The following is a 57671-nucleotide window of genomic DNA, read 5'->3' as shown; positions in this document are numbered from 1 at the left end:
AGCCAGATTGAAGACTTGAACGGCGTTGATGTACTTTACACTGACACATGGATTTCCATGGGTGATAACACTAAGCTGGAAGAAATTGAACAGGCCTTTATGCCTTATCAGTTAAATATGTCGCAGTTCAATCAATCCGGTGCTAAATATGTGCTGCATTGCCAGCCCGCGCATCGCGGACAAGAGATTACCAGTGAGTTGATGGATAGCGGCTATTCATTATTATTGCAGCAAGCTGAAAACAGAATGCATGCACAAAACGCCATATTAATTAGTTTGTTTAAATAAGAGAGAAATTTCGTGACTGCACAATCAATCAAAAAAGTTGTTTTAGCCTATTCAGGCGGTTTGGATACCTCGGCCATTATCCCGTGGTTGAAAGAGAATTATGACTGTGAAGTAGTGGCGTTTGCTGCCGATGTGGGCCAAGGCGACGAAGAGCTGGAAGGCCTGCGCGAAAAAGCCCTGGCGACCGGTGCCAGCGAATGTTACATCGTTGATCTTAAAGAAGAATTCGTCCGCGATTATATTTACCCCACTATTACTACCGGTGCGGTGTATGAAGGCCAATATTTGCTGGGCACGTCAATGGCACGTCCGGTTATCGCCAAAGCACAAGTGGAAATCGCCCGTAAAGTGGGTGCCGACGCACTGTGTCATGGTTGTACTGGTAAAGGTAACGATCAGGTGCGTTTTGAAGGGGCATTTGCGTCACTGGCGCCTGATTTAACCGTGATTGCTCCATGGCGTGAGTGGGATATGCATTCCCGTGAAGATTTATTGGATTATCTGGCCGAACGCAAGATTAAAACGTCTGCGTCAGCCACCAAAATATACAGCCGTGATGCTAACGCCTGGCATATTTCTCACGAAGGTGGCGAGCTGGAAGATCCGTGGTGTGAGCCATCTAAAGGCGTGTGGACCTTAACCACCGATCCGGAAGATGCACCCAATACCCCAGAGCGCATTATGCTCAGCTTTGAAGCCGGTAAATTAGTCGCTATCAATGATGAAAAACTTAGCCCTTATCAGGCACTGGTGAAACTAAACAGCTTAGCCGCACCGCATGGTGTCGGTCGTATCGACATTGTTGAAAACCGTTTAGTGGGAATGAAATCCCGTGGTTGTTATGAAACTCCAGGCGGCACCGTATTAATGGCCGCTTATAAAGCACTGGAATTATTAGTGCTGGATAAGCGTTCCATGCAATACCGTGAACAGCAAGCCATTGAGTTTTCTCACTTGGTATATGACGGCCGCTGGTTTACGCCATTATGTAATGCCATGTTAGCCAGCGCGGCAGAATTTGCTGCCAAGCTAACTGGTGACATCGTGGTTAAATTGTATAAAGGTCAAGCCACGGTAGTGCAACGTCGCTCACCGAACAGCTTGTATTCTGAAGATTTTGCTACCTTTAGCAAAGATGAAGTCTATGACCAGAAACATGCCGAAGGTTTCATTCGTTTATTCAGCTTGTCGAGCCGTATTCAAGCGCTGAAAAACCAGAACGGTAAAGTCTAATGGCGTTGTGGGGAGGACGTTTTCAGTCCGGCAGCAGCGACATGTTCAAACAGGTTAATGATTCACTGCCGTTTGATCAGGTGATGGCCAGCCAGGATATTCGCGGCTCGATTGTCTGGTCACGGGCTATTGCTAAAGCCGGAGTGCTCACCAGTGATGAACAGCAACAGCTTGAACAAGCTCTAAATGAATTGTTGGCCAAAGCCGAAGCCGGTGAACTGGATTTTGCCAACTCACCGGAAGAAGATATTCACAGTTTTGTCGAAGCGGCACTGACAGACAAGCTCGGTGATATTGCGCGTAAGTTGCATACCGGCCGTAGTCGTAACGATCAGGTTGCCACCGATTTTCGCCTGTGGGTGCGTGAGCATTGCGAGCAACTGCTGAATGATTTACAGCAATTGCGCGCCTCGTTGGTCAATACCGCCAAGCGCAACGAAACAGTGATATTGCCCGGTTATACCCATTTGCAGCGGGCGCAGCCGGTCCGTTTTCCCCATTGGTGTTTAGCCTACGTGGAAATGTTCAAACGCGATATTAGCCGCCTTGAAGATCTTACCCAGCGTTTAAACCAGTGTCCGCTTGGCAGCGGTGCTTTGGCTGGCACCACTTATCCAATTGATCGTCAGGAAATTGCCGAGCAGTTGGGGTTTGCCAGCCCGTGTGTCAATAGTCTTGATGCAGTATCGGATCGTGATTACGTGCTGGAGCTACTGTTTGTTGCCAGTACCAGCATGATGCATATGTCACGTATGGCGGAAGATTTGATTTTCTTTAATTCCGGTGAATCCGGTTTTATTCGTCTGGGCGATCATGTCACCTCGGGCTCTTCGTTAATGCCGCAAAAGAAAAATCCGGATGCCCTTGAGCTGATGCGTGGTAAATGTGGTCGGGTATTCGGCAGCTTGCAAGGGTTGCTGGTTACTATGAAAGGGCTACCGCTGGCGTATAACAAAGATATGCAGGAAGACAAGGAAGGCGCCTTTGATGCCGTCAACCAATGGCATATCTGTTTAGTGATTGCCAGCGAAGTGGTGGATAGTATTGAACTGGATGCCGAGCGCTGTGCACAGGCCGCCAAAGAAGGTTATGCCAATGCCACTGAATTAGCCGATTATCTGGTGGGCAAAGGTGTACCGTTTAGAACCGCTCATGATATTTCCGGTCAGGTGGTATTAGCCGCGTTAGCGGCTGGTAAACCCATTGAAGACTTGTCGGTCAAGGAACTGCAACAATATTCTGATTTAATTGAAGATGATGTTTATCCCATTCTTCAACTGGAGTATTTAGTCGACAAGCGCAATATTCTCGGTGGAACCGGTGTTGAACCAGTGAGTGCCGCCTTGCAACAAGAATTGGCGGCTATCGCGGCCCGTTAAATTAATTAAGTGGAAAAGGAAAGTAGCTAGTGGGCGGATCTCATCACGAAAGTGTTAAATTATTTCGTCATTCGGCACCATACATTAATTCACATCGGGGCAAGACGTTTGTCCTGATGTTTGGTGGTGAAGCTGTCGAGCATGCCAATTTTGCTAATATCATCAACGATATTGCGTTGTTGAATAGCTTGGGAGTTCGACTGGTATTAGTCCATGGTGCACGTCCACAAATTGATCAGCGGGTGGCATTGCGTAACATGCCGCTGCGTTTTCACGATAATGTTCGCCTCACCGATAAACAGACCATCGAATGCGTTAAAGATGCTGCTGGCTCAGTGCGGTCACAGATTGAAGCGCTGTTGACCATGGGACTGGCAAATTCGCCCATGCATGGTTCGCAAATTCGGGTTTGTTCCGGCAATTTGGTGGTGGCCATGCCAATTGGTGTGCGTGATGGTATCGACTTTGAGCATACCGGTTTGGTTCGTCGTATTGATGTGCATGGTATTAACGATCATTTAAATGATGGCTCGATTGTGTTGCTTGGCCCTATGGGTTATTCGCCGACAGGAGAAGTATTTAATCTGTCTCATGAAGATGTGGCGACTCAGGCGGCCATTTCATTAAATGCCGATAAACTGATCGTGTTTTCCCAGCAGGAAGGGGTACTGGATCAGGATGGTAAACTCATGCGTAATATCGAGAGCCGTCAATTACAGGATTTGCTGGATAATCCTTATTATTATGAGCAAACCGGTATTCTAAGTGCTTTTTCTGCCAGCCTTGCTGCGGGGATCCGCCGTTGTCATTGTGTCAGTTATGAAGATGACGGAGCGTTACTGCAAGAACTGTTTACCCGCGATGGAGCAGGCTCGCTCATTTCGCAAAATTATTACGAGCAATTACGTGGCGCGACCATCGATGATGTCGGCGGGATCCTTAAATTAATCAATCCGTTGGAAGAAAAAGGCATTCTGGTTAAACGCTCGCGGGAATTGCTAGAAAATGAAATCGGCTGTTTTACCGTGATTGAGCGGGATGGCACTATCATCGCGTGCGCTGCGTTGTATCCTTATTATGACGAAAAATGTGCCGAACTCGCCTGTGTGGCTACCCATCAGGATTATCGTGGTGCTAACCGAGGCGAGCGATTGATGGATGCGATTTGCGAAAAAGCTCAGAATATGGGGCTTGACCGTATTTTTGTACTCACCACCGTCACCGGCCACTGGTTTCGTGAATACGGCTTTTTGCCTTCCACTATCGATGAACTGCCAGATGGTAAAAAACGTTTATACAACTACCAGCGTAACTCCAAGGTATTGATGCTCAACCTGGATTGAGGTGTCCGCAATTCAACCTGTCGGGTTGAAAAACGGCATCTGATATTAAATACTGGTCGTTAATAAATCTCACAATTGGATAAGGTCAACACGCCCTAATGAATATTGAAAAATGGGAAGCCACCAGAACAAAAGGTAAAAAGCGTTTTATTTGGATTAACGGATTCATTGGATGGGGAATTACCACGGCCGTGTTATGGTCGTTGATAATGCAAATTATCCAGCCCCAGGACGAGATATGGGTTCGCCCTTTGATTGCTTTGCTGCTTTTTCCTTTAGGTGGTTTGGTTTGGGCACATTTTGTATGGCAGGCGACAGAAAAGAAGTATCTAAAAGATAAAGATACCCCATCATAACCAGCCGGTTATCGACAGCCGTTATTATTGTTTGTCGCGTACAGCCAAGATTTCTCAGTGGCTAAATAGTTGATAGTCAAATCTATTCCATTAAATGCTTGAGTCATCTAAGATGAACTTTAATGTTCAGTTGTGTGGGAAGTATTGTATTTAATGTTGTTAAATTTTTTGCGTCCCAACCATTTATCTCAAAAAATGTTACGCGTGGTTTTTTCTATTTATTTAGGCGTAACCTGTCTTATCACTGGCACGCAGTTTTTGACCGAATACTTAAAAACCCAACATTCCATTTCAAGTGAGTTAAATCAGTTACAGGCCACAGTGCGGGATCCTATTGCGGCTAGCTTGTGGCAATACAATCAGACTCAGCTGGATGTGCTGGTAGACGGTCTGGTTAAAATGCCTATTATCCAAGGCGTCGATGTTTTTGATCAGGATGGCAATAGTATTGTTACTAACCGATCTTACGCCCCAACTGACCGTCCTCTGTCAGTTTTTAGCGTAAAATCCGAATTAAGCTGGACACTGATGGGTAAAAAAGTCCTGTTAGGTTCATTGGTTCTATATTCATCGTCGCAAGTCATTTTTGATCGTGTTTTGTTTGGTTTTTTGTTGATTGCACTAACGGCCATCATCAAGTTGTCGTTGTTGTTTTGGCTGTTTGTCTGGGCCTTTGATCGCTATTTGGCTCAGCCGCTAAAAACATTGATGTCGCAAGTGGAAGAGGTACAACTGAACCACAATGCCAGTCAACGGATCCATTTACCGGACATTGAAAACAATGAACTCAAACAGCTCCAGGAGCATATGAACAAGATGCTCGGTGCGATCGAGAAGGATAAGCAACGGTTATTGGAAGACGAGCAGGAAAAGCGCAACTGGTTAGAAGATGCCGTTACTGAGCGTACCGCAGAATTACAAGTTTTGAACGACAAGCTCAAAAATCTGGCTACCAGAGATTCATTAACCGGAACATTGAATCGAGGCAGTTTTTTTGAAACCGCAGAACATATGCGGAAACTGGCGCAACGCCAACAATCTTCGGCCTCGTTTGTATTGATGGATTTGGATCACTTTAAGCGGATAAATGACACTTATGGCCACTTTATTGGTGATCAGGTACTGATCCATTTCACTAAAACCACACAGTCATTTTTGCGAAAATCGGATCTGCTTGGTCGATTAGGCGGCGAAGAATTTGCCCTGTTTCTTTCCGACACGGGAGTTGATGATGCTTTCTTGCTGGCCGAGAGAGTGCGAAAAGCCATTACCGATTCAACCTTGCAGATAGATGGAAAAACCGTGACTTACACGGTAAGTTTTGGGGTGGTTTGTGCTGAGCCAACCGATCAGTCAATCAGTGACTTGTTTAAACGGGCCGATTTGAAATTATATGGCGCCAAAGAGCATGGACGTGACCGTGTTGAAAGGTAAGGCAATGGAGCGGTTATTGTTACTGCTGCTGGTTTGGCTAGGCACAGCCAATATCGGTCAGGCTGCAACCTTAAAAGTGTGTTACGACCAATGGCCTCCGATGACCATCTTTCCTTCTGAAACAGCATCCGAGCGTGGTGTGGTTATCGATATGCTAGAGCAAATATACAGCGCAAAAGGTTACACACTGGAATACTATGAAGTGCCCCTGGCAAGAGGATTAGCCATGGTAGCAGACGGTACTTGCGATATGTTGCCGGAATACCTGTTTTCAAAAAGTGCAGAAACGGGGTTTGTGTATGCCAGCCAAAGCACCTTTTCCTACCCTACCGCTTTTGTTATCAGGCGTGATGATCCTTGGCGCTATAAAGGGATCCAGTCCATTCAGGGCAAGCGTATCGCTACCGGGCCGGGGTGGGATTACAGCTCCATGAGTGCCGATTATCAAAATTATATCGATGATCCCGACAACCTGAATTTTATCGAAGTGATTGCCGGTTCTGACGATGTGATCGAACGGGCCTTTCGCATGATTAAACAGCGTCGAGTGGATTTATATGCGGATAACGTGCTTGTGCTTCAATACGTCTTAAATAAGCTTAACCTGCATGATGAGCTGCAAATCGTGCATCCCGGTTTGGAAAAAAACTTGGTTGAAATGCCCATTTTTTCCACACAAATTCCGCCTCAAAAAAGACAGCAATTAATAAAAATCTGGGATGAGGGCCGTCTGGCAATCAAGGGCAACAAACAACAACAGCTACTCAAAAAGTATCGGGTAACATTCGCAGAGTAACGCTATGCTCGGTTTTATCTGTCACGTTGATAGCGGCGGTCTTTCTTGCAACAAGTAAGCTGACAAGATTTATGAAAAAAGGCAATTTGGTGCTTTTTTTGGGGGGTGAAATTTCTGAAAATAATGCGGTATTAGTTGATCTTGCAACTGGCATTATTATTGCTTTACCTATGCTAAAGAGAATGCACATTAATGGATCTAATCGAGGGAATACTATGCTCTCATCCGTTGCTGAATTAACACAAGACTCAGTACAGTTACTGATTAAACGTGGCTTAACCACCGATCAAGTGGGCGATTTTGAGGCGCTCCTGCAGCAAGCTCAACATCAATTACAGACGGAATCACAGTCGGCAAAACAAATATTACGGCAAATGTCTGCCGATGATTTAGCCGTATTGCAAAAAGCGGCCTGTCTGGCTAAGCCAATTAATATTAATAGCCTATCTAATGAAGGAGCGCAAAACCTGCTCGCCCAGCCGGATCATTCCAATATGGTCGATCTGAATAATGATGGTTTGGTTGAAATTGGTGAAGGTAAAACGATGATTTTCCCGCCGGTCAATGCCCCTGCTTCGGTGAAAGCGGCATGGGAAAAGGCTACCAATGGCATGTCTGAGAGCGATAAAATGATGGCCGAATTGAACATGCATCTGGCTGTGTATGGTGCCTATATTGACGGGGTATCGGCTAAACCCGCCGTACCACCAGACCAGCAGTGGTCAACATCAGGTTGGCAGGAATTAATGGAGCAGGTTCGTTCAGGGCTAGACTTTGCTGTCTCAATGGATGGCTGGACTGAGCATAATAAAATGCTGAAAGGATTTTATGCTCGCTTTGAGCAGGAACTGTCTTCATCATCAAACATGGTATAAACAGGTGTTGGTTAATTATTCTTTTAGAGAAAACGGGTTCAAAAACTGCCGTCTCCAAAATAGTTTGCGATCTACTTCAGTTAACTGTGCTTCGTCACATACCGATTGCCAGTTATTTTCGATAACAGACTTTTGATGCTCGAAAATCCCATAGGCTTGTTCTTTGCTGAGTAGGAAATTTGGCGCGGCAGCCAAACATGTTTTGAACTGGCTTAAATTGTTTTGTCCGATAATTCGCATGGCTTGCCCTGCTTCATTGCCTGCGCGCCCTTGGGGACAAATATCATAGGCTGGCGTTAGGCTTAAGTTTTGGCCATCCCAAAATGCAGCATGGTTTCTGGCATGATCGTCGGTGTTGCCGCACAGAATGTTAAATACTAGACGTGAGAAAAGCTCCTTGAGGGTATCTTTAGGCGCAATAAATCGATGGCGAATAATTTCGGCTAATGTCTCATAGCTGGCGTAGCGCGCCATCATATCATCCAGACCAAAAAGAGTGAGGGCAGATACTATCGACTTGCGTGTCCAGCTTTTGTCACTATTTTTTGTTGTTGTCAGCTCACGATCAAAGCGCTCTATGAGCAGTACATCTTTATTGGCCGCTTTTACTATTTTGACAGGAGCAACGTCAATATCGGCCAGTTTTGCCAGTCGCATAGCGATAAATTCTGCCTTTACGACGCTATATAAATCGTTAGTGGCCGAGAACTTGGCAATGTATTTTGTGCCATCTTGTTCGATTAATGCTTTAGGCCGCGCGCCGCCAATCGAGCTGCCATGATAAAGAGCCTGGTCTAATTCGGCTGTGAGTGGCACACCATTTTCAACACGCTCTGCTGATTGCAGCAATTCTTCCATACTGACATTTTTGGCCGAACGTGGAATATATTGAGTAGGGGTTAGTTGAAAATCTAACGCGCCAATTCGATCTGAACCGGATTCTAATAAATAGGTAAGTTCATCAAATATTGCCGTATCGGTGTTTGTACCTTTTAAGCCGAGCTTTTTGTTAATTATCACCCGACGGCCCCACGCATCGGGTGCACTATCACGGATACATCCGGGCATTTTCAATCCATCCAGATTAGCCAGTGCCCCGGCTTTTAATGGCAGTTCAGGCACATAGATAGCAATGGCGGGCGGTGTATCTTTAATACGCTCCAAGTAACTTTTACCGTAGTTAAACAAAAGGTTGTCGCCATCAGTTTCAAGCTTTCCGGCAACAACCGGCTGTGTTTCGCCGGGCAGCCAGATCCAGACATAAGCCTCTTTATAGTTATTGTTAGAAGTCATCATCGACTACCTTGGTTTTTTTACGGGCTTTTTGAGGTAGCAGAGTTAGCTTCTCTTCGGTTTGCTGGATATGTCTTGCTAAGGTAAAAGAAGACGGCTCAGCGTCAAAGAGATTAACCCCCACAATGTTCGCCACTTCAAATACAGCACCTATCTCGCATTTTAGGTCGCCTTTTTCAATACGTTGAAACATGCTTCTGGATATACCTGCACGTTCAGCCACTTCTTGGGCAGTTAATTTGCGTGCTAATCTGGCAGCACGAATGAGTCCGGCGAGCAGTGTTATTGCTTCACCGGTAAAGCGAGAGTATGAGCGTGTGACGGATTTGGGCATATTTGTCTTATATATGAGTCAATAAGTCAGTTATAGGTTTATATGTAAATCATAGGATAGATTGAAAATGAGAATTATCAAGTTGATTTTGACTTGTATATAAACCATTAAGTGCTCTATTGATTTATATATGACTCATTTTTATCTATCGGATACAGTGTTAACACTATTTTATGCGCCAGCATATGTTGTTGCATTAGGGCGATATTATGTTCAAGCAGTTGGCTGATCAGTGGTAGATTTTGCTGGCGTAAGTAGCCGATTGAAGCGTGTTGTTTGATATGTAAGTCGGGTTGATTGAGCTTTAAGTTAAGTAATTGCTCAATACCTTCTTGGCTTGGTGCTAATAATTGGTTCACTTTGGGTGTGGTGAAAGCAATTTCCAGCCCCTTGGGATCAAGATCGGCAAACATAATGACTTGGCATTGTGCTGGCAATAACGTCAATAATGTTTTTAGTCCACCACTGATGGACTTCTCATGGCCGCGATACACCACCAATGCGTTTTGTAATGCTGTCGGTAAACAGGCCAAGTGCCAGTAATCGATGATATCCAGATTTTCTACGATGATCAGTTGGCGGATATTTGCCAGATCAAGTTGCGCCACGTTAACCCGTAAACTACACCCCACTGGCAATAGGCAACTAATACCAAACGGATTTAAATCAGGCTGTTGGCTGGTAATCAGTGCCACATCATCATCGGGCTTTAGGGCGGCGAGTTTTTCATTGGCGGCAATACCGGCCATTTCCAGGCGATTAAGATCTTTTGGTAAGCCTCGCAGAAAGTTGATATTTGGGTAATCTTTTTCCAGTTCAATACGCAGTTGTCGTTTTAATTTCGAGTCAAATCGTAGCTCTTTACCGTTATCGGGGATGTCGATATATCCGCGCAACCAGTCGGCCAACTTGCCTTTGTTGGATAAATGCAGCTTGCTATGATCACAAAAGAAGCCACTTAATTGGGCAATATGGGTTTTGCTTAATGCCATCTAGCGTATTCCATTTAAGGCCCTAATCAGCCGACGCGTTAGCAGTCGACTCGATTGACTTGTTAACTTGCTTAGCCTTCTTCTTGTCTCTAACCCAAAGAACAGATCCATTTGTTTTCTTCATTTCAAATAGATCAATCGCTTGAAATAGATCACTTAGCTTTTTAAAGCCATAATTTCGCTGATCAAAGGATGCGTGATTGGATATATGAGTACCAATTGGCCCTAACATAGCCCAGCCATCATCTTCCTCAACCGCTTCAATTGCCTGCCTAAGCAAGTTAATTAATTTCGTATCACTTTTTATATTCTTTGTTTGCTTTTGGATTGGTATTTCTTTCTCGCTATCTTCGTCAAGGTAAAGAAAACGAGAACAACTATTTACAAAAGCCATTGGTGCTTTTCGTTCACCAAATCCAATTACGAATTTTCCATCCGCTAACGAACGAGTTACCAATGGAGTAAAATCACAATCCGATGACACCAAGCAAATAACATCAATGTCTTTTGTATACAGAACATCCATTACATCAATTACCAACGCCATATCTGTCGCATTCTTTCCTTTAGTAAGGTCAAATTGCTGAATTGGCTGTATAGCATACTCATGAAGCGTATCTTCCCACGGCTTCAAATTTTGATTTTTCCAGTTCCCATACGCTTTGCGAATATTGACAACACCATAGCGAGCCAACTCTGAAAGCACCTTATCTATCTTTTTTGCAGGTGCATTATCAGCATCAATGAATACTGCAATTTTTTCTTTATCTCTCACGGATGCCTCCTTGTAACTTAACGCCTTGCTCACCGGAAAATTAGGAGCGCAGCGGAAAATTTGTCCGACAGCAGCGCCTTGTTAGCTGTGGCATTCATGCTCGATCCAGTCCTGTATCTTCGCAGCTCTCGACTTCAAATCTTCGTTATCTGATTTTAGTATTTTACTAAGCGTGTAATTGCACTTTGTAAGCTTTTGCCGCAAGTGCTTATCTTTATGTCTATCTTCTAAGTTTTGGAACTTTGACTGCATCCTCTCCATGTAGTCTATTGATTGCTCGAGGTCACCTGACTTTGATAAATCGTCAGCTCTCCTATATAAAACCTGAATTTCAGTATCAAAGTACATTTTAATAAGATGATCATCTGCAGTAATAATGACGTCAGAAAGCTCCGTTATAATATTCTGTGTTTTGTCAAACTCATGCTGAAATAAATATCCCCTTGCCAAGGCTAGAGAGACCTCAATAGCCTTTACATCCAGATTGTGGGCTTTTTCGAATTGTTCAACAGCCTCTTCTACGTTCTCCTCTGAGTGAAGCAGAAATTTACCAAACCAATAATGAAGCTGAGCCGTGTTAGGAGCAAGAAGAATTGCAAGCTCATATTGCTCTCTAGCCTCTGAAAAATTTCCACTTTTTTGATAAAAATATGCCATAAATCTGGCCACTTCAAAATAATCAGGAGCCAAGCGCTGAGCCTCCTGTAAAATTTCAAAGGCGAGATCGTGCTCTGAGTTCCTAATATGATTCTGAGCATCATAGAGTTTTCTGGCAATCACCCTATCTGACTTGTCTCTAAATTTAATGTTTTTGGTTAAATATTTGTTGCCTGTTCTTCGACTCATCTGTTCTTCGAACATCGAGTTAAGCCTATTTCTTTTGTCTCTAATTTCCTTCTGAAAAGCTTGTGATGGCTTATGATGCTTTCCGAGATAGGCACGAGCCAGTTCTGACAATTGATAAGATGTTTTTACACTCGCACCTTTTGCTACGGATGATTGCGACAACATGTTTGTAGCCATAAGCTCTTGAATAGCTTTTTGCGCCTGTAAAGCATCAAAGTCATTTAAATATGACAGCTCTGGAATATCCCTCAGCCCTTGTGCGCATTGCATTGACCGGGTTAATTTTTGCGCATCAGATGATAGATACTGGTAAACATTAGACATACAAAAATTTAGGAAGTCATCAGAGTTTTGAAGAACTGCTTCTGGGCTTAAACCAGTCTGAACAGAACTCACAAACCATTTAATATAGCTGGGGTTTCGATGCATCCGATTAACAAAACCGCGAAGTACCTTTTCCTGCAACTTTGACAGAGCATCAACACCTCTAATTTTTGCGACTGTTCGTAGCAGTTGAGATGCATATGATTCTCCAACACCCTGCAGCTTTATTGGGTATTCATATGCACCAAGCCCTATTCTGGATGTGATTATAATTTTACTACCTTGGGGAAGAGCACCAACAAATTGTCGAATATTATCATCCAAAATGGTTTCGAGGTTATCAATAAATAGAGCTATTTTGAATGCTGACAAGTACTCAATTACTTCATCAAGATTATTGCTATCATATTCATTTCCAACAACATTTCTCCCTATTTCTTGAATCACACCAATAGAATTATCTATAGCTCCTTTAATTTCTTTTATTTCATTTAATGTTATTTGCGTGGTTTTTGAAGTCACCCAAACAACAGCATCAAAGGGAGAGTCATTTTCGATTAATTCATAAGCAACCTTTAGTGCTAGGGCCGATTTTCCAACTCCACCTTCACCTACAATAGAGATGACGGGAAACCCGCCTAGACATAGCTGCTTTACTTGATCTACTTCGTTATCACGACCAATTAGCCCAGTTTCATCGAAATCCGGCATGGGCAGATTGTGATTAATTGTTTGATCATCGTCATAATTAACAATGTCCAGAGCAAGAACGAAGCTTGGGTCATCATCAAGCTTTTGGATAGTTTCTCGTACATTATTCCATGTAATAGAATTTTCGGAATTTAATAGATTTTTACAGAATTCACTTACTATAGGTAGGTCATCAAAATTCAGCGGGCGAATGTGCATGACTCTATTTCTAACAGAAACTATCGATTCAAAACTCTTAGTCAGTGTTTTAATAAGTTTTGAAACATGCTCGGGGAAGCAGGCCCGATTGGCATTAATAGTTTGAAAAGTATCTCCAAGATCAAAATAATCAATAATGTCATTTAAATCTAAATCACTAAATAAGCTGCCTATATCCTTTTCAATTCGACTTTTAGATCTTGAAACCAACTCGGAATCTATGAGATTCACATTGTCTATATGCTCCTTTACTAAAAAGCGAAGATCTTCTTCTAATGCTGCGACAAGTGCATAAATTGTCATTCTTGTTAGATTAAATGCCATTCTACTCTCTCTATTCCTTGGTACAGCTAACAATTTAATAGAAGGAATTAATCCAGCATTCGTACCGGGTGAAATTCCTTCTTTCCTGATTTATTTTTCCGACAATACTCTGGATATTTAACTAAATCAATTTGTTAGCTGTGAGTTATTTATGAGTCAGAAAACAAACAAGGCTTTTCACCCGCAAGTTGCTGGATACCCGCCAAGGCGGGAATGACTCGGTGTAATAATGAAGGATCAGATCCAACGGTTCTTAATATTTTGTCCGCCATTGAGAATACTTACAGTGTTGGTTTTACCCTCCCTTTGCAGTCAACAAAAATCTTGTTCAGATTAGCCTACCAATATTCGAGCCATGGATGGCGAGAAAGCGCTAACTGAAGGGATGTGGATTTAGCGCGTTATTGGTATGCCTGAACAAGGTTTTTGTGCTTTTACTGCAAGGGTGCCGTGGGGTTCTTAGGGGACTGCGGCAGCACAGTCCCCTAAGCTGCCGTCGCCAGCGCGACACCACTATTTGATTTAATGACTCAGCCGATTTGCGCAGCAATAAACCGAATGTTTGGGTTTGAGGTATCTGAATGCAGTTGGCGCAGCCAATCAAAAACAGGCTATCGCAACCCCAACTCTACATCTTCAACTATAAAATTACCGGTATACAACGGGTGTGGGTGACCGTTGGTATCCAGGGCAAAATATTGTTGTTCTTCCATCGGTAGTGATTGGTAACCATCAATGACCCGATACAGCCACACTTCCGGATCAAATTCTAATTGCTGCTGTTGCAGATATTGCAGTGCAGTCAGGCGCTCGCCGCTATCAATTACATAGCAAAAATAGGCTTCCACCGCTTTTTTAAGCTGGTTTTCAACCTGCGGTGCTTGGGTTTGCTGGGCAACGTTGATTTGTCCGGCCTGTCGCTCGGGTTGAGGTCTGTTGTTGCGTTGCAGGGCTTTAATCCGCCCGACCAGTTCCTGCAATACCGATTCATGGGCCACGCTGTTGACATCGGCACTGGCGGCGCCGATCAGTTTACTGGCCTGATTAAATAGCATTGGCACACTGGATAATGCGCTGTAATCCGGTGGCTGGAAATCCGGATGTTGCTCCTGATGGAGTAAGAATCCTTTTAATAAACGACTGCGCCCACGGAATTCGCGGAAACGCCCCAGCAATTCCAGTAATCGCGCCTGTACGATGGATAACTCCTGAGTCACCCGCGAAAATGCCTGTTGCAGGGTCACAATCAGCAATAAACGTAATTCCCGGTTACTACCGGCGGTTTCCGATAGCTCATCAAAGCGAAACAGTTCAATTTGATTGAGCAACTCCGATACCTGACTTTGTGCCAGTTCATTTTCACGAATTTTGGCATCAATCGAGGCCACATAACCAAATTCGTTATTGATGCGGCTGAACAGCACCCGCACACTGTTACTCAATGATTCGGTCAAGCTGTATACATGCTCGCGTAAATCACTTAAATAGCCTTGTGATTCGGCAAAACGACTGTGATGGAGTGCTTCTTTATAATGGCCTGCCAGCGTTTTTAAACTGGCTAAGGCCGAGCCGATATTGGCATCAATCTGGCGATTACGTTCATCATGCAGGCTGCTTTCCAGTAAATTACGTACCGCACTTTTCAAACGCAGTTCGGCCTCCGGTTCCGGCCGCCATACAATGCCGAGTTTTTTAAGGTTTTCAATTACCTGAGGTGTGGTGCTGGTTTCATCCAGACTACCGGATAAATATACCTGCATGATCACATCGCTATGCCGGCTCATGGCATTAAGTAAGGTGATTCCGGCTTGATAAAGATTCTGGCTCACAGTAACGATCCCTGCATGGTGGCCTGTTCGGCTTGCTCACTGAGGGATAGCGATTCGGTTTCGTCAATAAAACGCAGTACTTCAAATAAATAATCCACTTTGCCGGTGGCCAGATAGATTTGTTTATCCGGATTAGGGCGCAGCAAATAGCCTAACTCAGTGAGCTTTTTAAACAGTTGTTTTAACTGGCCATCCACTTCCATGCTGGTGGAGTTAAATAACCGGTAGCGGGCGATTTTGCCTAACTGTTCCTTAAAAGCCGGTGTATCTTCAATTTGAGTCTGTAGCTCAGGTAGCCGAATGGCCTGACCCTGACTTAATGGCATATCGTTTCCGGCGGCTTCTTGCACCAGTAATAACCATTCGACCAAGGGCAATAACCCGGCGGCAGTTTCCTGAAACTGATTTCCTAGCACTTTGCGTTCCGCCTCACCTAACGTGAGGTAAGCGGCATAAAACACTTCGCCATCGGCACAATGGGTAAGGGTGCGATTGAGAATATTTAACTGCTGTTCAATACGCTCGGCTTGGGCGCTGTTTTTAAGATAACGCCAACTGTCTTCGTCACTGATTTGGCAAATAAAGCTACCGGACAGCAGTTGTTCCAGTACGCGGCCTTGTTCTGTCATCATGCCGTTTGCTCCTGTTGTTGACGTTGCTTCAATCGCTCGGTGATGGCGCTGACCCGGGGTTGCACAATCTGTAACTGGCGGGAGGTTTTATCAATTAAATAACGGTTGGCGAACAGGGTTAATACATCGGATTCAGGGTTCGGGAACGCTCCCAATACGCAAATGTTATTGTTTTGGCAGGCATCAAAGATTTTTTTCACATTGCTTTGATGCAAGGTGCCGAGTTCGTCTATTGGCCAGTGAATAGTCACATCGGCATTGCCCCGCAATAAGCGGGTAAAGGCTAGCAAGAATTTACATAAAATCAGGTAGGCCATACCGTGGCTGGAGGATTCATTTAGCTGTCTATCGGTACGAATAATCAGATGACTGTTGCCTTCTTTTAAATGCAGCTCGATGTCCAGCAAGTTAATAATGCCCCCGCTGAGCGCAGCGCGGCCAAGAATATCCATCACCCGGCGCATACTTTGTGCGTAATCTTCTTTGGGGAGCTGATTGGCACCGCTTTGCAGCCATTCGTCATACAGGCTCTGAAATTGACTGAGTTCTGGCCAAAATTCCAGTTCACTGATTTTTGAACGGATTTTAACTGCCGATTCGGATACGCCATCAAGAAACAGTTCATCATCCACTTCTTTGCTGATGCGTTGGCTTTGTCCGGCAATGCGCTTATCAATATCCGCTAACACATGGTAATACTGGCTTAGATCGGCACCAAAGATACGCCCCTGCTCACGCAGACCGGCCAGTTTTTGCGGCACAATCTGGTTAAGTAAGCGGTTAAGATGGCTGACCAATTTACGATGATCCAACAGGCGCAGCCCCTGAGGATTAATCGCGGTGCATTCCTCACGGGATTTTTCCCAGGTGTCGGATAACCCGGTGCCTGCCTGTTGGGCGATCAGTTTGTCGAAATGATCCACATAAGCGCGAATATCTGTCAGCAACTGTTCGCGCTGCTGCAACAGTTCCTGCCCTTCGGAAATACGCTGGCTAAATTGGCTGGCTTCAAATTTATCGGCTCCAATGGATACCGGAGTGAGTTTTAAGCGTACCAATGCATTATGTAAGGTTTGGATTGAACCTTGTTGTTCATTAGCGGTTTTAAGTTGTTGTTCCAGCTGGCTTTGTCGCGCTTTGTCTGCCTCTTGTTGGTGATGATAGGCGCTTTGTTGTTTTTTCAGTTCACGTTCGGCGTGGCTGGCCTGTTTTTTGGCTTTTTCCAGTTGATCCTGCCACGTCACTTTATGACCATTAAAGACCGTTTTGTACCAGCGTTGGTATTCTTCCACTTTATGTCGATTGCTTTCGGTATGCTGAATATCCTGCTTAAGCTGGGCAATCTGTTTTTTCAGGCCGCCGATTTCATCAATATCTACGCCCCGTTTGTTTAATTCGTCTTCCAGCCATTGCTGACATTTTTTACGCTCTAATTCAGCCTGCTGACGAGTCTTTTGTTCCAGGGTTTGCAACTGGTTAATCTGCGCGGTGATATCGCCTAGCACTTGTTGCCAGTGAAATTGCCGCTCGGTTTCGGCTTCAGTTTGCTGCTCATGCAAATTCTCCAGCGCCTGTTCTTGTTGCGCCTTGACCTTATCTTGCTCTTGCCGATTTTTTTGTTGGCGTTTTTGGGCCTGTTTTTTACGCTCGCTCAAGGCGCTGAGATATTCCTGTCGGCTATGCTCTTTATCTTGCTGCGCCCGTTTGCGATTGGCTTCGGCGCTACGACAGGCCGATTCGGCTTTGGTTTGGGCCAGTTCGGCATTACGCAGTGCTTCGGTGGCTTTACTGAGTGCCTGTTCAGCTTGATTATGCTGCTCAATGAGTTCGTCCAATAGCGTTTTGGCCTGATGCAATTGTGCCTGTAATTGCTGTTCGGTTTGCGCGTATTGCGGCGCATCGAGGTTGTGCAAATCCAGTTGTAGCCCAAACAGACTGTCGCTGTTTTCAGCGCTTTGGGGTTTAAGATCTTTGCGTTGTAATAAGTCGGGGTGGATCACTTTACCTAGCTGGTTTTCCCAGCCCGGTTGTTCGCGGCGTAAAAATTCCAGTAAGGTGTTGTCACCGGGATAAAGCAAGGTTTCAATGTTATCCACCTGTTGCTGTTGTTGTTGCTGGCGACGGTTAGCCTCATCCAGAGCTTCGCGGCATTGCTGGCGTTGTTGCTGATGTTGCTGCACGGTCTGGCGCTGGGCATTCAGTTTTTCTCTGGCGCTATCTTCGATTTGGCTGGCTTCGCTGATGGTCGCTTCGAGCAAATCCAGCTGGCTTTGCTCAAATTCATTAAAACCGGCATTTTTTAACTGGCTGCTCAGATCGGCCTGTTCAATTCTTAAGGTTTCCAATTGTTGGGAAAAGTCGGCGTTTAGTTGTTCACGTTGTTTCGCGTAGTCATCTCTAATCGCCTGCACGTTAGCCCGTTCGGCGTCTTTTTTATCCGCCTGTTGTTGTTGCAACTGTTGTAATTGCTGATGGTAATTATCCAGTTGCTGCTGCAGATTTTCGTTCAAATCGGCAAGGCGCTTATTGTGCGCCGATTCAATATCCTGATGTTTTTCCGTGAGTAAAACATAGCGGCTATTGAGAGAGGCTAACTCGGTATGCCATTGGGGCAATTGTTGTACATTTTTTTGCAGCTCCTCGATATTCTGGTTTTGCCACTGGTCAAATTCCTGTTCCACATGATCGAGTTCACTGGTGAGCTTTTTAACATCGGCATTGGCAGCCGATAATGACTGATTCAACGTATCGCGGCTTTCATTCCACTGTTTTTCATGACTTTTAAGCGTATGCACCACATCATTGTGCTGCCCTTGGTATTCGACAATATTGGCCGCGAGCAGACTTAAGTCGTGGCTAAATTGCTGTTGTAGTGCGGCCAGTCTTGCTTCGGCCTGAGTTAATTGATCATCAGCCTGTTCCAGCTTGCTAAACTCCGGACGAATGGCATCAAATTCCTGAATCAAATGAGACTCACGGATCCAGTCTTCCACCCGTTGGCGACTTAAACTGGAGCTGGGCGGTTGTACCCCATCTTCTTCCAAAATAGCGGCAATCATCGCTTTGATGGTTTCCATTTTGCCTTCTTTGGAATGGACTGCTTTAGCCAATTTTTCGATATGGCGCAAGTTACCGGTTTGACCCGACAGGCTAAAAATTTTGGCATAGCCTAATAGTTCGCGACTATTGGCGCGGCCCGTTAGCGTGCTTTTATCCTGTTGAATAATGGCGCGAAATTCAGTGGTATTGAGTAAATTGGTGGTCAACACATTACTGCGATTAAGGGTGCGCGCCAGCTCTTTAATCGATACGCTATGATGCTCACCGGCATTGTTTTTATATAAATAATCATTTAACTCAAAGGGCTTGGCGATAAACCGGTACTGCACGCCATTGCCGTTAGAACTCAGTACCACTTGACATAAATCGCCTTCGGCACGGGTATATTCATAAATAATAAAACTGGATTCGCGAGGTAAATACCAGCGCTCAAAACTGTCACGGGTGGCGGGTACGACGCGGCTGGGGTATTCACCGTAAAACACTGGGATTAAGCGTTGCAAAGTGGTTTTACCGGAGGCATTGGTGCCGCAAATATTGGTGTGGCCGTTAAGTTTAAGTTCTACCACGCCGGGTAGATGGGTATCGATAAGTATGATGCGCTGTAAACCGGGCATACGACTCCTTGTTAAAATCAGGTTCCCGTCATAACACCAACGGGATAGAGGCTGATTCTAGCCCGATTCTGCGGCTAAAAACACTGTCTGTTTGGGCTTTACCCAATTCAATTTAACAACAGGTTAAAAAGTATCATAGGGAAGGGATGATAATCTGGCGCAGAGATTGCTTTGAATGTGTTCATACGCTAATTATTTTTTAAGTGATGCAGGCAATATTATGCAAATCCAGACAACCGGACTTTCGCTGTTTGATTATATGTCCGACCCCGACAAAAGTGATCAGACCCTTAAATCATTGGCACAAAAGCAACAACAGGACTTGGCTGGCGAACTTGGTAATCTGACCAGCACTATTAGTTTAGGTCAAACCGATAACCCGTTGCAGGTGCTCGAATCCGGTATGGGCAACGTCAATCTGAAAACAGTGAATAATATGATTGCCTTTAATATGCGTCCGGTTGCCGAAGACCTGCAACAAATGGCCGATCGACTCGGCATAAAAGAGCCGATTGAAATTAAACAGGTGGACGGTAAATGGCAAGTGCAGGGATTAACCGACGATAAACCGGCTACTGAAGCTGACGAGGAGCTTGCCGCCAGTGACACCGACGCGGAAACTACAGAGACGTCAGAATCTGAAGCAGAGCCCGCAACAGAAGTTACCGATCCGGCAGAGGATACGGCTGATCAGGCCGAGCTAGCAGCACACAATCAGGCGTTACAACGTTTGCAAGATTATCTCGATCGCAATGAGGGGTTGCAGAAAAAACTCGATCAACTCAACGCCATGTCGGAGTTTTATGAATTTGGTCAAACTCAGCAATTCGCCAAGCAATTGCAGGAAGCGGATGTACCTGAAGCCGATGTGGTGAACTTTTTAACCAGCAGCCGTGAGTATATTCAAGGGCTAGACAGTTTTAGTTTATCTGCCAATGGATTAGATCTGACCTCTCGTGGTGAGTCTGATGCGTTGATTGACGTTGCGACAAAACAGTTTGATTTAGATGCGGGCGAATAGATTCGGCAAGATGTTAGTGCTGATTGAATGCGCCCTTTAGCCACTGTTTTAGCGGTACTAGCCATTCCTCGCGGGGAAGGTAAAAAGCGCCATGTTCTTTGCCGGTAGAAATGGACAACTCAGTATAAGTGGTCGCGTTATTACTACGCTGGTTAACAGCATCACAGGAACCAATCTGATCAGAGGTTTCATAAATGGATAAAATGCGTCCATAGAATTGAAACTCAGGATGGTTGATTACCGAATCACCGCAACCGGCCAAAATGGCAAAGTTGACCTGGCTATTCTTTAATTGGTTGGAAGCCACAATAGTAATAAAGCCCCCGCGCGAAAAACCGACCAGCGCGATATGTTGCGGGGGCACACCGGCGTCTATGAGCTGATTAACGTTTTTCGCCAGTAATGCTGCGTATTCGCGCGGATCAGTACCTTTTGGGCGGTGATAGGCGATCAACTGGTAGCCATCATCACTTAATTGGTTTTTAACGGCGGGAAAGTCATATTTCCCCCATTTTGGGTGAACAGGCGTGGCATTTTCTCCCTCAACAATAAAACCGTGGGAGTAGAACACATAGTTATGCTCGGGGTTTATCTTATCGGGGAAAACATCCTGCACTTGTGCCGCTAATCCTGCCAATGAAAAAGTGATGGTTACAATGCCGATAAGAAAGCGAGTTAACATATTGATCCTTGTTCAGTAGCTTTTGGGTTGAGCATATTCAAATAATATTGTGCTTAAAAATTTGTCAGAATAATACGTAAAGTAACCTAATTATTTAGGTTTAAATATCGGTGCATTATTCCTTTACTACCTCTTGGCGTTCACGCCTATATTCTTCATAGGATTTTTTGGTCCGTTCAATACATTCCTGATAAACGGACGGCAGTTCATCCAGGCATTGGATACGTTGATGTTGTTGCATATTTTCATATACCGCCCTGTTACTGCAGGCCGTTATTTGAGTGAGTGCCACTAGTATCAGGAATTTATTCATTGTCTTTACATCCCCCATTTTGCTCAAAATAGCGAACCATTAATAACATCGCATTCTGTTGTTGCGATTCATTACTATGGGTCTGGATAAAACCAATGATTGCCGCCACGTCGAATAATTGTTTGGATTGCTTGCAATATAGTTTATCCAGATAGTTTGTCTGCTCATTTAATGTCGCGAGTAAATCCAGAGCGCCACCGACGTAGGCTTGCAGCGTACCATTATTACTGCAATCACCCGGAGTAGATTGACAGATTTGATTAAACTGTTCTGCGGTTAAAGCAGCCGCATTAAATGAAGAAAACATCACTAGTAACCATATTGTGACCTTGAATAAGCGTTTCATATATCGATCTCTGATTAATAAAATGATTGTAAAACGATAATTTATTGCTATATTACAATCATGTCAACTCTGTTAAGGAAGAAATATGGTCCGTCAATTGTCTTTGCTGATTGCCTGGGGATGTCTGGTCATCATGGTTATCACTCCTGTTGCCGCTGCGTACTTGTTCGTCGATCTTGATGCGTTTATCGCACTGGCCAGAAACAGTCTCAACCTGCCAATTCACTGGCATAGTGTGACACCCGGTCAGTGGCAGGGGTTATGGCTGCTTAGCGTACTTTACGTTGCGATTGCTGTGGTGGGCTTGTACTTTCTGCGCCGCGCTTTTGCCAACTTTGCCAAAGGTGAGTTGTTTAATCTGAGCAACAGTCGCGATCTGCGCTGGTTCTCAATCATGTTGTTTATTCAGGCGCTCGCCAAACCTGTGCATTTGGCGCTTTCAAGTCTGCTGTTGTCGTGGAATCATCCGGCCGGGCAAAAAATGTTAACGCTTTCGATGGGGAGTGATGAAATCAAAATGGTGGCTCTGGCAATGATTTTATGGGTAATGAGTGAGTTGTTAATTAAAGGCAACAAGCTTGAGGATGAGAACAAGCAGTTTATTTAAGAGGTGGTGCAATTTTAAGGAGGCGGGACAATGGCGATTGTGGTTAATCTGGATGTGATGCTAGCCAAGCGTAAGATTCGTGGCAAGGAACTGGCCACTGCTGTCGGGATCACAGAGCAAAACTTGTCGCTGCTACGCACAGGTAAGGTTAAGGGAGTACGCTTTGCCACTCTTGAACTGATTTGCAAGGTATTGGACTGTCAGCCGGGTGATATTCTGGAGTATGTGGAGGATGAATAACGTGTAGTGACTCATACCTGATCTGACACATTTTGCTAAGTAGGCTAGATTCACCCTGACAGCGAATAACGAACATTCAATAGACAAATATTTGTAATCGCAATACATCGAGTAAATTGAGAATATTACTATGAAATGTCAGTAACGTTTGTGCTGTGTGGCAGGTTATGATAACAAATATGCAAAGACGATGAAAAACGCCTGAGAGCAGTACTTAATAGGCTTTGAGATTTTTATAGGATGGTGGTGTTTTGAAAATAATTCTTTTTTTAATTCTTTGGTCTTTAGTAAGTGGATGTGAACCTGCGTCTAAACAAAATATTTTCCTGACCGATGTTGGCTGTGAAAGTATTGATACTGTCCATAGCAAGCTTAGTGATTACAAGGTTAGTATTAATTTCATAAATAAGAACTATCCAAAAGCCAATTTGTACTGGGTCGATTTTGAAGGGAAAGAGGTGCTTTATAATATTATTGATAAGGGTAAAGAGGCTATTCAGGAAACCTTTACTACTCACATCTGGGTCATACGCGATGATTCTGGTAAATGCCTTCGAGTTTTTGTCCCTTCTAATGAAGGTGCTTTTCAGGCAGAAATATAGGCTTGATATACAAGCTGGTTAGGAAAAGCCCATGGCTAGGTGTTAACCAGATCACATGGACACGCTTATTAAAAATCTACCTCAGTTAATTTGGCCATTTATTGTAGATACTTCTATCTACAATCTAGGTTGTTTTTTGACATTATTTGTTCAGACAAAAAATCATCGACCTCAACCATACTTGGCCCCCAACTATAATGATCTCCATCGAATTCAAGGTGCTCGAAATGGTGAGAGAAGTTATTCAATGTTAAGCGCGCCATCATCATTTCTGACATAGCCGATGAAGGCCAAAGATTATCGTATTTACCCGAGACCATAAAAATGGCTCCATTAATATTTTCTACCTTAATTGTGGCCAACTTTACTGCCGACTTATTTGCTAGCATATCTTCGTAAAAACCAAGAAAATCACCACTAAAGCCTTTTAGTTTAGCTTTCCAACTCGCAGGAACAAATGGTAATGACTTACCGTCGATTGAAAAAGATGGAGTGTCCATGACCAAAGGGAATGATATCTTTACCATAGGATTTGTTGTTGATGTAAAATTAACGTTGCTTGGTGATAGAGCAACTACGGCCTTATATTCAGGGTAGTAACTTGCTAGTAACAATGCCAATTCAGCACCCTTAGATACTCCAATAATTGCAATGCAGTTTTCATTTATATTTGGGTTTTTAGCGGCATTCAAAACCGCCTCATGCACACCGTTTAATGCGATGCGATCTAACTTTTCTGGTATTCCATCTAATCCAAAATATGCGATAGGCAAAAAAGCATACCCTCGTTCATTCAGAAATTTCCTATAGCCCACACTCGCATTCCAAGAGTTTCCCCCTTCGGAACCTCCTAATGCGACTATTAGTGGCTGTCTTTTACCTTTTCCCAAATGAAGCTCAGTTTGAACCTTACCATAATTTTTTGGTAACTGATGTTCGTCATAAAGCCACTCTGTGAGTAATTCAAACGATAGAACAATCACAGTTGGTATTAATAACAAACCTAAACACCAGATAAATATTCTGGGAATGATTTTTTTCATTTGTGCTTAAATAGACGGATAAACTTTTCATTTAAGTTAATTATGGTAACTACCCAATATCAGTTAATCTGAGAATATGAAATGTAACTCTGATAACATCTCATGATTTCAATCTACTAGCAAATAGGTGAATTAAGTCATTTAAAATAGTGACGTACGTAGGCTACTCAGTAAATAAAAAAAACTGCAGTAATTAGTTTAATTAAAATAAATAAGAATGAGGGAGTGGCACAAAGCAGACTGTCAGATTTAGTTAACCTCTATAATAAAAAGTGTCAGATGAAGTTGTAACTATTCCAAATAACGTCGCTAATATTGTGATCGGCAGGTATATGAGCTGAAATTCGATTATTGGCGCAGAATTTTGTCCATGGCTTTACCTTTGGCCAGTTCGTCTATCAGCTTGTCCAGATAACGTATTTTTTGCATCAGCGGATCATCAATGTCTTCAATTCGCACTCCACACACCACGCCTTTAATCTGTGAACAATTGGGATGAAGCTGCGGTGCCTGGGCAAAAAAAGTAGCAAAATCGTTTTGTTGCTCAATTTGTTGTTCTAGTCCTGCCTGATCATAACCGGTCAACCAACAAATAATCTGGTCCACTTCTTCTCTAGTGCGGTTCTTGCGCTCGGCCTTTTGAACGTACATGGGATACACCTTGGCAAAGGCCATTTTAAAAATACGATGTTCAGGCATAGCATTTCTCCTTTAACAACGCGGACCGCGAAGTCCTTTATGGATTTACAGTGTTGTCACCTAATTCTAACGATCGTACTCCCTGCTGAACAACGGGTAGTAATTGTTCCGGTCCTAAACCCGCGCGGGCAAGCCCGGCGGTTCCATGCAACAGTGTGCTCAGAAATCTGGCGTGTTGTTCAGCGTTACTACTCAGACCTTGTTGCATGGCTTCCGGATCGTTCTGGAAAATTTCCCGCAACGCCTTGTAGATTCCCTGTATACGTTCATCCAGCACCAACTTTATCGCTTCTGGAATATCAGAATTGGCTGACTCGGAAACACCGGCACACAAAAAGCATCCTTTAGGACTTTGATCATCACATTGGCTGTTAACGATGGCTGTCAAAAAGTTTGTGATACGTTGTTTCAGGTCAACGCCTTCGGTGTAAAGCAACGAAAAATATGTTTCTTCAACCTGAGTGCTGTATTTATTCAGCGCCTGAATAAACAAGGCTTCCTTGTTGCCGAAGGCACTGTATAAGCTAGGTTTATTTATCTGCATCGCGTCGGTTAGCTCAGACAATGATGCGCCCACGTAACCTTTGTGCCAGAACACCTTCATCGCTGCATCTAAGGCAATGTCTTTATCAAAGGCTAATTTTCTACCTGCAGTCATAAGATATTTCTCATCGCTCTAAATATATTTTGCATTATTGTACCGATTGGTATAATTTAATCAACACTGTACCGATCGGTACAATTTATAATTCACTAATTGGAGCTAGAACAATGAGTCAGAAAATAGAAAATAAAGTGGTGTTGGTAACCGGTGCTAACCGCGGAATCGGTAAGCAGATTGTGGAAACGTTTTTAGCTCGTGGTGCAAAGAAGGTTTATCTCGCCGTAAGGGATGTGACATCTACCAAAGAGCTTGAAGATCTCTATGCTAGTCGGGTTGAAGCAATAGCGCTGGATATAACCGACAAGGATGCCATTAAACGGGCGGCAGAGCATGCCGATGACGTCGATATTCTAGTCAATAATGCCGGTGTGTTGGTGCCTAAAGGCCCGTTGGAAGATGATACCGAACAGGCGCTGAATTATGAGTTGGAAGTTAACTTATATGGTCTACTACGCTTGGCTAATGCCTTTGCGCCGGTGCTTGAAAAGAACCATGGTGTTCTGGTGCAGCTCAACTCGGTCGTGTCGATCCGGAACTTCTCCAATTCTGCTACTTATTCAATATCAAAAGCCGCTTCTTACTCTCTGACCCAGGCACTGCGAGAAGTGCTAATACCTAAAGGTGTTCAGGTGTTGAGTGTACATCCTGGTCCAATAGCCACGGATATGGGAGCTACTGCGGGTTTTTCTGACGCAGCCAGTCCAAAGGTTGTTGCCGACGGGATTATTACTGCAATAGAGAAAGGTGATTTTCATTTGTTTCCTGATGACGTTGCCCAGCAATTCTGGGGTGCCTATCAGGGCTACTCTGATGCTTTTGTTACCGCAAATTTATCAGGTGAATAGGCGGCGAAGCATAAACCCAACAGGCGCCCGATAAAGGGCGCCTGCTTGAAGGTTTAGTTTGCTGTGACTTCAAAGGGGGAGGCGGGTAAGCCTTCTTTATTATATAAATTGGCGTTTTCAGGATTATCCTGCCAGCCATAACGTACCGAAACCGGTGCCGCTACATCTTCACTGTGCAGTTCAACTTTATCGCCTTTGATGGTGGCTTCAGCCCAATGATAAATGCCATCTTCGCCTGCAATTGCAAAGCCAGTTAACTTGTCGCCTTTGACCTTTAAGCCACTGCCAGTGTGATTAAAGTTAACCACTAACGAATTGCCCATAGCTTGCGCACTTTGAGCGATGGGGCCGGAATAGACCAGATCTTCGCCATAGGCGATATGCTGCGCCGCCAGTGATAAACGCTGGCCAACAGTTTGTTTATCCAGTGGGTGAATATCATTCCATTCACCCACATCGGTAATGACTGCCATGCCGGTGTTGGGTTCCGATAAGGTGTCTAACTGTGCTTGACGTAGTTCTGCCCAGCCACTTTCTACTGGTTGGTCATGATAGGCCTGAAAATTGGCTAACTGCACAAACAGGAAAGGAAAATCACCCTGCCCCCAATGACGACGCCAGTCCTGGATCATGGTGGAAAATAGCGCATGGTAATCGCTTGGATGGCCGGTATTGGATTCACCTTGATACCAGATCACCCCTTCAATGGTATACGGCAATGCCGGAGAGATCATGGCGTTAAACAAGCCGGTGGGTTTGTATTGGATAAAGGTGTCGCTAGGCAAACGTTCTGCCGTGGCGCCAATTTTGTATTTCCAGCTACCGGTTAAATCAATATGCTGGTCTTCACTGCCTAACCAGTAAGGTTTGTCGGTGACAAAACCACCTCGCCCCTGACTATTGACTACCCGCACGACGATAGAGTTTTTTCCCTGTTTGAGCAGGCCTTGTGGCACGGTATAACGTCTTGGTGGATATTGATAAGTAATATTGCCCACTTGCTGACCATTAACAAACACCTGATCGGCATCGACGATGCGCCCCATCATTAATTTTTGGCTTTTTCCGGCCATGTCTGCCGGTATGTTGATGTCTTTGCGGAACCAGATAACCCCTTCTTTAGGCTCTAACATGCCATCAGGCCACATGCCGGGGAGCTGATAAGTTTGCCAGTCGCTATCATCCACATCGGGTTGTTGCCAGTTATGTTGCAGACCTAGATCACGACCATCCAGATCGCCATACCAATCGTCATTTTTTTGTTTATCTGCGGCTTTAACTTGGGCGATATAACCCTGTTGTTGATAGGGCGTGAGTTCTTTTACATAGGTAGGAAATGCCTGCAAGGCATCTTCGCTGATCCATGATTGCACTGGTGTACCGCCAATCGGGGTTTTAATAATCCCCACCGGCACATGATATTTTTGTTGCAGATCACGGGCAAAAAAGAATGCCACGGCGGAAAACTTCAATACACTTTGTGGTGTGGCTGCAACCCATTCGCCATTGGGATAATCGCTATGTTGTTTATTAAAGTCGTATTGCATACTGACATTAAACTGGCGAATCGTGGGGTAGTTGGCATCAGCGATGACTTGTGGAAAACGTTCTTTAACCCGTTCCATCGGCAGTTCCATATTGGATTGTCCACCAGCGACCCAGACTTCACCAAATAACACATCTTTAACCGTGAGTTTATTGTTGCCTTGCAGGCTGATGGTGTGAGTTTTACCCGCTTGTTGTGCAGGTAAGGTTAGTGACCATTCTCCCGTTGGGCTGGTAACACGGCCAACTAATTGCCCATCTAAACGGACGGTAACCGCTTCATTCGGGGCTGACCAGCCCCAAATGCGTACGGGTTTATCACGTTGTAAAATCATACCGTCAGAAATCAGTTTGGGCAGAGTTATATCTGCCAGTGCAGGTTGGCTTAAAATTAGCCCGCTCAGTAAAGATAAAGTCAGTTTACGCATTAGCCTTGTCCTGGTGCATAGGGAAATTTAAGGGATTGATAATATTCCAGACTGTGCTCGGGTCGTTCTAACCCCTCTGGAATAGGACGTTTAGAGAACGTTTGGAAATATAAAACACAGGCATCTCGCCACCATTTGGCTTCTTTTACCTGTATGGCCAGCGCCATTTTGACTTGTTCAAACTGGTTTGGCTCAATTTGATCTTTGATTGCCAGCCATTGCTTTTGCATTTTTTCCACGCCTTTGGCGCCATGGTAATAATGTTTTACCAGTTCATTCCAAAGCGTGTCACCGGAAGGCATTGTGTAATCCCAGCTTAGATGATGGAACCACAACAACAGTTCTTGCGGTGTTTTTTTCGGATCAGCAAAGATTTTTTGCCAGTAAGGGGCGTATTGTGAAATCGCGTTGGTGCCGGATGCGGTACGATCCAGTCCAATTCCCTGTTCATCGGCTCGGTGGTAATAAGTCGGGTTCCAGTCGGCACGGCCAAGATTATCGACCCAGGGGCCGGGACCATAGTGATGGCCGGTATCCATTAAATGGTGCAAACCGAGCGGGGTCATATAATCGACAATCAATTCGCGCGATCCCATCATCATGTCTTTGATGGTATTAACCGACTGTTTATCATCGGTCAGGGTCATTTTAATCCATTCATCGGCGATGTCAGCGGCACTAAGCTGATCATTCCAAGCCAGGCGACCAAACACATACCAGTTTGCCTGACCAAAAATATGTCCGGTCCAGTTTCTGTCCATACCAATATTGGCCACACCTGCCATCGCGGTAAGTGGTAACGAATCCAGACTACCGTCAATCACTTTGGCAACCGTCGAGCCCGGGCCTTCGGTGTGGGTATCTGCATCCAGCGCTTCTTCATACAGGGTACCCAAATATGCCAAGTGGGTGCTAAAACCTAAATATTCCTGTGTAATTTGAAATTCCATCGCAAGCGAGGTGTGCGGCATGGCACCAAATAACGGGCTGAAAGGTTCCCGTGGCTGAAAATCTATCGGCCCATTTTTAACTTGCACACTGACGTTGTCGTCAAATTTGCCGTCCAGTGGCACAAATTCGTTATAGGCTTGCAGACTGCGTTCGGCTTTGGCGTCATGGGCATAGACAAAGGCTCGCCACAGTACATTGCCGCCGTGAGGTTTTAACGCACGCGCCAACATATTGGCTCCTTCGGCATGAGTACGGCCGTAATCACCGGGGCCGGGCTGACCTTCAGAGTTGGCTTTAACCAAATAGCCGCCAAAATCCGGGATTAGTGCATAAATTTCGTCGGTTTTTTTCTGCCACCAGTCATGTACTTTCTGTTCGGCCGGATCGGAGGTGTCTAACCCACCAATCTGTTGTGGTGAGCTGAATTTAATCGACAGATAAACCTTGATGCCGTAGGGACGGAAGATATCGGCCAACGCTTTGACTTTTTGCAAATAAGCCGGGGTCAGGATCAGTGAATTGGCGTTAACGTTATTGGGTACAATGCCATTAATACCAATCGATGCATTGGCACGAGCGTAGTCGTAGTAGCGCTGTTCTTTGTAATCAGGCAGCTTGTGCCAGTCAAAAATAGATTCGCCCGCGTAACCCCGTTCGGTGTGGCGATCCAGATCATCCCAATGATTAAGCATACGTAACTGAATCTTGGGAATTTCAATGTGGTCTAGTTTGTTCAGTGACTGACCGGTTTGAATTCGTCTGAGTAGATCAAACGTGCCGTACAACAGGCCGATGTCGCTGTTGGCAATGATCAGCATCTGGTCAGCAGTAGAATGAAGTAAATAACCTTCCTGACCTAGTTTGTTCAGATCGTGATGGATTTTAAACTGCTTTAGCTCTGGGCTATCACTTTTAAGCATCAGCAAACTGGCCTGTTTGGCGTTGGCTGCCGGTTTTATTGGCTGACTCAATAAGCCATGGCTGGCAATTTTTAGTTCATGCTGGATGATGCGGGTTGTGTCGGATTGAGGCGCAATAAACAGTGACTGCAAAGTGTGGCTGTATTGCTGACGTTGCGCGTTATCCTCAATTAAATCGTATTTTAACCATAAGCGGTAACCGTCTTCGCCACTGAACTTGTCTTGCGCTATTGCTACTCTGCCGATTAACGACGACAGGACTACAAGCAACATAAAAAGTGTTTTCATTCTCATTGTTTATCCATCTGTTAGCTCTAACAAAAGCTTAACATTTAAGCTTGTGCTATCGGTACAGCAGTGATTTATTTCGTAGTCACAATGTTATAAATCATAAACTGGATAACCAACGGGGTAGAGATAGGCGTCAGGTTTTAGTAGCGCCAAAATGCCGGGAAGAACAATGCCATCACGGTAAAATATTCCAGTCTGCCAAGGATCATGGCAGCCGATAGCAGCACTGTGCCGGTGTCACTGACCGACTGAAAGTTGCTGGCGACATCACCAAAACCCGGGCCTAGTACATTAACGCAGGCTGCGACGGCAGTAAAAGCGGACCAAAAATCCATTCCGGTAATCACCAGTAGCAACGTGATTAACATTGTGATACCTGCCGCAAACGACATAAATGCCATCACGGCATTACGGGTATCACGGTTTACGGCGCGTTTTTGGTAGCGTAAAACCAAATCCGCACGTGGATGCAGTAGCTGGGCGATTTCCCGTCGAATCACTTTAAAGGTCACAATATCACGGATAATTTTGTTGCCACCGGCGGTGGAACCGGCACAGCCCCCCAGGTAACCGGCAAAAACTAAAAACATGGCGGTGGCTTCTGGCCATTGGCCAATATCATCACCGCCAAAACCGGTGCTGGTGATAAATGAGATCACATAGAAAAATGCATAACTCATGCTTTCAGCCAGGCTTTGGTAGCTGCCATTACTAAATAGGTAAAGGGTTAATACAATCGCCAGCGTGACAACAATTAACAGAAACACTCGTGTTTCTTCATCTTGCCAATACAGTTTCGGCCGCAATGAATTTAACACCCGAAAATGCAAGCCAAAACTGATTGCTCCGAGCAACATAAAAACATTGGCAATGGCAAAAATAAGATGACTGTTGAAATAGCCCAAGCTGTCATCGTGGGTGGAAAAACCGCCAGTGGAGACCGTGGTAAAACTATGGCCAATAGCATCGTATGCTGACATACCGGCTAACCAGTATGAGAATGCGCATAACACGGTAATGATTAAGTACACCATCCAGAAGTAATGGGCGGTGCTGGCAATACGTGGTGATAGCTTTTCATCTTTGACCGGTCCGGGAGTTTCGGCTTTGATTAGGCGCATGCCACCGACGTTGAGCATAGGTAAAACGGCTACCACAAAAATAACGATGCCTAAGCCGCCCATCCACTGTAAAAACTGACGATACATCAGGAATGATTTAGGCATATCGTCCAGCCCACTCAGTATCGTCGCCCCGGTTGTGGTGAGGGCACTGATCGATTCGAAAACCGCATCGATAAAACTGACCTTAGTGACAATTTCAATCGGTAGGGCGCCCAATATGCCACACAGCAGCCAGGTTAAGGTGGCAAAAAGTAACGCGTCACGGTTAGAAATTTGACTAAGATCGTTTTGTTTCAGGGCAAATAAGATCCCCAAGGATAAGGCTATTAAACTGATGCCCGGCTCAAAAAAGGCCGCCGCATTATTGTCGCGGAACAAAAATAATGACAGTAAACCAAAGCTGACTTGTACCGCACCCATCCATAACATCGGCATGGACAACAATCGGACTGTATTACTGGCATTCACCATTGGCTGGTTGTTTATCCTTTGCCCGTGGCCGCTGGATCAACCGGCTCTTGCACAAACCGGTAACCCACGCCAGGTTCCGTTTTGATAAAGGTTGGGTTATCGGGATCATCTTTGAGTTTTTTACGCAATAAGCTGACAAAAATCCGTAAATAGTGGGTATCACCCGAGTGGCTGGCACCCCATATTTTTTCCAGTAACTGCTGTTGGGTAACTAATTGATTTGGATGGCTGGCTAAAAAAGACAGCATGGCAAACTCTTTACGGGATAACGCTAATTTTTTGCCATGACACCATGCCTGATGATTAGGAATGTCCATGCGTAAATGAGTAAATTCCAATACACCAGAATGAGCGGATTGTTGATTATCAGTTAGATCCCGCAGCAATACTTTGATTCGGGCTATGAGTTCTTTAATCCCAAAGGGTTTGCTGAGGTAATCGTTGGCACCGCCCTCAAGCAGTTTGACCTTTTCATCTTCGGCATCGCGAGCCGTGAGTACCAGAACCGGAACGTTACTCCACTCGCGCAGTCGTTGTAATACCTTAAAGCCATCTTCATCGGGTAAACCGAGATCCAGAATGATCAGGTCGGGATTCTCTTGTGCAGCGAATTCCAGCCCTTCAGCAGCAGTCGTTGCCTCCAGAAATTCAAAATTTTCGGCCGTTAACGATATACGGATAAAGCGTCGAATTTGCGGTTCATCATCAATTACCAGAATACGTTGCATTATTTATTTTCCTTTTTCGCAGCAGGCAATCGAATGCGCATGGTACAACCGGTATTAGTGGGAACAATATCCAGTAATCCCTGATGTGCCTTAACAATACCCGCAGTTACTGCCAGCCCTAAACCTGTCCCACCTTCGCCCGCATCACCATGGCGAGTGGAGTAAAATAACTGAAATACTTTTTGGTGCTGGGCTTTGGGAATGCCCGGACCTGAATCGCACACCCTAATTTCCAGCCATTTCGCAGATGCACTGGCTTGAATAATAACAGCAGAGGAGTGTCCCGAATACTTTAATGCATTATCGATGACATTATAAATCGCCTGTTCAAGTAACGAGCCGCGAATATGCACATGGGGCAAGTCTTGCTGATATTCCAGTTTAATTCTGGGGTCATCAAAGCGTTTAACAATTGACTGTAAAACCGGTACAAGTGATTGATAATTGGTCTGTAAGCGCATTTCACCATGCTGTATTTTGGTCGCTTGCAGCAAATTTTCGATATACGAATGCAGACGGTGACTTTCATCCAATGCCGCTTGTAATAACTCGGTTTGTTCATCTTTGCAGAGCTTGTCGTTGTAGACTTGCATCGTGCTTAGGGTACCGATAATGGTTGACAGTGGTGTACGCAGATCATGGGAAACCGACAATAGAATACTGGAGCGCAATTGCGCCTGACGTAATGCTTCTCCCTGATTGCGATAAAAGTTGGCCAAATGGCTGGTTAGTAACGCCACCGTTAAAAATACCAGCATATTGACGATGTCTTCGGCATCAATCATATGCATCGCGTAACGGGGTTCAATAAAGAAAAAATTGAAAATCAGCGCACCGATAAAAGCGGCAACAATGGCGGGTATTTTTTGACCTTGCAACGCCACAATGACCACACCTAACTGGAGCATCATTAGGGTGCCTAGCTTGGGCAAAAACCAGTGATCGAGTAAAAATGAGAAGGCTCCCATAGTCAGCATGATCAACAACGCATTTAGATAAGGGTATTTGCTAATAAGATCTGATAGTTGCGGCATCAATATTTTCTACAAGGAGATAAAACAAAACCGAATCTTTATGAGCAGCGAGGAGGAATTAATACCCCACTACCTAACCGATAGTTAAAGCTATCATAACCGCTATAGCGAGGATGTAAAATGCGCGTAAATATTAAGTCATGGGGGAATATCTCTCGCTCCTGATGACATTTCGGTAACCGCGACAATAATTTTTGTTGCCAACTTGTTAATAAACGTAATATGGCATCACTTGTCGCCATACAAACTGATGGCCATACTGGCGGCATGTTTTGTCTAGTCGGTTTCCCATTATGCTAATTCGTTTACGTTCCCTGTTTATATTGATGACATTGTTCACGCTTGCCAGTTGTATGCCGTCATCCCGGCAACCGGATCAGTCTGCGTTGCTACCCTTTCAAAATGCCCAACTCAGCACCGAGCAACGAGTGGATGATTTGGTGTCGCGTTTAACACTGGATGAAAAAGTCAGTCAGATGATGAATGAAGCACCAGCGATTGAGCGCTTGGGTATCCCCGCTTATAACTGGTGGTCAGAAGGTTTGCACGGGGTAGCGCGAGCGGGATTAGCCACGGTATTTCCTCAGGCGATTGGTTTAGCCGCGATGTGGGACAGGCAGCAAATGTTTGATGTCGCCACCGCCATTTCTGATGAAGCTCGTGCTAAACATCATGATTTTGCCGCCAAAGGTAAACGTTTTTTGTATCAGGGGCTGACGATCTGGTCGCCTAATATCAATTTGTTCCGTGATCCTCGTTGGGGACGAGGCCAAGAAACCTATGGTGAAGATCCTTACTTAACCGGAGAGCTGGCGGTACCCTTTATTAAAGGCTTACAGGGCGATGATCCGAAATACCTTAAAACCGTTGCTACCGTAAAACATTTTGCGGTGCATAGCGGTCCGGAGCCTGAAAGACACGAATTTAATGCCACCACTAACAAAAAAGATCTGTATGAAACTTACCTGCCCATGTTTGAAAAAGGCATTAAACAGGGTGGAGCTTATTCATTGATGTGTGCCTATAACCGTTATAACGGTGAAGCCGCTTGTGGCAGTCAAACCTTGCTGCAAGATATTTTACGTCGCGACTGGGATTTTGACGGTTTTGTGGTCTCGGATTGTGGCGCGATTGAAGATTTTCACGCTCATCATAAAATTACCCAGTCTGCTGCTGAAAGCGCCGCATTAGCAGTCAAAACCGGCACTGATCTGAATTGCGGTAAAGTCTATTCCAGCCTTAAAGAAGCCGTTCAGCAAGGCATGATTAGTGAGCAACAGATTGATGTATCACTGAAACGTCTGTTCACGGCTCGTTTTAAACTCGGTATGTTTGATTCTGCCGAACAGGTAGCTTACCAGAATATTCCCTATTCAGTGGTCGATAGCGAAGAACATCAGCAGCTTGCCCTGCAATCCGCGCGTAAATCCATGGTGCTGCTCAAAAATGCCAATCATACCCTGCCGCTGAAAAAAGATATTGGCACACTGGCAGTGATTGGCCCCAATGCCGACCAGTGGTTGATGTTATTGGGCAACTACAATGGCGTACCTTCCGATCCGGTTACTCCACTGCGGGGAATACGTGACAAAGTGTCAGCCAATACCAAAGTCCTGTATGCACAGGGCAGTCAATTGGCAGAGGGGATTCCGATGTTTTATCCCGTTCCTGCCAGTGCTTTGCAACACAATGGCCAGCCCGGGTTACAGGCGGAGTTTTTTAACAATAGCGAGCTGCAGGGTGAGGTATTGTTTAGCCGGATTGATGCTAACGTGGATGCTAACTGGAATGACAAAGCCCCTCGTGATGATATGGATGACGATAATTTTGCTGTGCGCTGGAGTGGCGAAATTGTGGCTGATAGCGATGGTGAGTACCAACTTGGGGTGATTAGTAGCTGTAATACTAAACTCTATCTGGACGGTGAACTGGTCGCCTCCACTAAGTATCATTTTCGTGATGAATATGGCGATCCCCGTTTAAGAAAATCCCCAGTACTTAACCTAACAAAAGGCCAGCCGCACAAGATAAGAATAGAAGCGGGTGAGACCTATGCCGATGCACAGGTGCAACTGGTGTGGGCCAAACCTCAACCGGATTTGCATCAACAGGCGCTGGATGCAGCCAGTCAGGCTGACGCGGTGGTGATGTTGATGGGATTGACCGCGCGTTTGGAAGGCGAAGAAATGGATGTGCATACCGATGGCTTTAACGGCGGTGATCGCACCAAAATCGACTTGCCACAAGTTCAGCAGCAGTTGATTAAAGATATTCAGGCACTGGGTAAACCGGTGGTGCTGGTATTACTCAATGGCAGTGCGCTGGCGGTAAACTGGGCAGATGAACATGTACCCGCCATACTGGAAGCCTGGTATCCCGGTCAAGCCGCTGGTACGGCTATTGCCGATGTATTATTTGGTGATGTCAATCCGGCTGGGCGCTTGCCGGTTACTTTTTATCATTCTGTCGATGAGTTACCTGCGTTTGAGGATTACAACCTGACCACTCAAACTTACCGCTTTTTTAACCAACAACCCTTATATCCTTTTGGTTACGGTTTGAGTTATAGCCGTTTTGAATACAGCGATATTGCAGTCAAAGAAACCGGCGAAGATAAGTTTAATGTCAGCGTGACGTTAACCAATAGCGGGGATATGGACGGTGATGAGGTGGTGCAACTTTATGTTGGTCAAGCAGAGCACACCGGGCATCATCCTATCCGCAGTTTAAAGGGCTTTCAGCGCGTGCATCTGGCGGCCGGGGAACAACAAACAATCGAGTTTGCGTTAACTCGGGAGGATTTCGCCTTATTTGATCAACAAGGTGAGGCGAAGGTAGTACCGGGTGATTATCGCGTGTCGGTGGGCGGCGGCCAACCGGATCAAAAAATCAAAACAACGTCCAATGTTCAATCGATGATGGTGTCGCTCTAGAGGCATTGCGCAGCGTGATATAAGAGGGAAGTGAAAGATAAATAATCAATAACATATAGCCAATAATATACAACCGGGACCTCGGTATTTTTAAGGGCTGTGCTAGACTGCCTGAAAAATAAAAAATGACTGACAGCGGTAACGTTGATCAGTGAATACCACCCTACACAATACAGAGGTCTACATGACTGATTTTCGTCAACAGGCATTGGATTACCATGCCTTGCCGGTGCCCGGTAAAATTAGTGTCGAGTTAACCAAACCGGCAGAAAGTGTAAAAGATTTGGCTTTAGCTTATAGCCCCGGTGTGGCTGAGCCAGTACGTGAAATTGCTGCCGATCCCGATGCCGCCTATTTATATACAGGCAAAGGTAATATGGTCGCGGTGATTTCTAACGGTACCGCGATTTTGGGTCTTGGCAATCTTGGCCCGCTGGCGTCCAAACCGGTAATGGAAGGTAAAGCGTTGTTATTTAAGCGTTTTGCTGGGTTGGATGCGATTGATATTGAAGTGACCCACCGCACTACCGAAGAATTTATCAATACCGTGGCGAGTATCGCTGATACCTTTGGCGGTATTAATCTGGAAGATATTAAAGCGCCGGAATGTTTTGAAATTGAGCAGGAACTGGTCAAGCGCTGCAATATTCCGGTATTTCACGACGATCAACACGGTACGGCTATCGTCACCGCTGCCGGTATGCTTAATGCGCTGGAGATTCAGGGTAAACAATTACATGATGCCACCATCGTGTGCATGGGAGCAGGTGCGGCCGCGGTGGCGTGTATGGAATTACTCATCAAATGCGGCGCCCAGCGCGAGCGCATTTACATGCTGGACAGACAGGGGGTGATCCACACCCGGCGTGATGACTTAACCCCGCATAAAATGCTATTTGCCAACAATACCGATAAGCGAACACTCGACGACGTAATGAACGGTGCGGATGTGTTTGTGGGCGTATCGGGTCCCGATGTATTACCCGCAGAATCATTGAAACTCATGGCGGCCAATCCGGTGGTGTTTGCCTGCTCGAATCCGGATCCGGAAATTAAACCGGCATTGGCACATCAGGTACGTCAGGATCTCATTATGGCGACCGGGCGCTCGGACTATCCCAATCAGGTTAACAATGTATTATGTTTCCCGTTTATTTTTCGTGGTGCGCTGGATGTCAGAGCTAATACCATTAACGATGAAATGAAAATTGCGGCAGTAGAAGCGATTCGGCAAATTACCAAAGAACCGGTATCCGATGCGGTATTAAAAGCCAGTGACGTATCCAAGCTGGAATTTGGTAAAGAGTATATTATTCCCAAGCCAATGGATCCTCGTTTATGCCAACGGGTCGCCAAGGCGGTCGCTCAGGCTGCCATCGATACCGGGGTTTCTCCATTTGAAGCATTACCCAAAGGATATATGAGTGAATGACAACGATGAATAAAGGATTGGCATTAAAATTACTGGAAGATTCAAACGCGTCTTTTGAGCAACGCTTGGTTATGCTGGAAAAGCCTCTTGCTGATTTAGCGCCCGGACAAGTGCGGGTTAAAATGTTGGCGGCACCGGTTAATCCATCTGATTTGGTGTATTTGCGTGGTCAATATGGATTACCCCCTCAGCAGGGTGCTTACGCGGGATTTGAAGGTTGCGGGATTGTGGTTGAGGCCAATGCCGGATTATATGGCAAATGGTTAATTGGCAAGCGAGTGGCTATTTCAGCTCAGCCCGGCCAAGACGGAGTTTGGGCCAAATACGCTACCACGTTGGCTAATTATTGTTTACCGCTCCGCAAAGACATAGATGATATTCAGGGTTCTACTCTGATCGTTAATCCCTGTACGGTAATCTGTTTGTTGGAACGAGCCCAACAATTGGGGGCCAGGGCGATTGTTATCAACGCGGCGGCGAGTCAGGTGGGTAAAGGATTAATTCGTTACGCCAAAATGCACGGGGTTAAAACCATTGCTACTGTGCGCAGCGCCAAAAATGTTGAAGCCTTGACTAAACTAGGCGCCGATTACGTGTTGCTCACGACCGATGATGACTTTTCTGCCCAGCTTAAACAAGCTGCCGAGCAATGCCGTGCCAGCGTGTTAATGGATGCGGTGGCCGATCAGGATACGGCCAACGTGCTTAAACAATTACCTAATGGTAGTACCGCCATCGTCTACGGACGCTTGCAAGAAAGTCATGATCCATTGGGAGGCCACTTTAGTGTCGGGGATGTGATTTTTCGTGATAGTCGAATTGAAGGATTCTGGTTGGCGCGCACGATTCGCCAGTCATCCTTATGGAAAGTGTTTCTGCTCAATCGCAAGGTACAAAAATTATTTGCCGAGGGCGTTTTCCACACCGATATTCGTGGTGAATATGGTTTCGATGATTTTATTCCTGCCTTGCAACACTATGCTGAAAATAAAAGTGATGGCAAGGTGGTTTTAAGACCCAATCAATAACCATGCTCGATTAAACCGGCTTAGAGGAGCTAAGATGTATCGTCGTTTAATGCTTTTTTTATTTATCTGTATCAGCTCAGTGTTAGCCGGTTGCGCCTCTGATCCTGTAACTCAAGATAATGCGGATGTAACTTCGTTGACTGGAACGTGGCGGGTTGAAGATATTAATCAAACGGGTGTGACTGACTACGCCATGCTGACTATGCAATTTAGCGAGCAGGGCAGAGTTAGCGGGTCAACCGGGTGCAATCGTTACAACGCCAGCTTGCAAACAGACAATGGTAATTTTGTCGTGGCTAATACGATTTCTACCCGTCGGGCCTGTGTGCCCGCCATTGCCAACCAGGAACAACGTTTTTTAGCCGCATTAAATGAGGCGGCGACCTATCAGCTTAAACAACAAACCTGGCTGATAATATACGATGGGTCAGGTCAGCCGCGATTAACGTTGACTCAGATGCAAGCTGCTTCAGAATCAGCCAAGCTTATTGCCGATAAGCCGCTAGCCAACCGCAAGATGTTTCGCTGCGAGCAACTGGGAGAGGTGGGGGTTCGGTTTTTGGGACCTGAAACGGTGGAATTGTCTATTAATGGCCAAATGAATGTATTGCAAAGAGATCCTGAGGCTTCGGTAGCTCAATATACCAATCGTATGATGTCGTTCTGGAAACAAGGTAATCAAGCGCAGTTGAACCTTAATCAACAGCACTATCAATGCCATTTAATTCAGCCATAAGGTTGGTAAACAAATAGGTGAATAACTCATATTGGATACGGCACCATGATTTACGTGTTTTTGTTTAACTGTTTGGTTGTTGCCATTGCGGTCGTGATTCATTACGAGTGTCTTTATCGTATTACATTTTACTTTCCCAGAATGACAATCAAGCATCGTTATCGGATCGTGTTTGGTGTGTTTGGTGCACTCATTGCTCATGCACTGGAAATATGGGTTTTTGCGCTGGCTTATTATTGGATGAATCATGCCGACAGCTGGGGAAAACTGGTTGGTAATTTTGATGGTAGCTTAATGGACTGTGCCTATTTCTCATTTACCGTATTTAGTACGGTGGGCTTTGGTGACATTGAACCCATCGGTGATCTTCGCTATTTGACCGGTATCGAGTCTTTAACCGGGTTAGTGCTGATTACCTGGACCGCGTCATTTTTATTTATTGAAATGCAACGTAACTGGAGTACCAAGTAAGGTTAGTGGTGGTTCGTTTAGCTATAGCTGTCCGCTAACGTTTCACTATTAATACATGGGTGACATTTAAGTCCATTTGCCTCAAGGTTCATCTCTCTCCCGCAGCCTATGCCTTGGCAAAATAGTTGGGGAGCCATCGTTTTATTTTTACTGATTCAAATGGCTTGGATACGCTACTGGCGTATCCTTTAATCATTGAGCCAGCTTAATGCGGTTGCGGCGTCGTCGAAATATTTGACTTCGCCTGAGATAAACCACGATCCGACTTTGGCGATGATTTCTTGCCAGTGTTTATTTCCAAAGATGGCGATTTTTTCAAATTCATTTCCATGCTTTAACCCCAGTTTTAAATCATCCCAGGCGGCTCTGAGTTCCCACCCTTCTAGCTCGGTGCCATCAATCAGTACATTAACCTTAGGTTGTTTTACTGCGCCTAATGCGGAATCAATCATTGGGGTAATCGTTTCATAATCAGCGTGAGTCAGCTTGCCTTTTGCTTTTAAAAATAAGAAAAAATGATTGCCGCTACGTTCAATACCAATAGATAAGCCATGTCGGGTGTTTGTCACAATATGCTCCTTGAGTGAATTGATGCACTATCAAAATTTAGCAGATAGTGACAACAAAGGCATATTCTCATTGTGGTTTGATTAGGGTCTGTTGATCTTTGCTGTATACTTTTGCAACGAGTTGCGCGGTATTTAAACAATGAAGCACGATTGTGGTGTAGTTGTTCTACATGAATGAGTGCTGAAGCAGTAGAAATGCCGCGCAAACGTTGCCCGAAGGGTTCGTCCTAAACGCTTTTTACTCATTGTTGCTTATTTTTGACTTAATCCATTAGGCCTGCAAATAAGCGTCGCGATTAAAAAGCGTTTAATTAGAACAAAATTCATACAGCAAAGATCAACAGACCCTAGGATTATCAGGATTTCTGCCAACATTTAGCTAAGCTTAAAGCATTCGATAATTGACGGCGTTGCAATGATGCAAACACTCAGGTTGGGCAGTAGCGGTGAATTGGTGAGACGTTTACAGCAACGTTTATCTGAACTTGGTTGCTATCATGACAGCATTAATGGTGAATTTAATGATGCGACACAGCAGGCTGTTGAATATTATCAAGGCCAGCATCAACTGACCATTGACGGGGTAGTTGGACGTAATACCCAGGGTATGTTGGGGCTGGATTTGTCCGAGCAGCAAGTGTTTGCTGCAATGCAAGATAAAGTGCTGGATGTACTCATGGTACAACGTATTTGCCATGATTCATCAGCTGGCAATATTCGCACTCACTGGCCGTTAATTTTGCGATCCATGCAAGCACAGCAAATGGGGGATAATCCCATGTTATTAATGGCTGTCGCGACAGTGTATGTGGAAACAGGACGCTTTTGTCCATTGGATGAATATCAATCCAAATATAACACCACCGCCAATGGACATCCGTTTGATAAATATGATGATCGGCATGATTTGGGTAATCAAGGCTATCCCGATGGCAGCCGTTATAAAGGAAGGGGCTATATTCAGTTGACCGGACGTGCCAATTATCGTGATATTGGCCAACGTCTGGGGATCAGTGACCGGCTTGAGCAGGATCCTGAAATGGCCAATGATCCACAAGTGGCTGCCGATATATTGAGTATGTTCCTCAAACGAGCCGAAGATAAAGTGCGTCAGGCGTTAGCCCAGTCTGATTTAGCTCAGGCCAGAAAGCTGGTTAATGGTGGCTCGCATGGCTTACCGGAATTCAAGCGGGTGTATCTGCTTGGGGAACAATTATTGAAATAATAGGTCGATATTATCCGTCATTATAAAAACAACAGAGACCAGCATTATTTTAAATCTATCCCCACCGATCATTATAGATATTGAAGCCAGTGGTTTCGGTGCAAACAGTTATCCGATTGAAGTGGGTGTTATCATGCATAATGGTGAACGCTACTGTCGGCTGATTAAACCACAACCTGAGTGGCAGCACTGGGATGAAAACGCCGAAGCCTTGCATGGGATCCAACGTCAACTCTTGCTCGAAAAAGGCACTAGTGCTCATCAGGTTGCACAAGAACTCAATTGTCTTTTAGCCGGTAATACGGTGTATTCCGATGGTTGGGTGGTGGATAGCCCCTGGCTGATTAAATTACATCACGATACCCAAATTGCCATGCAATACCGGATTAGTTCATTGGAAATGATTTTGACTGAAGCGCAGATGCAAATATGGCATCATACTCGCAGTGATTTACAGGATGAATCATCATTGCCTCGTCATCGAGCCAGCACCGACGCCAGCATTATTCAGCACACTTACATGGCCACACGTCACCTGACCCACGCAATTTAATATCAGCCAAAAGGTTGAATTTACTGGAATTGTCACCATATTCCGGCAGTAAAAGAGGAATGGTACCGATATGAATGCATTACAAATTGACGGTTTAAAGAAAACCTACAAGAGTGGCGTTGAAGCGCTCAAAGGAATTAACCTGAATGTTAGCGACGGCGACTTTTTTGCCTTGCTGGGACCAAACGGAGCCGGTAAGTCCACCACTATTGGTATTATTGCCTCGTTAGTTAATAAGTCTTCAGGCTCGATTCTGGTCAATGGCCACTCAATTGATACGGATTTGATTGAGGCCAAAAAATGTATTGGTTTGGTGCCACAAGAATTTAATTTTAATCAGTTTGAAACCTTGCAACAGATCGTGGTCAATCAAGCCGGTTATTATGGCGTACCGCGCAATATCGCCAGACAACGTGCCGAAAAATACCTGAAACAACTGGAATTATGGGATAAACGCTATTCACCTGCACGTTCCTTGTCAGGGGGCATGAAACGTCGTTTGATGATTGCCAGAGCGTTAATGCATGAGCCTAAAATATTGATTCTGGATGAACCCACTGCCGGGGTTGATATTGAAATTCGTCGTTCCATGTGGACCTTTTTGAAGCAGATTAATGAGCAGGGCATTACGATTATTTTGACCACCCATTATCTGGAAGAAGCCGAAATGTTGTGCCGTAATATCGCCATTATCGACAAAGGGATTATTGTCGAACACACCAGTATGAAGAATCTGTTATCCAAACTGAATATTGAAACTTTTGTGTTGGACTTGGACGTTAAAGACGGGCAAAAACCGGTATTACAAGGTTTTGAATACCGTATGTTGGATGATCATACGCTGGAAGTTGATGTCGCCAAAGAAGCGGGATTAAATCCAGTATTTAGCCAATTAACTGAACTGGGAATTCAGGTACTGAGCATGAGAAATAAATCAAACCGACTCGAAGAACTGTTTGTGCGCTTGTTGGAAACCGGACGTAATGGGGAGAAGGTTAATGGCTAATCAAACGTTTACCGCCTTACGAACCATTTGGATCAAGGAAATTACCCGTTTTATGCGGATATGGGTACAAACCCTGGTCCCTCCTGCGATTACCATGAGTTTATATTTTGTGATTTTTGGTAATTTAATCGGTAATCGTATTGGTCAGATGGGCGGCTTCAGTTATATGGAATTTATCGTTCCTGGCTTGATTATGATGTCGGTGATCACCAATGCCTATTCCAATGTTAGCTCGTCATTTTTTAGTGCCAAATTCCAGAATAATATTGAAGAAATGCTAGTCGCACCGGTACCGACTTGGGTGATTATTGTTGGTTTTGTTGGCGGTGGCGTGGCCAGAGCATTAATTATCGGTGTGATTGTGACGTCTGTGTCGTTGTTTTTCGTTGATCTGCAAATTTATAATCTGTTTGCCGTTGTTGCGACATTATTGCTGACTGCCACCATGTTTGCCGCAGCAGGTCTGGTTAATGCTGTGTTCGCCAAAACGTTTGACGATATTAGTATGGTTCCAACCTTTGTGCTGACCCCTCTGACCTATTTAGGTGGCGTATTTTATAGCCTGACCCTGTTGCCCGAGTTCTGGCAAACCGTGAGTAAAGGTAATCCGATTGTGTATATGGTTAGTGGTTTTCGTTACGGCTTTTTAGGGGTGAGTGATGTGAATTTCTCTACCTCTATGATGGTCTTGGTCGGATTTAATATTCTGTTATTTACCGTGGCGTATCAGTTACTAAATCGTGGTGTGGGTATTCGCCACTAAATTACCCTTTAAATAGACTAGTTATCTCAAGCCAGTGATTGAGCGTTTTGCTCGTCACTGGCTTTTTTATTAGTCGTCACAGCTTGTTCAAATAAGCGTCATATAACTGTAAAGCTGGGCAGCAATCATAAGCCAAACCGCAGCAGGGGTATTGGCATGACAAAGTCAACGCATTATCGCACGGTCTGGTTATCAGACATTCATTTAGGTTGTAAGGACTGCAAGGCCGAGTACTTACTGGATTTTCTGACTCACAACAAAATCGATACGCTTTATCTGGTGGGAGACATCGTTGATATGTGGGCGATGAGCCGTCAGTTTCTATGGCCTAAATCTCATAATGTACTGTTTCACACCTTAATTTCACTATCGACCAAAGGGACCCGGGTGATCTACTTGCCGGGCAATCATGATGAACCGGTGCAAAAGTACGATGGCATGATGTTCGGTGACATCGAGATCCACCGCGAATATATCCATACCACCCTGGCCGGGAAAAAACTGTTGTTATTGCACGGTGACCAGTTCGATCAGGAAGTTTGTTTTGGCGCCTTTCATAGCTGGATTGGCGACAAGCTATATGATTTATTGCTGTTTCTTAATCGCTGGTATAACCGGGCCAGAAACATGCTGGGCTTTCCTTACTGGTCATTGGCAGGCTATATCAAAAGCCGGGTAAAAGGTGCCAATGAGGCCATCGACCGCTATAAACAAGCTTGCATAGCACGAGCCCGCGAAATGGGGCTGGATGGTGTGGTGTGTGGCCATATTCATCACCCGGAAATAGACGAACAACAGGGAGTCACTTATTGCAATGACGGTGACTGGATTGAGAACTGCTCGGCACTAACCGAGAATAGCCAGGGTGAATTACAACTGGTGTATTGGGCTAAAATAACGGCCAGTGAGAAGTTACACCGTATTTCGGTGCGTCAGTCATCATCGGGTAAACAAAAGGCAGCTTAATTGGGTGTGGATGTTGTCATAAAACCGCCATCAATCTGGAATATTTCGTTCATAAAGCATCACTAAACTGTGCAAGGTGAAAACCTCTCATGGATCCATTCAAACAGGTGGTGCTTTATGTTTACCGTGGCCGATGTATTACACAAAAATTATCCGCAGCTGGAACAGAAACCCTGGTTATCCAAACCGGTTAATCTGCTTCTTCGTCATCTACTGCACGAAAAAGAATGTATCGAATTTGGGGAAATTTATCCGCACCTGCAAGGGGTGGAATTTATTGAACAAGTGCTGGAGTATTTTAACTTTAGCTATTCTGCCCGTGAGACCGAAAAGGAACGTATTCCAGCTCAGGGACGTATTGTGATTATCGCCAATCATCCAATTGGTTCATTAGATGGATTGGCATTGCTCAAACTGTTGGCGGATATTCGCCAAGATATTAAGGTTGTCGCCAACCAGATGTTAATGGCCATTCAGCCGTTGCATTCGATGTTATTACCGGTCAATAACATGCAGGGCGGGACGCCCAAGGACTGTATTCACAATATTCAGGCACATCTTGAAAATGAAGGTGCGGTGATTATTTTTCCGGCCGGTGAGGTGTCACGACTTAGTCCCGGTGGGGTGCGTGATACTGACTGGCGTAGTGGTTTTTTACGTATTGCCAAAGCCGCTAAATCGCCTATTTTGCCGATTTTTATGGATGGTAAAAACTCCCCATTGTTTTATGGGTTATCGATGATTTACAAGCCGTTGGCAACAGCCATGCTGGTCAAAGAAATGTTTAAGCAGCGTAGTAAGCACTTACCTATTCGTATTGGCGAGCTCATTCCCTACGAGTCATACGCGCATAGTGGTATTTCTCTGACTCAGCAGACCAAGTTGTTCAAGAAACACCTATACCGCATTGGTACCGATAAAAAATCCATTTTCCAGACTCAGAAGGCCATCGCGCCCGCAGAAAACCGAAAAGAACTACGTAAAGCCATTCAGTGTGAATGTGAATTATTGGACGTAACGCCGGATAACAAAGAAATCTATCTTTATCAGTATCAGGGCAGTTCGCCCATTTTGCGTGAAATTGGCCGTTTACGCGAAGTGGCGTTTAGAGCGGTCGGGGAAGGCAGTAATCTACGTCGTGATATTGATCGTTTTGACAATGACTATTATCACCTGTTGTTGTGGGACAGGGACGAGATGGAAATAGTCGGTGCCTATCGCTTTGGCAATGCCAAAAAGTTGTTAGATGAACAAGGTAAAGCTGGCTTATATTCGGCCAGTTTATTTAACTATGGCGAGTCAATGGATGCGTATTTTGAGCAAGGGCTGGAACTGGGGCGCAGTTTTGTCCAGCCCCGCTATTGGGGAAAACGCAGTCTTGATTATTTATGGATAGGGATTGGTGCATTTTTACAACGTCATCCCCACTACCGCTATTTATTTGGCGCAGTAAGCTTAAGTAATAGTTATCCCGCTGCGGCTAAGGATTTGTTGATCCAGTTCTATACCTTGTATTTTGGTTCTACGGCTAGCATCGCTGAATCCAAGTCTCCTTATTCTTTGCCACCTGGACTGGAGTCCGCATTTAGTGGCGAGGATTACAAAAAAGATTTCACCACCCTTAAGCATTTATTGGCCAATATGGGAGTGGCGGTACCGACTTTATATAAGCAATATACGGAATTATGTGAGCCCGGAGGCGTGCAATTTTTAAGTTTTGGGGTAGATCCCGATTTTAATGATTGCGTAGACGGTCTGGTATTGGTGGATTTGGATAAACTGAAGGAAAAACGTCGTTTACGTTATATGCCACATCGACATGCATCAACAATCGCGGCCTAAGGAAAGTCCAACGCATTGGATAAAATGTTGATAATATAAAGGTCTGTAAATTTTGTTGTGGACGTTGTGGATTGTTACGCCTTTGGATCAACTTATTTTTGTTGCTGGTTGGATGTTGGAGCATCGTTTGTCTGGCCGATCCTGCCAAGTTCGACATAAAGGGTATCGACGATTCTTCAATTCAACAAAATGTGTTGGCGCATTTACAAATACTGGATGCGCCAAGTAATGAATTTCAATTCGAAGACTTTCAACAACAGTCGATTAAAGAAGCCAATCGGGCGGTACAGGTTTACGGCTACTACCAAGCTAACATTACGGCGACGCGCAAAGATCTGGTCGGACGGCAATGGCAACTTAATATTATTTTAGGTCCAGCGACTCAAGTTGAACAATTAACCTTACAGTTAGTCGGTGCCGGTCAAGAGGATAAAGTATTAAACAAACTCCTGACGGAATTACCGTTAACTCAGGGAATGCGCTTGAATCATGGTTACTATGAACTAAGTAAATCCCGTCTGCAGAGCTTGGCGCTAGCGCGAGGCTATTTTGATTTCCGTTTTAGTCAGCATGAAATCAACGTGGATAAACAAGCCAATAGTGCTGAAGTTATTCTGGTTGCTGATACCGGTCAGCGTTACCGGTTTGGCGATATTCAATTGCCGGAAGAAGAGCGCACAATGGCATTGGTCAAGCAGGTAATGCCATTTAAACAAGGTGACAACTATTTGGCTGACAAGTTGGCTGATTTAAGTTTGGCACTCAAGAAAACCCAATACTTCAGGCATGTTTTAGTCAGGCCAATGGTGGCCGAAGCTACCGATTTTAAAGTTCCCATCCAGATCACTTTGATCCATAAACCCAGAGATAATTTTGACATTGGTGGAGGAGTTTCATCGGATGACGTAGGGCCGAGATTTAAAGCCAAATGGGAACGTCCCTGGGTCAATCAATATGGGCATTCAATGGGAGCAGAAATATTCACTTCCAGTATCGAACAGCATTTTTCGCTGGATTATAAAATCCCACTTGAAGATCCAGTTAAGAATTTTGCCAGTTTCCAGCTTGGCTTTCAGGCCTTACAGGATAATGACACCGATAGCCGTAAAATGACCCTAGCGGCACAGCGCCATCGCGAAGTGGGTGAATTTGAATGGCAACGGATTGATTTTATTCGCTACGAACATGAAGAATATCGTCAGGGAAGTGAGCTTCTACGAACCTCCAACCTGTTGATTCCAGGTGTTACATACAGCCGCTTGCGTAGTCGGGGCGGAATCGATATGAATTGGGGCGATAAACAAATGCTCACCATCGAGGTCGCAGGGAAAAATGTCGGCTCGGATGTCAATATGGTGCGGGTCACAGGGTTATCTCGCTGGTTAAGAAGCTACGGTGAGCATCGTTTTTTATTTCGGGTTGAAGGAGGAGCGATTGCCAGCGGTACCTTTGCAGATATCCCTTCAAGTTTGCGATATTTCGCCGGTGGTGATCAAAGTATTCGTGGTTTTGGCTACCGTAATTTGGCGCCTCGTGATGAAAATGGCGAGTTGATTGGGGCACGTTACTTAGCCGTTGCCAGCGCCGAATATTCATACCCGGTAAGTGATGAATGGCGTGCTGCGGTTTTTACTGATGTGGGTAATGCTTTTGATAATTATCATCAAAATCTGGCCACAGGTATTGGAGCCGGAGGGATTTGGTTATCACCGGTGGGGCCGATTCGAATCTATATTGCTCGCGGTCATAGTGATGTGGAAAGCACCTGGCGACTGCATTTATTAATGGGGCCCCTGTTATGATCCGCCAATGGACGCTGCGGATTGCCCTGGCGTTGCTGGTTTTTATGCTGGCACTGCTGGCCTTGTTACTTTCCCCCTGGGGAGCCCGGTTTGTACTGGGAATGGTTGATAATCAGTTAGAACCATTAACCATTGAATACGCTAGTGGCGGCTTGGCGTCACAACTTAAACTGGACAAGTTCAGTTGGCAAGACGATAGCATTCAGTTAACCGTTGAACAGGCCAATCTCAGCCTGGATTTAGGCTGTTTGTTCAGTTTGGATCTGTGCTTTGACCATATTCGCAGTGGTGCAATTACGGTGACATTGCCGGAAGCAGAGGATAAACCGGCTGATGCCAGTTCAGATGAGACGATAAATCTACCGGTAGGGATTAAAATTCGTCAGTTAAAACTGGGGAAACTGAATATCAGTATGCCCAATCAGTGGCAATTAAGTTGGCAGTCACTGGATAGCCAACTTGAAATGGATCGCTCTTTACGGGTTAATAAACTGACGATTGCCGGTTTGGATTGGCAGCAACTGTCGGCTGCCTCCGGGCAACAAAGCCCGTCTCCTGGAGCCTCTTCTTCGCCGTTGGATTTTACTTATCAGCCGATTACCTTGCCACCGGTTAGTTTACCCCTGGCATTTAATTTACAGGCAATTCAACTGACTCCGGTGACGATTAATCTGACCGGCTCGGAACCGATTAAACTGGATGAGGTAAAATTAGCCGCCCATGGCAAGCAGCATAAAATCACCCTATCGCAGTTAGTCATACAACATCAGGAATTAAATCTAAGCGCCCAAGCTCAAGCGAGTCTAACCGGCAATTATCCTTATTCTTTATCGGTTAAAGTTAATAGGGTTAAACAGCCGTATCAGGAGCAAAAACTCTCTGTTAATTCGTCCGGTGATCTTAGCGACGTAAACGCCAATATTGAACTCAGCGGTAAAATGACGGCTAAACTGCAACTGCAAACGGATTTGACCTCAGCCACATTGCCAATGCATGTACAGGCAAACTGGCAACATTTACGTTGGCCGCTGGAACAGCCGCAGTATCAGTCGGCCAGCGGTAAACTATTGCTCGATGGTGATTTGAATCAAGCTCGATTGCAAGCCTCGGCCTTGGCTCAGGGGCAGAGTATTCCTGCTCTGGATATTGAGGTGGGTGCACAGGGTAATCAGCACTCGATTAAGATTGATAACCTGCTGGTTAAGTTGTTGCGGGGCGAGATTCAAGCTCAGGGGCAACTGGATTTGCGCGATCAGATTAGCTGGTTGGGTGGATTGCAAATCAATCATATCCACACGGAGCAGTTCTGGCCTGAGTTACAAAGTAATATTAATGGTTCGCTACAAACCCATGCAACTTACACAGCACAGCAGTGGCACGCAAAATTAACCCAGTTGGACATCACTGGTCAGTGGCAGTCTTATCCGCTAAGTATTACCGGAAATCTCGATGCCGATAGCCAGCAAGGTTTTACGCTGGAGAATTTGTTAATTCATAATGGTGATAATCAGCTCATGCTCGACGGAACACTCGATGCGCAGCAGCAATTGGCTATGCATCTGGATATTCAGGCAGCGGATTTAACCCAGCTAATGCCAGGGTTGGCCGGTGCAGTTACGTTGCAGGGACAAGCCAATGGTAGTCTGGATAAACCATTAGTCGAATTTGAGTTGTCGGCCCAGCAATTACAGTATTCAGAATGGAATGTGGCGCAACTGCGAGGTCAGGGTAATCTGCAGTGGAATGATATTAAGCCGGTTGAATTGAGCTTGCATATGGATAAGGTGACGAGCGCCAATCATCAACTGGATTATATTGATGTTAATCTAGCCGGTAATGCCGACAACCATCAATTAAGCATAGATAGCAGTGGTGAACAAGCCTCCTTCCTGGCGACCCTCCACGGACAGCTGCTAGAGGATCAATGGTTAGGTGAGTGGCAACAAGGCAAGGTGATGTCAAATTATGCCCGTTTGACCTTGCAACAGCCCTTTGATATTCAGCTTGATTGGCAAAAACAACGGTATCAGATTTCTCCTCATTGTTGGCAACAGGAGCAAAGTTCTTTGTGCATTAATGAAGCCGAGTTTTTTCAGGATCAGGCTCATTGGGATATTGCGCTACAAAACTTACCTATCATGCCATTGGTGAGCCGCTTGGTGCCGAGCATGGCGGATATTCAATCCGCGAGCCAATTGAGTTTGCAATTTAACGGGGACTGGGATGGTCAAGGATTGCCTCAAGCTGAACTGCATGCCAGTTTGTCAGCAGATAGCTGGCGAGTGGCACAGGCAGAGAATATTAATTTGGCGATTGATCAATTTGAAATCAACGCTAGCGTCGATCAGCAACAAGCTAATCTAAAGGCGCAGATTAATGGCCAGCAAATTGGTCAGTTAAATCTGGACGTGCAAATTGATCCCCGGCCCGGTGATCGCGCGTTGGCCGGCACGATTAAGCTGAACCAATTTGATCTGCATCCCTTTATGAGTTTGTTACCGTCACTGGACCGACTGGCCGGTGTCATTAATGCCGATACACGTTTGGAAGGTAAACTGACTGCCCCCCTGTTCTATGGCACGGTAAGCATGCATGATGGTGAATTGTCCGGTAATAGTATTCCCGTGGTGGCAACGCACATTGAGCAGAATATTCAGTTACAAGGGCAATACGGAGATATTCAAGGCCGTTATCAGCTTGGTAGTGGCAAAGGGGAAATAGCCGGACGTATTGATTGGTTACCTGAATTTTCTGGCGAGTTAACCATTACTGGCCAAGATCTGGAGTTGACCTACCAAAATATGCTCAGAGGCACGCTTTCACCGGATATTAAGCTAGATTTCGACCCGGCTAGCATTGATGTTAGTGGGCAGGTACAGGTGCCTTACGCACGAATTAAATTACGTGATCTACCCGACAGTGCGGTATCACCGTCCAGTGATGTTGTTATTGTCAATGACGAGAAAAAAGTGAGCCAATTACAACAGCGCTTGAGCTTGAATTTACAGGTTCAAATCGATCCACAAAAACGCAATGAGGTAAAATTGGATGCCTTCGGTCTGACAACCGATCTGCGTGGTGAAATCGACCTACAGCAAGTAAATAATAATCTGTTGGGTAATGGTGAGATTAGTCTGCATAACGGACGTTATCGGGCTTATGGGCAAAATTTATTGATCCGCGATGGACAAATTCTTTTCCATGGCCCCCTTGATTCGCCGCATATTGCCCTCGAAGCTGTGCGCGATCCGGCCTTAACAGCAGATAATGTCACGGCAGGGATTCGAGTTAACGGCAGCGTTGATCGGCCCGAAGTGAGTGTCTTTTCAGATCCCGCTATGGAACAGCCACAAAGCTTATCTTATTTATTACGTGGCCGAGCGCTCGATAGTGGTAATGATGAAGGTCAGGATGCCTTGCTAACGACCATGTTGCTTGGATTTGGTGTGGGGCGTACCGAAAATATGATCGGTACTGTGGGCAGTAAACTCGGTGTCGATGATTTAACTCTGGATACGTCAGGCCAAGGTGATAGCACTCAATTAGCGTTAACCGGCTATATCGCGCCGGGTGTGCAGTTACGTTACGGATTAGGTGTGTTTAATTCGGCTTCTGAAATAGCTTTACGCTACGAACTGATGCCCCAGTTGTACCTTGAAGCCGTCAGTGGCTTAAGTAATGCGCTGGACTTATATTACAGCTTTAGTATTGGTGAAGATAAAGAAGACAAGGACGATAAATCAGAGTGACGGCTTTCAACTGAGATCAATTTCCATCACCACTACCTCGTGACCATTGTAAATAACGGTTTCTAGCAATTGAAAACCCGCTTTGGCGTAAATTCCGCCATCCAATTGCTCCGATTGTAAGTACAATTTGGTGATCCCTGCTTGTTTTGCTCGTTGCAGTAAATCGTTAACCAATAGCCTTGCCAACCCTTGTCCTCTGGCCGTTTCAATCACATAGACGCCACCGATCCAATACTGCTTATCTGGATAAATATCCATTTCGCGGATTTTTAACTGAGCGGCTCCCAATATTTGCTCGCCCTCTTTTGCCAACACCAGTAATGGTGGGGTTACAGATTGCAAATAGGTCGCGACATCTTGTTCTATGGCGGTTAAGTTGCTGGAGGGATTAGATTGTCCCCACTGCAGGTAATACCATCGGGCAATAGTTGGGATGGCTGCGGGATAATCCGCTAATAGGGCTAAGTGAATATGGCCTAACGACAACTTGTTACTCTGCGACTTCTTCGGCTTCAGCCTGTGGATGACTAAAATAATAACCTTGTCCGTAATCCACATTGAGTGCTTTTACTGCCATTAAGGTGGCATTATCTTCGATGTGCTCGGCAATCACCTGAATATGATTTGCTTTGGCCAGCTCAATTAAATGAATGGCAAAGTCTTTGGCTTGTTGATTGGTGGATAATTGCTTTACCAGAGAGCCATCGAGTTTTATACCATCAATAGGCAGCTGTAAAATATGATTTTTATTGCTGGATATGGCTGCAAAGTGATCGAGAAAAACCTTAATTTTAAGTGTTTTACATAGCTGCAAAAATCGTTGAAATGCTTCAGGCTTATTAATCGCGGTTGCGGCCACGACTTCCAGTGTTACGCGTTGTGGATTGGGGTAATCGGCCATATGGTCGATTAAAAAATCGATGAAGCCTTGATCATCAATATCATGCTCGCTGATATTAATGCTCCAATCCATATTAATATCGTGGAAGTATTGGGCGCTGGCATGAAAAATACGCTGTGCCAATTGTCCGAAACATTGTTCTTTTTCGACCAGATTAAGGAATTGGTTGGGTAAATACATTTGTTCGTTTGTGGTGACCAGACGAGCTAAGCATTCATAACTGACGACCGAATTATCATTCAGATTCAGGATAGGTTGAAAGTAGGGAACAATGTTGTCGAGGTCAAAACCTTCTGCGACGGCGGATCTATGCATAATATCCATTCTTAAACATAATGTTGCTACCTATCATATGTCAGATTTTATGATTACCAAAATTCCTATTTTTTATATACAACATTTTTCGGCTGGGCCACATAATAATTGGTCAGATATGCTTATTTGGGGTAAAGTCCGATTTTTTAGCGTTCGAGGAAGCCTGATTGAATAAAGCCCGTGCCAGTATGGAGCACCTGTACCGTGTGTTTACCGCACCGGAAGGTCGGGAGTCAAAGCTTGCTCAAATCGAACAGCATTTATCGGCTAATCTTGCCGATTTCTTATCTCGTCATGTGGTTGCCACCGCGACCTCTCTGGAAGATATAGAGCAACATTTTGATGATTTCACTGTGCCCGAAGCGCCCCAGTTTGTCAGTGATCATGCTGAACAGTTATTGGAAAAGCTGGTGGCGAACTCGGTTAATACCTATTCTCCACAATTTATTGGCCACATGACATCGGCCTTACCTTATTTCCATTTGCCGTTGGCTAAACTGTTAGTGGGTTTAAATCAAAATCTGGTCAAGATTGAGACCTCCAAGGCCTTTACTCCGCTGGAACGGCAGGTATTGGGCATGATGCATCAAATGGTGTATGGCCATAATGAAAGTTTTTATCGGGCGCACCTGCATAGTGCCAATTACTCTTTAGGTGCGTTTTGCTCTGGTGGCACCATCGCTAATATCTCGGCACTGTGGGTGGCACGAAATCAGGCATTACCGGCTGACGGAAGTTTTAGAGGCGTGAGTCAAAGTGGGCTGCATGCCGCTTTGAAGCATTATGGCTATCAGGATATGGTGATTATTACCTCTAAACGAGGCCATTACTCACTGAGTAAAGCTGCTGATGTGCTGGGACTCGGTCGCCAAAATCTGGTCATGTTACCCTGCCCGGAACAAACGCTTGATCCTGAACTGGTATTAGCTGAAGGCTTAAAACTGCAGCAGCAAGGGATTAAGATTCTGGCCATCGTGGGGATTGCAGGAACGACAGAAACAGGCCATGTGGATCCCCTTGAAGAGTTAGCTGATGTAGCCGATCAGTTAGGCTGTCATTTTCATGTTGATGCGGCTTGGGGAGGCGCGACGCTTTTTTCCACCGAATATCGACACTTACTCAAAGGCGTGGAACGCGCTGACTCCGTCACCCTGGATGCGCATAAACAAATGTATGTGCCCATGGGCGCCGGCATGGTGTTATTTAAAGATGCGAATGCCAGTAATGCTGTACGCCATCATGCCGAATATATTTTACGTGAAGGTTCAAAAGATTTAGGTGCCAGTACACTGGAAGGATCACGTAATGGTATGGCGATGATGCTGTACGCTTCAATCCATATTTTTGGCCGTCAGGGGTATCAATTACTGATTGATGAAAGTATTAATAAAGCCCGCCATTTTGCCAATTTAATCAAGCATCATGATCACTTTGAATTAATCACTGAGCCGACATTGTGTTTACTCACTTATCGACTCTGTCCACCGGATGTCAGTCACCAACTGGCTGAGCAGCCAGAAGAAAGTCATCGCTTAAATCAAATTTTGGATAACCTGACTGTTGCGGTGCAAAAACAGCAACGTGAAGCGGGTAAATCCTTTGTATCCCGAACCCGTTTAGCCACAAGCCGTTATAACGGACAAACCATAACGGTTTTTCGTGTGGTGTTGGCCAATCCGTTGACCACATCAGCACATTTACAGGATATTTTGAATGAGCAGCTTGCTATCGCAATGAAAACCGAAAGTTGGAAAAGATTAGAGCACTGTTGTACCACGCCCTAAAATAATAACGGCTAACATTTTGATGAATGTTTAGAATAGCGCTACGCTTGTAAGATGATTTTATCATTCTATTACAAGGATTTATTAAATGCGTAATAATCATCCCGTCACACAACAAGAACGTACATTCCCTCCTTCGCAACGATTAATTTCCTCGACTGATATACAAGGCAATATCCAGCACTGTAATGATGCGTTTGTCCAAATCAGTGGCTTCTCCAGAGAAGAATTGATTGGCCAACCGCACAATATTGTGCGTCATCCAGATATGCCGCCCCAAGCCTTTAAAGTCATGTGGGAGCATATTAAAGCTGGTAAACCATGGATGGGATTAGTTAAAAATCGCTGTAAGAATGGTGATTATTATTGGGTCGATGCGTATGTGACACCGGTGACCGAGAGCGGCAAAGTGGTTGGATACGAATCGGTGCGAAGTTGTCCCAGAAGACAAGATGTTGAGCGGGCTGAAGCGTTGTATAAGAGTATTAAGAGCAATACTGCAAGACCTAATAAGTGGTTGTCGGGTGTAAAAGATAATATTGTCTTAATTGCGGGTTTAGTGGCTGCCATGGTCGGTATTGGATTGTGGCTCGGAGGCATGAATATGGCTGCCTTTGGACTAATCTTGGTGACATTGATTGCCAGCTTATTTTGGTCAAATCGGGGAAATTCTGGCCAGATGGCTGCGTTACTCGAATTGATCCCTAATGCTTTTAAACATCCCCTTGCGGTAGAAAGTTATACCGATACGACAGGGAAACAAGGGGAGTTGCAGGTGGCTATTTTAAGTCAGCGATCCCATTTACTGACTGTGCTGACTCGAATAGAAGATGCGGCTTCACAAGTGTTTGCAAGTGCTAACTCCTCCGCCACCTTATCTGATAACGTGGTAAAGCAACTGGAACAACAACAAATTGAAACCACTCAGGTCGCTACCGCAATGAATGAAATGACTACGACTATTGCCGAGGTATCCAAGAGTGTTTCAGATGTAGCGGATGAAACCAGTAAAGCCGACAAGTTGGCTGATTCTGGCAAAAGTGTCGCGCAAAGTGCTGCAAATGCGATACGTGGCTTGCAACAGTCGGTTGAAACTATTGCCTCTTCGGTGGATGCGTTGGCAAATGAATCGCGCAACATATCCAGTGCCGCCGCCATCATTGAACAGATTGCCGAACAAACCAATTTGTTAGCCCTTAATGCCGCTATTGAAGCGGCCAGAGCGGGCGACCAAGGACGCGGTTTTGCTGTGGTAGCGGATGAAGTCAGACAGCTCGCACAGCGAACCACGGACTCAACTAAAGATATACATCGTGTCATCAGTTCGTTGGCCGAAGTGGCGGAGCAGGCAGTCAAGTCTGCCACTAAGGGACAGCAAGATGCCGAGCATGGCGTTACGCAGG

51 protein-coding genes (1 of these 51 running past the window's edge) are annotated in these 57671 nt (G+C 45.0%); 28 read left to right on the top strand and 23 right to left on the bottom strand.

From position 1 onward, the window contains the following. From ACTD55_RS09110 to ACTD55_RS09075, 8 genes are all read left to right on the top strand, one after another. Positions 1-288, top strand: the end of a protein-coding gene (locus ACTD55_RS09110; RefSeq protein WP_438864015.1) for an ornithine carbamoyltransferase. The gene continues 621 nt to the left of window position 1, outside the view; the window shows 288 of its 909 coding nt (coding positions 622-909); its start codon lies off the left edge, out of view; the stop codon is at positions 286-288. Between the two features lie 12 nt (positions 289-300). Continuing rightward, the gene (locus ACTD55_RS09105; RefSeq protein ID WP_438864014.1) at positions 301-1521 is read left to right on the top strand and encodes an argininosuccinate synthase; all 1221 of its coding nucleotides are present in this window, start codon (positions 301-303) and stop codon (positions 1519-1521) included. Next, on the top strand, positions 1521-2900 hold the full coding sequence (argH, locus tag ACTD55_RS09100; RefSeq protein WP_438864013.1) for an argininosuccinate lyase: 1380 nt from the start codon (positions 1521-1523) through the stop codon (positions 2898-2900). Before ACTD55_RS09105 ends, argH begins: the two co-directional genes overlap by 1 nt. A 29-nt stretch (positions 2901-2929) precedes the next feature. Beyond that, positions 2930-4243, top strand: coding sequence for an amino-acid N-acetyltransferase (gene argA / locus ACTD55_RS09095; RefSeq protein WP_438864012.1), 1314 nt, complete (start codon positions 2930-2932; stop codon positions 4241-4243). Between the two features lie 98 nt (positions 4244-4341). Continuing rightward, on the top strand, positions 4342-4599 hold the full coding sequence (locus tag ACTD55_RS09090; protein ID WP_438864011.1) for a hypothetical protein: 258 nt from the start codon (positions 4342-4344) through the stop codon (positions 4597-4599). Positions 4600-4752: 153 nt separating this feature from the next. After that, a complete protein-coding gene (locus ACTD55_RS09085; RefSeq protein ID WP_438864010.1) occupies positions 4753-6033 on the top strand; it encodes a diguanylate cyclase in 1281 nt (426 codons plus the stop codon). After that, entirely contained in the window at positions 6008-6829 is an 822-nt protein-coding gene (locus ACTD55_RS09080; protein ID WP_438864009.1) for a substrate-binding periplasmic protein, read from the top strand. Before ACTD55_RS09085 ends, ACTD55_RS09080 begins: the two co-directional genes overlap by 26 nt. 215 nt (positions 6830-7044) lie before the next feature. Beyond that, positions 7045-7704: a hypothetical protein gene (locus ACTD55_RS09075; protein ID WP_438864008.1), complete on the top strand. Its 660-nt coding sequence runs from the start codon at positions 7045-7047 to the stop codon at positions 7702-7704. Positions 7705-7719: 15 nt separating this feature from the next. On the opposite strand, the gene ACTD55_RS09070 is transcribed toward ACTD55_RS09075, so the two are convergent. The 9 genes from ACTD55_RS09070 to ACTD55_RS09030 form a co-directional block, all read right to left on the bottom strand. After that, positions 7720-9000 carry a type II toxin-antitoxin system HipA family toxin gene (locus ACTD55_RS09070; RefSeq protein ID WP_438864007.1) on the bottom strand — a complete coding sequence of 427 codons (1281 nt, stop codon included), beginning with the start codon at positions 8998-9000 and terminating at the stop codon, positions 7720-7722. Continuing rightward, entirely contained in the window at positions 8987-9331 is a 345-nt protein-coding gene (locus tag ACTD55_RS09065) for a helix-turn-helix domain-containing protein (RefSeq protein WP_438864006.1), read from the bottom strand. Before ACTD55_RS09065 ends, ACTD55_RS09070 begins: the two co-directional genes overlap by 14 nt. Before the next feature lie 116 nt (positions 9332-9447). Continuing rightward, entirely contained in the window at positions 9448-10323 is an 876-nt protein-coding gene (locus tag ACTD55_RS09060) for a DUF7281 domain-containing protein (RefSeq protein ID WP_438864005.1), read from the bottom strand. 22 nt (positions 10324-10345) lie between these two features. Further along, positions 10346-11098 carry an NYN domain-containing protein gene (locus ACTD55_RS09055; protein ID WP_438864004.1) on the bottom strand — a complete coding sequence of 251 codons (753 nt, stop codon included), beginning with the start codon at positions 11096-11098 and terminating at the stop codon, positions 10346-10348. An 81-nt stretch (positions 11099-11179) separates the two neighbouring features. Continuing rightward, on the bottom strand, positions 11180-13501 hold the full coding sequence (locus tag ACTD55_RS09050) for an NB-ARC domain-containing protein (protein WP_438864003.1): 2322 nt from the start codon (positions 13499-13501) through the stop codon (positions 11180-11182). 149 nt (positions 13502-13650) lie between these two features. Then, positions 13651-13773, bottom strand: coding sequence for a hypothetical protein (locus ACTD55_RS09045; RefSeq protein WP_438864002.1), 123 nt, complete (start codon positions 13771-13773; stop codon positions 13651-13653). Positions 13774-14112: 339 nt separating this feature from the next. Next, positions 14113-15330 carry a phosphoenolpyruvate carboxylase gene (locus ACTD55_RS09040; RefSeq protein ID WP_438864001.1) on the bottom strand — a complete coding sequence of 406 codons (1218 nt, stop codon included), beginning with the start codon at positions 15328-15330 and terminating at the stop codon, positions 14113-14115. After that, positions 15327-15962 (bottom strand): hypothetical protein, encoded by a 636-nt coding sequence (locus ACTD55_RS09035; RefSeq protein WP_438864000.1) that lies wholly within the window; start codon positions 15960-15962, stop codon positions 15327-15329. The genes ACTD55_RS09040 and ACTD55_RS09035 overlap by 4 nt, the downstream gene beginning before the upstream one ends. Then, entirely contained in the window at positions 15959-19639 is a 3681-nt protein-coding gene (locus ACTD55_RS09030; RefSeq protein WP_438863999.1) for an ATP-binding protein, read from the bottom strand. The genes ACTD55_RS09035 and ACTD55_RS09030 overlap by 4 nt, the downstream gene beginning before the upstream one ends. A gap of 220 nt (positions 19640-19859) precedes the next feature. Here ACTD55_RS09030 and ACTD55_RS09025 point away from each other — a divergent pair, with 220 nt between their 5' ends. Further along, positions 19860-20660, top strand: a complete 801-nt coding sequence (locus tag ACTD55_RS09025; protein WP_438863998.1) for a hypothetical protein — start codon at positions 19860-19862, stop codon at positions 20658-20660. Between the two features lie 13 nt (positions 20661-20673). Here ACTD55_RS09025 and ACTD55_RS09020 read toward each other — a convergent pair whose 3' ends face one another. The 3 genes from ACTD55_RS09020 to ACTD55_RS09010 all read right to left on the bottom strand — a co-directional run bounded on the left by ACTD55_RS09020 (position 20674) and on the right by ACTD55_RS09010 (position 22001). Further along, on the bottom strand, positions 20674-21342 hold the full coding sequence (locus ACTD55_RS09020; RefSeq protein ID WP_438863997.1) for an alpha/beta hydrolase: 669 nt from the start codon (positions 21340-21342) through the stop codon (positions 20674-20676). 115 nt (positions 21343-21457) lie between these two features. After that, positions 21458-21655 carry a hypothetical protein gene (locus ACTD55_RS09015; RefSeq protein WP_438863996.1) on the bottom strand — a complete coding sequence of 66 codons (198 nt, stop codon included), beginning with the start codon at positions 21653-21655 and terminating at the stop codon, positions 21458-21460. Continuing rightward, positions 21648-22001, bottom strand: a complete 354-nt coding sequence (locus ACTD55_RS09010; protein ID WP_438863995.1) for a hypothetical protein — start codon at positions 21999-22001, stop codon at positions 21648-21650. Before ACTD55_RS09010 ends, ACTD55_RS09015 begins: the two co-directional genes overlap by 8 nt. An 85-nt stretch (positions 22002-22086) precedes the next feature. Here ACTD55_RS09010 and ACTD55_RS09005 point away from each other — a divergent pair, with 85 nt between their 5' ends. From ACTD55_RS09005 to ACTD55_RS08995, 3 genes are all read left to right on the top strand, one after another. Beyond that, the gene (locus tag ACTD55_RS09005; RefSeq protein ID WP_438863994.1) at positions 22087-22608 is read left to right on the top strand and encodes a DUF2975 domain-containing protein; all 522 of its coding nucleotides are present in this window, start codon (positions 22087-22089) and stop codon (positions 22606-22608) included. A 30-nt stretch (positions 22609-22638) separates the two neighbouring features. After that, on the top strand, positions 22639-22848 hold the full coding sequence (locus tag ACTD55_RS09000) for a helix-turn-helix domain-containing protein (protein WP_438863993.1): 210 nt from the start codon (positions 22639-22641) through the stop codon (positions 22846-22848). 251 nt (positions 22849-23099) lie between these two features. Further along, complete coding sequence (locus ACTD55_RS08995; RefSeq protein WP_438863992.1) at positions 23100-23450, top strand: hypothetical protein; 351 nt, start codon at positions 23100-23102, stop codon at positions 23448-23450. 113 nt (positions 23451-23563) lie between these two features. On the opposite strand, the gene ACTD55_RS08990 is transcribed toward ACTD55_RS08995, so the two are convergent. The 3 genes from ACTD55_RS08990 to ACTD55_RS08980 all read right to left on the bottom strand — a co-directional run bounded on the left by ACTD55_RS08990 (position 23564) and on the right by ACTD55_RS08980 (position 25850). Continuing rightward, positions 23564-24493: an acyl-CoA thioester hydrolase/BAAT C-terminal domain-containing protein gene (locus ACTD55_RS08990; RefSeq protein ID WP_438863991.1), complete on the bottom strand. Its 930-nt coding sequence runs from the start codon at positions 24491-24493 to the stop codon at positions 23564-23566. Positions 24494-24841: 348 nt separating this feature from the next. Next, positions 24842-25192, bottom strand: coding sequence for a DUF2200 domain-containing protein (locus ACTD55_RS08985; protein WP_438863990.1), 351 nt, complete (start codon positions 25190-25192; stop codon positions 24842-24844). Between the two features lie 37 nt (positions 25193-25229). Continuing rightward, positions 25230-25850, bottom strand: coding sequence for a TetR/AcrR family transcriptional regulator (locus tag ACTD55_RS08980; RefSeq protein ID WP_438863989.1), 621 nt, complete (start codon positions 25848-25850; stop codon positions 25230-25232). 113 nt (positions 25851-25963) lie between these two features. Here ACTD55_RS08980 and ACTD55_RS08975 point away from each other — a divergent pair, with 113 nt between their 5' ends. Further along, positions 25964-26701, top strand: coding sequence for an SDR family oxidoreductase (locus ACTD55_RS08975; RefSeq protein WP_438863988.1), 738 nt, complete (start codon positions 25964-25966; stop codon positions 26699-26701). A gap of 53 nt (positions 26702-26754) precedes the next feature. Here ACTD55_RS08975 and ACTD55_RS08970 read toward each other — a convergent pair whose 3' ends face one another. The 5 genes from ACTD55_RS08970 to ACTD55_RS08950 all read right to left on the bottom strand — a co-directional run bounded on the left by ACTD55_RS08970 (position 26755) and on the right by ACTD55_RS08950 (position 34193). Continuing rightward, positions 26755-28674 (bottom strand): sialate O-acetylesterase, encoded by a 1920-nt coding sequence (locus ACTD55_RS08970; protein ID WP_438863987.1) that lies wholly within the window; start codon positions 28672-28674, stop codon positions 26755-26757. Then, positions 28674-30833, bottom strand: a complete 2160-nt coding sequence (locus ACTD55_RS08965) for an alpha-glucuronidase family glycosyl hydrolase (RefSeq protein ID WP_438863986.1) — start codon at positions 30831-30833, stop codon at positions 28674-28676. Before ACTD55_RS08965 ends, ACTD55_RS08970 begins: the two co-directional genes overlap by 1 nt. A gap of 143 nt (positions 30834-30976) precedes the next feature. Continuing rightward, entirely contained in the window at positions 30977-32431 is a 1455-nt protein-coding gene (locus ACTD55_RS08960) for a TrkH family potassium uptake protein (RefSeq protein WP_438863985.1), read from the bottom strand. An 11-nt stretch (positions 32432-32442) separates the two neighbouring features. Beyond that, positions 32443-33162, bottom strand: a complete 720-nt coding sequence (locus ACTD55_RS08955) for a response regulator transcription factor (RefSeq protein ID WP_438864098.1) — start codon at positions 33160-33162, stop codon at positions 32443-32445. Then, positions 33159-34193: a sensor histidine kinase gene (locus ACTD55_RS08950; protein ID WP_438863984.1), complete on the bottom strand. Its 1035-nt coding sequence runs from the start codon at positions 34191-34193 to the stop codon at positions 33159-33161. Before ACTD55_RS08950 ends, ACTD55_RS08955 begins: the two co-directional genes overlap by 4 nt. Before the next feature lie 293 nt (positions 34194-34486). Here ACTD55_RS08950 and ACTD55_RS08945 point away from each other — a divergent pair, with 293 nt between their 5' ends. The 5 genes from ACTD55_RS08945 to ACTD55_RS08925 all read left to right on the top strand — a co-directional run bounded on the left by ACTD55_RS08945 (position 34487) and on the right by ACTD55_RS08925 (position 40793). Then, complete coding sequence (locus ACTD55_RS08945) at positions 34487-37126, top strand: glycoside hydrolase family 3 C-terminal domain-containing protein (protein ID WP_438863983.1); 2640 nt, start codon at positions 34487-34489, stop codon at positions 37124-37126. 184 nt (positions 37127-37310) lie between these two features. Further along, positions 37311-38558 carry a malic enzyme-like NAD(P)-binding protein gene (locus ACTD55_RS08940; protein WP_438863982.1) on the top strand — a complete coding sequence of 416 codons (1248 nt, stop codon included), beginning with the start codon at positions 37311-37313 and terminating at the stop codon, positions 38556-38558. Then, positions 38555-39586, top strand: a complete 1032-nt coding sequence (locus ACTD55_RS08935; RefSeq protein ID WP_438863981.1) for a zinc-binding dehydrogenase — start codon at positions 38555-38557, stop codon at positions 39584-39586. Before ACTD55_RS08940 ends, ACTD55_RS08935 begins: the two co-directional genes overlap by 4 nt. 34 nt (positions 39587-39620) lie before the next feature. Then, a complete protein-coding gene (locus ACTD55_RS08930) occupies positions 39621-40322 on the top strand; it encodes an META domain-containing protein (protein WP_438863980.1) in 702 nt (233 codons plus the stop codon). Positions 40323-40367: 45 nt separating this feature from the next. Then, the gene (locus ACTD55_RS08925; RefSeq protein WP_438863979.1) at positions 40368-40793 is read left to right on the top strand and encodes a potassium channel family protein; all 426 of its coding nucleotides are present in this window, start codon (positions 40368-40370) and stop codon (positions 40791-40793) included. Between the two features lie 188 nt (positions 40794-40981). Here ACTD55_RS08925 and ACTD55_RS08920 read toward each other — a convergent pair whose 3' ends face one another. Next, entirely contained in the window at positions 40982-41362 is a 381-nt protein-coding gene (locus ACTD55_RS08920; RefSeq protein ID WP_438863978.1) for an STAS/SEC14 domain-containing protein, read from the bottom strand. Positions 41363-41777: 415 nt separating this feature from the next. Here ACTD55_RS08920 and ACTD55_RS08915 point away from each other — a divergent pair, with 415 nt between their 5' ends. The 8 genes from ACTD55_RS08915 (at position 41778) to tamB (ending at position 53268) form a co-directional block, all read left to right on the top strand. Next, positions 41778-42587: a peptidoglycan-binding protein gene (locus ACTD55_RS08915; protein ID WP_438863977.1), complete on the top strand. Its 810-nt coding sequence runs from the start codon at positions 41778-41780 to the stop codon at positions 42585-42587. A gap of 133 nt (positions 42588-42720) precedes the next feature. After that, positions 42721-43140, top strand: coding sequence for a hypothetical protein (locus ACTD55_RS08910; protein ID WP_438863976.1), 420 nt, complete (start codon positions 42721-42723; stop codon positions 43138-43140). 70 nt (positions 43141-43210) lie between these two features. Beyond that, entirely contained in the window at positions 43211-44146 is a 936-nt protein-coding gene (locus tag ACTD55_RS08905) for an ABC transporter ATP-binding protein (RefSeq protein ID WP_438863975.1), read from the top strand. Further along, the gene (locus ACTD55_RS08900; protein WP_438863974.1) at positions 44139-44909 is read left to right on the top strand and encodes an ABC transporter permease; all 771 of its coding nucleotides are present in this window, start codon (positions 44139-44141) and stop codon (positions 44907-44909) included. The genes ACTD55_RS08905 and ACTD55_RS08900 overlap by 8 nt, the downstream gene beginning before the upstream one ends. 156 nt (positions 44910-45065) lie before the next feature. Beyond that, positions 45066-45875, top strand: a complete 810-nt coding sequence (locus ACTD55_RS08895) for a UDP-2,3-diacylglucosamine diphosphatase (protein WP_438863973.1) — start codon at positions 45066-45068, stop codon at positions 45873-45875. A gap of 117 nt (positions 45876-45992) precedes the next feature. Then, on the top strand, positions 45993-47717 hold the full coding sequence (locus ACTD55_RS08890) for a GNAT family N-acyltransferase (protein WP_438863972.1): 1725 nt from the start codon (positions 45993-45995) through the stop codon (positions 47715-47717). 71 nt (positions 47718-47788) lie between these two features. Beyond that, positions 47789-49519: an autotransporter assembly complex protein TamA gene (locus ACTD55_RS08885; RefSeq protein ID WP_438863971.1), complete on the top strand. Its 1731-nt coding sequence runs from the start codon at positions 47789-47791 to the stop codon at positions 49517-49519. Then, positions 49516-53268 (top strand): autotransporter assembly complex protein TamB, encoded by a 3753-nt coding sequence (gene tamB / locus ACTD55_RS08880; protein WP_438863970.1) that lies wholly within the window; start codon positions 49516-49518, stop codon positions 53266-53268. The genes ACTD55_RS08885 and tamB overlap by 4 nt, the downstream gene beginning before the upstream one ends. Before the next feature lie 6 nt (positions 53269-53274). Here the strand turns inward: tamB and ACTD55_RS08875 are convergent, their stop codons facing one another. Together ACTD55_RS08875 and ACTD55_RS08870 are read right to left on the bottom strand one after the other, a co-directional pair. After that, positions 53275-53754 (bottom strand): GNAT family N-acetyltransferase, encoded by a 480-nt coding sequence (locus ACTD55_RS08875; protein WP_438863969.1) that lies wholly within the window; start codon positions 53752-53754, stop codon positions 53275-53277. A gap of 4 nt (positions 53755-53758) precedes the next feature. Further along, positions 53759-54484: an EAL domain-containing protein gene (locus ACTD55_RS08870; protein WP_438863968.1), complete on the bottom strand. Its 726-nt coding sequence runs from the start codon at positions 54482-54484 to the stop codon at positions 53759-53761. 167 nt (positions 54485-54651) lie between these two features. Between ACTD55_RS08870 and panP the strand changes: the two genes are divergently transcribed. After that, entirely contained in the window at positions 54652-56268 is a 1617-nt protein-coding gene (panP, locus tag ACTD55_RS08865; protein WP_438863967.1) for a pyridoxal-dependent aspartate 1-decarboxylase PanP, read from the top strand. Between the two features lie 88 nt (positions 56269-56356). Continuing rightward, positions 56357-57671 (top strand): methyl-accepting chemotaxis protein (locus tag ACTD55_RS08860; RefSeq protein WP_438863966.1); only part of this gene is annotated, 1315 nt, incomplete at its 3' end.

Source organism: Neptunicella sp., from assembly GCF_048268085.1.
Lineage (GTDB): Bacteria > Pseudomonadota > Gammaproteobacteria > Enterobacterales > Alteromonadaceae > Neptunicella.
This window is presented reverse-complemented; position numbering and strand designations above follow the sequence as displayed.

Coding starts and splice junctions, on each gene's coding strand:
- argH (WP_438864013.1), top strand. CDS start 1,521: ATGGCGTTGTGGGGAGGACGTTTTCAGTCCGGCAGCAGCGACATGTTC.
- ACTD55_RS09090 (WP_438864011.1), top strand. CDS start 4,342: ATGAATATTGAAAAATGGGAAGCCACCAGAACAAAAGGTAAAAAGCGT.
- ACTD55_RS09085 (WP_438864010.1), top strand. CDS start 4,753: ATGTTGTTAAATTTTTTGCGTCCCAACCATTTATCTCAAAAAATGTTA.
- ACTD55_RS09080 (WP_438864009.1), top strand. CDS start 6,008: ATGGACGTGACCGTGTTGAAAGGTAAGGCAATGGAGCGGTTATTGTTA.
- ACTD55_RS09075 (WP_438864008.1), top strand. CDS start 7,045: ATGCTCTCATCCGTTGCTGAATTAACACAAGACTCAGTACAGTTACTG.
- ACTD55_RS09070 (WP_438864007.1), bottom strand. CDS start 9,000: ATGATGACTTCTAACAATAACTATAAAGAGGCTTATGTCTGGATCTGG.
- ACTD55_RS09065 (WP_438864006.1), bottom strand. CDS start 9,331: ATGCCCAAATCCGTCACACGCTCATACTCTCGCTTTACCGGTGAAGCA.
- ACTD55_RS09060 (WP_438864005.1), bottom strand. CDS start 10,323: ATGGCATTAAGCAAAACCCATATTGCCCAATTAAGTGGCTTCTTTTGT.
- ACTD55_RS09050 (WP_438864003.1), bottom strand. CDS start 13,501: ATGGCATTTAATCTAACAAGAATGACAATTTATGCACTTGTCGCAGCA.
- ACTD55_RS09045 (WP_438864002.1), bottom strand. CDS start 13,773: ATGGCGGACAAAATATTAAGAACCGTTGGATCTGATCCTTCATTATTA.
- ACTD55_RS09035 (WP_438864000.1), bottom strand. CDS start 15,962: ATGATGACAGAACAAGGCCGCGTACTGGAACAACTGCTGTCCGGTAGC.
- ACTD55_RS09030 (WP_438863999.1), bottom strand. CDS start 19,639: ATGCCCGGTTTACAGCGCATCATACTTATCGATACCCATCTACCCGGC.
- ACTD55_RS09025 (WP_438863998.1), top strand. CDS start 19,860: ATGCAAATCCAGACAACCGGACTTTCGCTGTTTGATTATATGTCCGAC.
- ACTD55_RS09020 (WP_438863997.1), bottom strand. CDS start 21,342: ATGTTAACTCGCTTTCTTATCGGCATTGTAACCATCACTTTTTCATTG.
- ACTD55_RS09015 (WP_438863996.1), bottom strand. CDS start 21,655: ATGAATAAATTCCTGATACTAGTGGCACTCACTCAAATAACGGCCTGC.
- ACTD55_RS09010 (WP_438863995.1), bottom strand. CDS start 22,001: ATGAAACGCTTATTCAAGGTCACAATATGGTTACTAGTGATGTTTTCT.
- ACTD55_RS09005 (WP_438863994.1), top strand. CDS start 22,087: ATGGTCCGTCAATTGTCTTTGCTGATTGCCTGGGGATGTCTGGTCATC.
- ACTD55_RS09000 (WP_438863993.1), top strand. CDS start 22,639: ATGGCGATTGTGGTTAATCTGGATGTGATGCTAGCCAAGCGTAAGATT.
- ACTD55_RS08990 (WP_438863991.1), bottom strand. CDS start 24,493: ATGAAAAAAATCATTCCCAGAATATTTATCTGGTGTTTAGGTTTGTTA.
- ACTD55_RS08985 (WP_438863990.1), bottom strand. CDS start 25,192: ATGCCTGAACATCGTATTTTTAAAATGGCCTTTGCCAAGGTGTATCCC.
- ACTD55_RS08980 (WP_438863989.1), bottom strand. CDS start 25,850: ATGACTGCAGGTAGAAAATTAGCCTTTGATAAAGACATTGCCTTAGAT.
- ACTD55_RS08975 (WP_438863988.1), top strand. CDS start 25,964: ATGAGTCAGAAAATAGAAAATAAAGTGGTGTTGGTAACCGGTGCTAAC.
- ACTD55_RS08970 (WP_438863987.1), bottom strand. CDS start 28,674: ATGCGTAAACTGACTTTATCTTTACTGAGCGGGCTAATTTTAAGCCAA.
- ACTD55_RS08965 (WP_438863986.1), bottom strand. CDS start 30,833: ATGAAAACACTTTTTATGTTGCTTGTAGTCCTGTCGTCGTTAATCGGC.
- ACTD55_RS08960 (WP_438863985.1), bottom strand. CDS start 32,431: ATGGTGAATGCCAGTAATACAGTCCGATTGTTGTCCATGCCGATGTTA.
- ACTD55_RS08950 (WP_438863984.1), bottom strand. CDS start 34,193: ATGCCGCAACTATCAGATCTTATTAGCAAATACCCTTATCTAAATGCG.
- ACTD55_RS08945 (WP_438863983.1), top strand. CDS start 34,487: ATGCTAATTCGTTTACGTTCCCTGTTTATATTGATGACATTGTTCACG.
- ACTD55_RS08940 (WP_438863982.1), top strand. CDS start 37,311: ATGACTGATTTTCGTCAACAGGCATTGGATTACCATGCCTTGCCGGTG.
- ACTD55_RS08935 (WP_438863981.1), top strand. CDS start 38,555: ATGACAACGATGAATAAAGGATTGGCATTAAAATTACTGGAAGATTCA.
- ACTD55_RS08930 (WP_438863980.1), top strand. CDS start 39,621: ATGTATCGTCGTTTAATGCTTTTTTTATTTATCTGTATCAGCTCAGTG.
- ACTD55_RS08925 (WP_438863979.1), top strand. CDS start 40,368: ATGATTTACGTGTTTTTGTTTAACTGTTTGGTTGTTGCCATTGCGGTC.
- ACTD55_RS08915 (WP_438863977.1), top strand. CDS start 41,778: ATGATGCAAACACTCAGGTTGGGCAGTAGCGGTGAATTGGTGAGACGT.
- ACTD55_RS08910 (WP_438863976.1), top strand. CDS start 42,721: ATGCATAATGGTGAACGCTACTGTCGGCTGATTAAACCACAACCTGAG.
- ACTD55_RS08905 (WP_438863975.1), top strand. CDS start 43,211: ATGAATGCATTACAAATTGACGGTTTAAAGAAAACCTACAAGAGTGGC.
- ACTD55_RS08900 (WP_438863974.1), top strand. CDS start 44,139: ATGGCTAATCAAACGTTTACCGCCTTACGAACCATTTGGATCAAGGAA.
- ACTD55_RS08895 (WP_438863973.1), top strand. CDS start 45,066: ATGACAAAGTCAACGCATTATCGCACGGTCTGGTTATCAGACATTCAT.
- ACTD55_RS08890 (WP_438863972.1), top strand. CDS start 45,993: ATGTTTACCGTGGCCGATGTATTACACAAAAATTATCCGCAGCTGGAA.
- tamB (WP_438863970.1), top strand. CDS start 49,516: ATGATCCGCCAATGGACGCTGCGGATTGCCCTGGCGTTGCTGGTTTTT.
- ACTD55_RS08870 (WP_438863968.1), bottom strand. CDS start 54,484: ATGCATAGATCCGCCGTCGCAGAAGGTTTTGACCTCGACAACATTGTT.